Raw genomic sequence first — 44,165 nt, 5'->3', positions numbered from 1 at the left:
AAATAACGCTTCTCATTTACTTGAGGCTAAATAGCGAAATTGATCGATAGCTGACCAATTTAAATAACCTCTAGCTATCGGTTATTTCTATTCTATTCCGAAGTGTGATTGATAGTGCGGAGCAAGGCGACCAAACGCTGACCTAATTGAGAACCGTTCTAGTTATGCGATAGCCCTACCCCGGCACCGCGTTGCGGTGCGCACTTTTATCACCGCCCGCATTGGGCGATGCTTTACGCGCGGATGGGTAACCGGTTTTATAGCCGGCCCGGTTAGCGGACGAGCGGGAATGGCTTGCAGCGCTCTGTTGTCGCCTCGCCTGATGGCACTTCCCGGCAACTTTTTCCTGCAACTTTGGTCGTGATATGCCGCGTTTATCGACATGCCGTGTCATTATAGGCAGGCATTGACAGCATCGGCACCGGCGCTGGTGCGGCATTTTGTATGGCGAAGGAGATACATTCATGTTCAACGAGGCCCTGGCTAACGAGCGTTGCCGCTGGCCCCAATGGCGCGACAAGCTGCGTACTCCGCAAGAGGCAGCCGCGCTGATCAAGGACGGCATGACGGTAGGGATGAGCGGCTTTACCCGAGCGGGCGAAGCCAAGGAAGTGCCTCGTGCGCTGGCCGAGCGGGCCGGCAACGAGCCGCTGTCGATCACCCTGATGACCGGCGCCTCGCTGGGCAATGACCTCGACCGTATGTTGACCGAGGCCAACGCGCTGTCGCGGCGGATGCCGTTCCAGGTCGACGCCACGCTGCGCCGCGCGATCAACGACGGCAGCGTGATGTTCATGGACCAGCATCTGTCCGAAACGGTGGAGCTGCTGCGCAACCGCCAGCTGGCCAATATGGATGTCGCGGTCATCGAAGCCTGCGCTATCACCGAAGACGGCTACATTGTGCCGACCACTTCCGTGGGCAACTCGGCCAGCTATGCGATATTGGCGGACAAGGTCATCATCGAGCTGAATCTGGATTCGCCCGCCGCGCTGGAAGGGATGCACGACATCTATATCCCCCAGATGCGTCCCACGCGCACGCCGATCCCCGTGGTCGCGGCGGATTCGCGCATCGGCACGCCGCACATTCCCATCGACTCCGAGAGCATCGAGGCCATCGTCGTCACCCAGGGCCACGACAGCCCGTCGACGGTACTGCCGCCGGATGCCGATACCAGGTCCATCGCCGATCATCTGATCAGCTTCTTTGCCGATGAAGTCCGCGACGGCCGCCTGACGCCGTCGCTGCTGCCGTTGCAGGCCGGCATTGGCAGCATGGCCAACGCCGTCATGAGCGGGCTCGCCGAGGGTCCCTTCGAGCACCTCAGCATGTATTCCGAAGTGCTTCAGGACTCCACTTTCGACCTGCTCGACAGCGGCAAGCTGGACTTTGCCTCGGGCTGCTCGATTACCCTGTCCGAAGATTGCGGTAAGCGCGTTTGGGAGAACCTCGACCACTATCGCGATCGGCTGGTGCTGCGTCCGCAGGAGCTGTCCAACCATCCGGGTATCGTGCGCCGGCTGGGTATTATTTCGATCAATACCGCGCTGGAGATGGATATCTACGGCAACGTCAACTCGACCCACGTTGGCGGTACCAAAATGATGAACGGCATCGGCGGTTCCGGGGATTTTGCCCGCAACGCCCAGCTGTCGGTGTTTGTCAGCAAGTCGCTGGCCAAGGGCGGCGATATTTCCAGCATCGTTCCCTTTGTCAGCCATGTGGATCACACCGAGCACGACGTTGACGTCCTGGTGACCGAGCACGGCCTGGCCGATCTGCGTGGTCTGGCGCCGCGCGAGCGCGCTGTTGAAGTGATCGAAAAATGCGTCGCACCGATATACCGCCCGGCGCTGCGCGACTACTTCAGCGAAGCCTGCCAGCGCGGCGGGCACACCCCGCACTGTCTGGAACAGGCCCTTGCCTGGCATATCGCCATGGAAAAGGAAGGCAATATGCGTCGCTTCCAGTACGTGGAAAAAGCTCAGGCCATCGGTTAGCGCCGGGTTTCAGCGGCGTGGCGGGCTATCCCGCAGGCACATCGCTCAAGCGCTGCGAGTGTTCGGGCGAGTGACGATGAACAGCGCCACGCCGCTGAAGAGAACCGCGAGTGCGGCCAGTAGCCAGGGATGTGCATTGCCCACCCAAAGGATGACAAAGCTCAGGGTCAGCAGGAGACAGGCGGTGACCTTGGCGCGGAACGGAATCGCACGTTCCTCACGCCAGGCGCAGAGGTAGGGGCCAAAACGCGGATGGCCCTGCAACCAGCCGGCAAGCCGGGGCGACCCCTTGGTGGCTGCCCAGAGTGCCAGCAGGAGAAACGGCGTGGTGGGCAATAGCGGCAGCACAATGCCGGCGGTGCCAAGGCCGATAAACAGGTAAGCCAGTGTGCACCAGACGAGAGCGGGAATACGCATACCGGGCCTCCTCGAATCGGCCATGCCTCAGACGCCGGCAAGCCAGGAAAGCGCGCTGTGTTGTAGGGCGGCTCCGAGTATATAGGCAAATACCGCGACCGCAGCAACAGCAAATGCCGCGCGGATAGCCGGCGTTGCGCCGCGCTTGATCGCCACCGTACCCAGCACGATATACACCACCAGCGCCACTATCTTGGCCGTGAGCCAGCCCGGCAGCGGCCAGAAATTCAGCATCACGGCAAGCGCCACCCCCAGCGCCAGCAGCGCCGTATCAATAATGTGCGGCGCAATCCTGACCCAGCGTGCCTTCAGCATGCTGCTGCCGTTGACCGACCAGAACGCCCGCCAGATAAAAAAGGCCAGGCTCAGGCAGGCTGCGGTGATGTGCAGGTGTTTAACGACGGTATAGCTTTCCATGAGTGATGGATCCCGATTCAGGCGTATCAGTCAGCGTGCGCGCCGGGCGAAGTCGGTCTAGCCGTCCTTGCCGTCCGGCCGGGCGCGCAGCAGGGGAACGGCATAATACAGGATATAAACCAGATAGCTGATACACCACGCCAGAATCACCAGGCTGTAAACCCAGTGACTGGACTGCGGATACAGCCACAGCCATACCGAACGCATCAGCGCCGCGAACAGCATCAGCGCCAGTGCCACGCCGATCCCCGGCAGGGTCCGGATGGTCCGCCCGGTATGCCCCAGCGACACCCGCGACATCATCGAGAGCATCATGGTGCCCATACCGCCGATGGCCAGCGCGTGCAGCGCGGTTTCCACCCGCTGACCGCCCGCGTGCTCAACGGCCCACATGATCAGCCCCAGCGGAATGAAGGCATAGCTGGCATGTAGCCCCCAGAGCAGCGGCTCGTGACGGATATTGTGGTGATACCAGCGTGACAGCCGCCAGGCGTTGGCCGTGCCGGCCAACAGCAGCATGGGCAGCAGCATTGCGTGGGCCGCTCCGACGCCAGCCGCGGAGAGAATCTGCAGCAGGAGCACGGCGATGACGCTCCCCAGGCTGGCCGTTTCGAGCCAGGGCAGCCGTTCAGGCTGGCTGATGCCGAGTTTGCGCGAGGTAAAAAACGGAATGACCCGCCCGCCGAGAAACACCATCAGGAGGGTAATCAACAGCATGGCCGAATGGCTGGCTTCACGCAGCAGGGTGCCATTGCTCCACTGTGCGCCCAGGTGCATGGCGACGTTGGTGCCCGCCAGCGCCAGCAGCAGCGGAACAAAGCCCAGGTTGCGCCACATGCGCACGGCCAGCACGCGCCGCGCCATGGCCAGCGCGACCAGAGGGAGAAAGGCCACATCGACCACCAGCAGCAACATCGGCGGCAGCGTATTGCCGTAGGCCAGCAGCAGCCTGCCGGCCAGCCAGAGTGTTGCCAGGCCGAACAGCGGCCAGCCTTTCAGCCCGGGCTGCCCCGTCCAGTTTTGCACCGCGGTCATCAGAAAACCGGTGATAATCGCGCTGCCGAAGCCGATCAGCATCTCGTGGGGGTGCCACCAGAGCATGCCGCCGTAGGGCGACAGCCAGAGGTTGCCGTTCCAGAAGGCCAGCCATACCAGCATGGCCAGCACGCTGAATAGCGCGCCCAGCAGGAAAAACGGACGAAAGGCCAGACGCATGAGCGGGACATGATGCTTCAGGGAGGTATCCTGCATGGGGCAATTCCTGACGGTTTTACTCGGGTTTGCCCAGCATACGAAAAATGCATCTGAAATGCATGACCTGCGTCAACGTGTTGCAGCCATGCCCCCGGTTCGCGTTGGGCATTGCCCGGGAGCGAACAACGTCGCGGGCGGTTTTCGTATCCGCGCATGGTGATGGCTACAGATATGGCTGAAAGACCCCGCGCCGTCTCCGGCGCGGGGCCTACGTCATGGATGCCGGGGGCGCGACCGGATCATGAGGTAACGGCCCGCATGCGGCGGCGGAGCAGGGGGCCGACGATATACGGCAGAATAATGCCCAGCCCGGCAAGCGCCCAAAGGCTGATGGCCAGCCCGCTGCCCCAGAGGATCGTCCAGTCGCCGTTGGACACATCCAGCGCATGGCGCAGGTTCTTTTCCATTTCCGGGCCCAGCAGCAGGCCGAGGATGACCGGTACCAGAGGGATTTCCAGCTTGCGCAGCACATAGCCGCCAACGCCGAAGGCCACCATGAAGTACAGGTCGAAGGTGGTGTTGCTGATCGAGTAAATGCCGACAAAGGCCACCATGGTGACAACCGGCAGCAGGTACTTCGGCGGTACCGACAGCAGCTTGACGAAAATGCCCACCAGCGGAATGTTCAACAGCAGCAGCAGGAAGTTACCGATGAGCAGCGCGGCAATCACGCCCCAGACGATGTCGGCGTTTTGCGTGAACATCAGCGGCCCGGGGGTAATATTCAGCGAGATGAGCAGTGCCAGCAGAACGGCTGTCGTGCCGCTGCCGGGTACGCCCAGCGTCAGCATGGGCACCAGAGCCCCGCTGGACGCGCCGTTGTTACCCGCTTCGGGGCCGGCTACGCCGCGCGGATCGCCTTCGCCGAAGTAGCCTTTCCGGCCTACCAGGCGTTTTTCCAGGGTATAGCCGATAAAGCTGCCCAGCGAGGCGCCGGCACCGGGCAGTACGCCGGCGATGAAGCCGAGGACGCCGCCGCGCAGGCTCGACGGAATGATGCCTTTTATATCGCTGAAGGAAAGCGACAGCTTGTTGACCGTCATGCCGGGGGTGTCGCCGCTGGCGCGTGCCTCGATAAAGAAGAGCAGCTCCGATATGGCGAAGAGCCCCACAATCGCAATAATAAAGTCCACCCCCTCGTACAGCTCCAGCACCCCGAAGGTAAAGCGCTGCACGCCGGTGTTATCGATTCCGACGGTGGCAATCATCAGGCCGATGCAGGCGGCGACGATGGTCTTGACGGGGTTCTTGCCGGTAATGCCGCCCAGGGTGGCGAAAGCCAGCAAAAAGAGAGCAAAGTACTCGGCGGGGCCGAAGGTCAGAGCAAATTTGGCGAGCAGCGGTGCCAGCAGTATCAGCCCGACGGTAGCCACCAGACTGCCGATAAACGACGCCACGGCGGATACTGCCAGGGCTTCGGCCGCCTTGCCCCGACGCGCCATGGGGTAGCCGTCCAGGCAGGTCATCATGGCCGGTTCGTCGCCGGGGATGTTGAGCAGGATGGAGGAAATCCGCCCGCCGTACATCGCGCCGGCGTAGACCGACGTCAGCATGATCAGTGCCGTTTCCGGCTCCAGCCCCAGTGAAAACGCCAGCGGGATCAGGATAGCGACACCGTTGGCGGGCCCCAGCCCGGGTAGCGCCCCGATCAGCGTGCCCAGAAAGGCCCCCAGCAGGGCAAACATGAGGTTGTGCGGTGCCAGCGCAACGCTGAAACCGTCCATCAGATAGCCGAGTGTCTCCATCAGCCCACCTCCAGGAAGTCCAGAAGACCCAGCGGCAATGCCAGATCCAGCGCAAAGTTGAACAGCAGAAAGACCACAACGCCGGCTATCAGGCCGGTGAGGTAGGCCGATAGCGGCGTTGCCCCCATGCGCCAGCACAGCGTGCCCACGGCCAGCGTCGTGCTGATGATAAAGCCCAGCGGGGCCAGCAGCAGGGCATACAGCACCAACACCACCACGGCAATGATCAGCTCGATGCCGGTACGGCTCAGCGGCCAGGCGTTATCCGGATCCGGACGTACTACCAGATAGAGGCTCGACAGCCCCAGAACCCCGGCCAGCAAGAGCGGAAAGGTCTCGGGGCCAACGGCCCCGGAGCCGCCAAACGGCTCCGGAAGCTGCGTGGCGCCCTGGCCGTAGGCCACCGCCAGGGCGATCAGCAAAATGCCGAGAATACGGTCATTGAGCCGGCTCATTTCACCAGCCCGATTTCCCGGGAGAGCTGTTCGATGTCATCGATCTGGTCGTGCACGAAGCGGTCAAACTCCTCGGCGCTCATGTGGAACGGCATCAGACCGTTCTGGGTCATGACGTCTTTCCACTTGTCGCTTTCGTAGATGGTGTCCATGGCGTCGACCCAGTATTCCCGAGCGTCGTCCGAGATGCCGGCCGGCATGTAAAAGCCGCGCCAGTTGGGGCCAAGAGCGTCAATGCCCTGTTCACGCGCGGTGGGAATATCGCTGAATTCGCCGGGCAGGCGGTCTTCCGAGAGTACCGCCAGGATGCGCAGGTCACCGGATTCCATAAAGCCGCGGGCTTCGGAAGTATCCCCGGTAAAGGCGTCAACGTGGCCGCCGACGACCTGAGTCATGGCTTCGCCCCCGTTGTTGTACGACAGATAGGGGATGCTCGGCAGCTTTTCGACATCGGCGGCCTTTGCCGCAATGAGTACCTTCAGGTGGTCCCAGCCACCCTTGGCGCTGCCGCCGGCAAACTTGACGTTGCGCGGGTCCTTGCGCAGGGCGTCCATCAGATCGGGCAGGTCGTCATACGGCGAATCGTCCGCTACGGCAATCACGCCGTAATCCGCTCCCAGTGCGCCGACCCAGTTCACCATGTCGGCACTCATGCCGGGAAACTGTTCCTGCGCCAGGCGGGTTGTGGTCGCCGTGGAGGCCGCTACCAGCGTCTGGTCGTCGCCTTCGCGCTTGCTCACGGTATGGGCATAGGCAACGCCGCCGCCGGCACCGGCCATGTTGGTGGTCTGTACGCTGCGTGGCACCAGATCCAGCGTCTCCATCACGTCACCGACGCTGCGGCAGGTGAAGTCCCAGCCGCCACCCGGATCGGCGGGCGCGATACACTCCACCTTGCCCTCGGGTTCAAAGGCCATCAGTCCGCTGCTGCCGACGGCCAGCATGGCTGATGCCATCAGCACCAGCGGCGCTTTGCGGCCGATACCCCGGAACGCTGATTTCTTCGCTGTAACAGGCATGGAATGGTTCTCCTGGTTGTACTGCTGTTTGCAGAGTTTGTTGTCAGAGTTCGTTGACACAGTTCGTTGTCAGAGTTCGCTGTCCAACGTTGCTGCGCTCGATCGAGCGCGGGGTTTAACCTTACAGTTCTGTAAGGTAGAATCATCGTTCTTCAGGGTGAAAGTTAAGTGGGATAATCGACCCGGTCAACATGCTGAGCCGCTGCCTAAACCAAAGTTGTAGGCAGGGTGTTGCGTGGTGCTCGGGAGCATTGCGTAAAAGCCGACTCGTAAACACAAGCTCATAAAAACAGACTTGTAAAAACAGGCCCGCAAAGCCAGGCCTGAAAAGCAGGGCCGCAAACAGGGAGGCCAACCAACATGGCGCAGGACAGGGTCGAAGCCGTCGAACGTGCGTTGACGGTGATGGACGTTTTCGACAGCGGCGAGGGTTACAGTCTGGCGGCGCTGGCTGGGCATACCGGCTTTTACAAAAGCACTCTGTTGCGTCTGCTGGGGTCGCTGGCGCGTTTTGGCTATGTGTGCCGGACAGAAGACGGTCGCTGGCAGCTGGGGGAGACCCCCGCTCGACTTGCCCGACGCTATGCCGGCGGGCAGGGCCTGCTGGTGCGGGTCGAGCCCTGTCTGACGGCGCTGGCTGAACAGCTGGGCGAAACCGCATCGCTTGTTGAAGCCACACCCCGGGGCGCCGAATGTCGCCTGGCGGTACTTCCCGACCAGGCGTTGCGCCATGATCTGTATGCGGGAATGCAGTGGGCATGCGAGACGCCGGACAGCCCTTGCCCGGTGATTCCGGGAGGCGTCATGCTGAGCGTGGCGCTGCCACAGAGCCGGCCCAAGCGCTGGCTGACCCTGTCCGGTCCGGCAGGGCGGGTACCCGAGACCCGGGCGCTGGCGCTGCTCGAGGAAGCCGTCGCCCGCCTGACGGCCGATGATCAACCCGGCAGCGCGTCGACGACTGCCTGATAATGCCGAGGGCTCTGCCGTGAACATCGTGCTGATTGAAGACGACGCCATGCTCGCCCGGACGCTCGACGAGCTGCTGCGTGCCGAAGGGCACAGCATCGAGCACCTCGATCACGGTGACCGGGCCATGACGTTGCTGGCGCCGCCGCGCGCCGGTGATGCCGGACATGACGCGGACCTGGTGGTGCTGGACCTGAATTTGCCCGGGGCCGGCGGGCTGGACGTGCTCGCGGCGCTGCGACGCCACGATACGCACACGCCGGTGCTGATTCTGACGGCGCGTGACGGGGTCGAGGACCGCGTGCGCGGGCTGGACCTGGGCGCCGATGACTACCTGGCCAAGCCCTTTGCCCTGAGCGAGCTGGAAGCCCGCGTGCGGGCGCTGTTGCGCCGGCGTGGACGCAGCGGTCCGGTGACGTTCGGGCCGCTCGAATTCGATAGCACCACGCTGTCGTTTCGCTGCCACGGGGAGCCGTTGGCGCTGCCCGGCCGCGAGCAGCGCCTGCTGGCCTGCCTGCTTCACCACGCCGGCCGGCCGGTCGCAAAGGCGCGTCTGGTCCAGGAGGCGTTCGGAGCCGACAACGTCGGCGATAACGCCGTGGAAGTGTATATCCATCGCTTGCGCAAGCGCCTGCCCGAGCCGCTGGTGCTGCGCACCGTGCGCGGGCTGGGGTATGTACTGGATACCCGCTCGTGACGCCGGCCAAAAGCCTTTACGGGCGGCTGCTGGTCTGGCTGTCGCTGCCTCTGATTGCGCTGGGTAGCCTGCTGTTTACCCAGGCATGGCGGGATTCCCGAGCGGCGGCGGACCATGCGTTTGACCGCCTGCTGCAGGCGGCCACGCTGAGCATAGCCGAGCAGGTCCAGTGGCAGGATGATGAGCTGTGGCTGGATCTGCCGCCGGCCGCCCTGCAAATGCTCTCGGGCCGGGATCAGGAGCGCGTGTTTTATACCCTGGTCGATGACAGTGGCCGCTATATTACCGGCAATGCGCGACTGCCTGCCTACGCCGGGTCGCGTTCGCCGGAAGCGGATACGGTGGTCTATCAGGACGTCCAGTGGCTGGGCATGACCGTGCGCGAAGGCATACGCCCCACGCGGCTGGAAGGGTGGCAGAACCGCGAGCGCTTTACCGTCCGCGTTGCGCATACCCGTGAAGGGCGCCAGCGGCTTGCCGGTGACCTCTGGTGGAACAGTCTTGCGGCCATTCTGGGGATGGGATTGCTGTCGCTGGCGTTGCTGTTGCTGGCCGTCCGCGCGGCGCTGGCGCCGCTGACCCGCTTGCGCCACGCCATCCGCTCGCGCCACCCCCGCTCGCTGTCGCCGTTGACCCTGATCCTGCCGGGGGAGCTGGCCGAGCTGCGCGACGTTATCAACCAGCTGCTGGCCAGAATGCGCCGCGTGCGCACCAACCAGGAACGCTTTATCGGTGATGCGTCGCACCAGCTGCGTACGCCGCTGGCGGGGATATCCGCGCGTGCCGAGCTGGCGCTGCGTCAGGACTCTCCCGAGCAGTGGCATGAGGCCCTGAGCACCATACAGATGACCAGTGAACGCACCGGGCGCCTGGCCACCCAGCTACTCTCACTGACGCGGCTGGATAATCCGGAATACGCGCCGGCACCCGAACGTCTCGACCTCAATGGCCACGCGCGTCAGGCGCTGCACGAGCACTGGCCGGCATTTCATCAGGCGCAGGTTGATCTGGGGCTGGACAGCGCCGACCAGCCGGTCACGGTGAAGGCCACGCCCTGGCTGCTGGACGAAGCCCTGAACAACCTGCTGGATAACGCCCGGCGCTACGGCGCCGACCGCGTTACCGTACGAACCCTGAGCGCGCCGCCGGCTATCCAGGTGGAGGATAACGGCGTGGGCATTGCGCCGGCGCAGCGGCGGCTGGCCCTGCGGCCCTTCCATCGGCTATACGACGACCCCGGCGGCTCGGGGTTGGGGCTTGCCATTGTCGACAGCATTGCCCGGCATCACGGCGCCCGACTGGTATTGGATGACAGCGAACAAGGAGCCGGCCTGTGTGTAACGCTAAGTTTTGCCAACGCCGCGGAATAAGGCATCGGGTTCTGGGCCGGCTGCTGGCCCTCTGGGTGCTGGCGTGGAGTCACGCGGCCGGCGCCGATGAGGCCCAAACGCTGCATCTGCCGGCCGCCGATCCCATGTCGCCCTCCCGCTCGTTGGCGATCCATGCAGCGCTGGATATGCCCCAGGCCACGCCCCTGATCAAGGCGTTTCACCGGCATTATCCGCAAATTGACGTGCGCTATCGCAACATGAGCACGTTGGAACTCTACCAGGGATTCCTGCGCGACCCGCAGGGTGTCGACGTGGTGATCTCTTCGGCCATGCCCTGGCAGTTTTCGCTGGCCAACGACGGCCATGCCCGCGCGCTGGCGCCGAAAACGCTGGATCACTGGCCGGAATGGGCGCAATGGCGCCGCGAGCTGGTGGCGTTTACCTTCGAGCCGGTGGTCATGGTGTATCACCGGAAGCTTACGGATGTGGCCAAGCCGCCGACCAACCATGCCCGGCTGCTGAGTCTGTTACAGGAGCATCAGGACCGGCTGCGGGGGCGGGTAGCCACCTATGATCCGGCGGAAAGCGGGGCAGGCTACAGCTACGCCATGGAAGACGCCCGGCTGTCGCCGCGTTACCGCGAGTTGGTGGCGGCGCTGGGAGGCGTGAAAGCCAACCTGGAAACCACCACCTCACGGATGCTGGAAGGGCTGGCCAGCGGGCGCTACTGGCTGGGCTATAATCTGCTGGGCAGCTACGCCAGAGCCTTTGTTGATCGGCATCCTCAGCTGGAGTACGTGATTCCCGACGACTATGCCCTTGTTGTACAGCGCCTGGCGTTCATCGCCGATGAGGCGCCCCATCCACAAGCGGCCGAACGGTTCATGCGTTTTCTGGTAAGTCGCCGGGGGCAGCAGGTTATCGATCGCGACACCACCCTGGGCGCCGTGCACCCGGCGGTGGTCGACCGATCCGCGCAGCAGCGAGCGTCATCCCATAGCGCCCTCCGGCCCATGGAGCTTGATCCGCAGCTGCTGGCTGCGCTGGACCGCCTCAAGCGCCGAGCGCTGTTATCGCGCTGGCAGCGTGCTTTTCAGCAGGGGAAAGCGTCTCCGGCAATCGCGGAATAACCTTGTATAGATTTCGCGCATTGTTTGTATAGGGTAAAATAAATATGTAAAAGGATTGGTGAGCGTTAGTATGATGACTCAGCCGTTTCAATCGGCAAAAACGTGATAAATGTCAAAAATCATCGTTTACAAAATTCCATACTGAAACACCATGAGGACACAGTCCGTTGCGATATAGCGGCTGTGAACATGGCGATACGGACTCCCCGTTCCTGTCACGATAAAGCCCTTCCGGAGATACTGATGCTTGCCCACCAACGCGAAGCGCGTCTTGTTGACGCCATGATGCAGCACACCCTGTGCATCACCTTTACTCCCGAGGGGCTGGTGACCCACGCCAGCCGGCCGTTCATGGATGCGCTTGGCTATCAGTGGGACGAGATCAAGGGGCAGCACCACCGCATTTTCTGTACCCCCGAGGATGTCAGCTCGGCCGACTATCAGGCATTCTGGAAAACGCTCCGCGCCGGTCATGCGCAGTCGGGTACCTTTTGCCGCCTGAATCGCAACGGTGAAGAGACCTGGCTTGAGGCGCATTATTTCCCGGTAACCAACCGTCGCGGCAAGGTGACCGAAATCGTCAAGGTGGCCAACGATGTCACCGCCGAGCATCAGCGCGCCTCCTCCCGGCAGGCTATTCTTCAGGCGCTGGAACAGTCCATGGCGGTGATCGAATTTCATCCCGACGGCACCATCATGCACGCCAATCAGAACTTTCTGGATGCGGTGGGCTATCGGATGAGCGACCTCGCAGGCCAGCATCACCGCATGCTGTGTACCGAGGCGTTTTACCGCGAGCACCCGGATTTCTGGGACCGCCTGGCCAGCGATGAATACCGCAAGGGACGCTTCGAGCGGATAACCTCTCGGGGAGAAAGCATCTGGCTGGAAGCCACGTATAACCCAGTGAAGGATGACCGCGGGCGAGTGGTGAAAGTCGTCAAGTTTGCTTCCGACGTAACCGATGAAGTGGAGCAGGCAAAAGCCGCCAGTCGTGCCGTGGAATCCGCTCGGGCAACGTCGACCCAGACCACGGAAATTGCCGCCAACGGCCTGACGCACCTGCAGAACGTGGTCTCCGGGGCGCAGAAAACCGCCAACGAGGTCGATGCCGCCCGGCAGATGATGGCAACGCTGCGCGAGCAGGCGACCAATATCAATCAGATTACCGGCGCGATTTCGCGGATTGCTTCGCAGACCAATCTGCTGTCGCTCAACGCGGCGGTGGAAGCGGCTCGCGCCGGCGAGCAGGGCAAGGGATTTTCCGTGGTGGCCAGCGAGGTGCGGAGCCTGGCGAACAGTGCCAGCGAGTCGGCGCGGCAGATCAACGAGGTTCTGACGGAAAACCAGAACCTCACGGCCAGCGCGGCGACCAAGATGAACGACGTGGTGGAAGTCAGCCAGCAGAGTCAGACGCACATCAACGACATTGAAAGTATTGTCAATGAAATTCTGACCGGTGCCCGCGACGTTTCACAATCCATTGATCAGCTGGCATCCTGATGTTCAACGACCGTGACTGATCGACGTCCGTTATCCGGCTCGGCTGTTTAGATCAGTTGTCCAGCTCGGTTTTCCAGGACCGATGATTGCCCGATCGCTGATTGGCGGAGGCTTCATGGCATCAGCATTGACGTTATTGTATGTCTATTATGACGGCGCCTGCCCGATATGCCGGCGCGACCGAGCGCGCTATGAACGCTGGGCGGGCGAGACCGGCGACTCGGTAAAATGGTGCGACCTCAACCAGTACGGCGAGCATTTGCGTGCCATCGGCGTCGACCCGAATGTCGCGCTGATGTCGCTGCACCTGGAAGATGAAAACGGCCATTTGTATGACGGCATCGACGCCTACGTACTGCTGATGCAGCGCGTACCGCGCTTGCGGCCGGCCGCTTTTTTGATGGGTCTGCCCGGCGTCAAGGGCGTGCTCACCGTTTTGTACCGTCGCTGGGTCCGCCGGCGGCTCAGGCGCGAAGGCCGCTTGCCCGATTAGTCCTCGCCCTTGCCGTGACCGCTCGGCTTGCCGCTATCTCCCAGACGTTCCCCCATCTGCACTTTGGCGCCGGCGGTAAAATCGTCAAACGACACCGGGCTGGCGCTGCACATCACTACCGTGGACCCGAGTTTGAAACGCCCCAGCTCCGCCCCTTTTTCCAGCCGAATCGGCTGATCCAGACGGGTACGCTGGGGCGTGCCGGCAAGCGGGGTGACCTGCCCGGCCCAGACGGTTTCAATCGCAGCGACGATCATCGCTCCCACCAGCACCACCGCCAGCGGGCCATGCTCGGTATCAAAAAGGCACACCAGTCGCTCGTTGCGCGCAAAAAGCCCCGGCACGTGTTCAGCCGTTGCCTGATTGACCGAGAACAGCCGCCCGGGCACGTAGATCGTCTCGCGCAGGGTGCCGCTAACCGGCATGTGAACGCGGTGATAGTCCCGCGGCGAGAGGTACACCGTGGCAAAGCTGCCGCCGGTGAAGGTTTCCGCCAGCGCCGCATCTCCGCCCAGCAGCGCTCGAACGGAAAAACGCTGCCCCTTGGCTTGAATCAGCTCGCCGGCGGCAATGCGCCCGTAGCGCGACAGCGCGCCGTCGGCGGGGCTGGTGATGCCTTCACCGATGGGCCGAGCGCCGTGTTTCAGCGCCCGGGTGAAAAAGTCGTTGAAGCTGGCGTAGGCGCGGTAATCCGGCTCCAGCGCCTCGCGCATGTCGACGTTGAAGCGCCGGATAAAGGCGCTGATCAGGGCGTTTTTCAGCCCTACTGTGCGGCACTCGGCAAGGCTGCCTACAAGCCGTGAAAGGGCGTGGTGGGGCAGCGGGTATTGCATCAGCGCAAAGGCTTTTCGGGAAAGCGTCACGGGCGTTGGTTCCACTATTGGGCAGGCGTTAATTTGAGTAGGCGCTGGTTCAGGCAGACGCCAGGCGGCCATTGCCCTGGCGGGTTTCTCGGCGTCGGAGACAGGGCAGCAGGGGCGCTATCTCCGACGCCAGTGCGGATGGATCAGGTTTCAATCGGCGTATCGTCGCGGTTGCCCCATTCGCCCCAGGAGCCGGCATAGCCACGAATGTTCAGGCCCAGCGCACGGCCGACCAGCCAGGTGAAGGCGCTGCGGTGATGCCCCTGACAGTGGGTGGCAATTTCCATGTCCGGGGTGATGCCCATGGCCTCGAGCTCGGTGATCATTTCCGCATAGCCGCGCATGCGCAGGTCCCGCGCCGGGTCCATGGCGTTGACCCACTCCATGTTGACGGCACCGGGAATGTGGCCCAGGTGCTTGTTGTTGCCTTTTTCGCCGTTATATTCCGCCGGTGAGCGGGCATCCCAGATGGCGAAATCCCTGTCGTCCAGCCGCTCCTTGATCTCATCGCCGGTAATACGCGTATCGGGATGGAGAATGTCGGCGCGGTAGTTGGACGGCGTGGGCGCGGTCGGCTCGGTGCTTTGCTCGAAGCCGTCGGCGCGCCAGGCGTGAATGCCGCCGTTGAGATAGGAGTAGCGCGTATGGCCGATCAGCTCCAGCGTCCACAGCAGCCGCGCGGCAAAGCCGCCGCCCTCGTCATCGTAGGCCACAACGTGGGTATCCCGGGTCAGCCCCAGGGCGCTGAACAGGGCGGACAGAGTCTCGACGTCCGGCGCGTCGCTGGGAATCGGCGCATGCCCGTGCATCAGGCGCCGGCCTTCCAGAAAGACGGCGCCCGGGACATGGCCCCGGCTGTAGCTGCCGGGGTCCTTGGGGACGTCAACAATCAGCAGCTGAGGGTCGTCAAGGTGGGCGTGTAGCGTTTCCGGCTCGACGATCAGCGGCAGCTGGTTGGTTTCAGAGCTCTGTTGCGGGGTGTTCATGGCAGTTCCTGGTTGGCAAATCGGGAGTTAGCGGGACCTTTCCAGGCTGGCGAGAATCCGCCGGTAGCTGGCAAAGCGCTCTGGGTGGATGGTGCCTGCCTCCACGGCGGCAAGTAAAGCACAGCCCGGCTCACTTTGGTGGCGGCAGTCGCGAAAGCGGCAGCGGCCCAGGTAGGGGCGAAACTCGACAAACCCGGCGGTCACGGTGTCGGCATCCAGGTGTGTCAGGCCGAACTCGCGGATGCCGGGGGAGTCGATGAGCACGCCGCCTTCGGCCTCGGGCATGGCGTAAAGCCGGGCGGTGGTGGTGGTGTGGGTGCCCGTGCGCGACTCCTCGGACAGCGCGCCGATACGCAGGGTTTCGTCGGGCAACAGGCGATCAATCAGCGAAGATTTGCCCACCCCGCTTTGCCCGACCAGTACCGAGGTGCGCCCGGCCAGCTGCCGGTGCAGCGCACCCAGCCCGCCCGGCCGTGCCGTGGTGGCGTTGACCACCGGATAGCCGAGCGCCCGATAGCGCTCCAGAAGCTGGCCCGGCTCGCCGCCGTCGTCGGGCAGCAGGTCGCTTTTATTGAGTACCAGCACCGGGGCAATGCCGGTTGCCTCGGCGGCGACCAGGTAGCGGTCGATGAGATTGGCGTAGGGCACGGGCTCCACGGCAAACACGATGAGAATTTGATCCACGTTGGCCGCCACGGGCTTCAGCCTGCCCTGAAAATCCGGGCGGGAGAGCACGCTGTCGCGTTCGGTGGCGGCGACCACCACGCCGGAGCCGTCCTCGCCCTCGCGCCAGATCACCACGTCGCCGGTGACCAGCCCCTGGAGGTTGGCGCGCAGGTGGCAGCGCACCGCCGCACCGCTTTGGCTGCGTACTTCCACGGTGCGGCCAAAGTGCGCGATGATGCGGCCGCTTTGCTCGGCGCCGTACTCGCCGGCAGCGAGCTGCTCGGCCTCTTTGGCCTGGTGTTTGGCGGCGCGCTTTTCGCGCTCGGCCTGGATCTTTTCCACGCGCCAGCGCTGCTGGCGAGTCAGTTTGCGTTTGCTCATGGCCACCTGTTGAAGGAGTAAAAGGCTGTGGGCGGGCATCGCTGCCGCGCCCGCTAGTGTAACGGGTTTGACGCTACGGCGTGATGGATTTACCCGCGTTGAACCCGCCCATCGGACAAGGCCGCTTGCGCGCGAGGCCAAAGCCGTCACAATGACGCCATTTACCCGCAATGTTACGACAAACTGGAGCCGCCATGAGCGATGCACCGCGCAAGGATCTACTCATCTGGATCGATCTGGAAATGACCGGGCTGGACCCGAACAGGGAGCGCATTATCGAGGTGGCTACGCTGGTGACCGATAGTCAACTCAACACCGTGGCGGAAGGGCCGGTGATTGCGGTGAAACAGCCCGATAGCCTGCTGGAGCAGATGGACGACTGGAACCGCAAGACCCACGGCGACTCCGGGCTGGTCAAACGCGTTCAGGAAAGCACCGCAAGCCCGGCCGAAGCCGAGGCGCAGACGCTGGCATTTTTGCGCGAATACGTCGCGCCGGGCACCTCGCCCATGTGCGGCAACAGCATTCACCAGGATCGACGCTTTCTGGAGCGGGAAATGCCCGAGCTCTGGGCGTTTTTCCACTACCGCAACCTGGACGTGTCCACGATCAAGGAGCTGATCAAGCGCTGGAACCCTGACGCGGCCAAAGGCTTTCAAAAGCGCAATGTCCACCTGGCAATGGACGACATCAAGGAGTCCATCGAGGAGCTGGCCCACTACCGCAAGACCTTCTTGAAGACGTCGTGAGGTGAAAACGCCGTGAGGTGAAAGCGGCCGACTAACCGGCGGTGGCGATGCGCCGGGCGGCCTTGTCGCGCTGTTCGGCCAGCGCCCAGGCGACGTGCTCGCGTACCAGCTCGCTGGGATAGGCGCGCCGGGCCATCAGGGCCGCCTCCACGGCCTCGCTGTAGGGGGCGTTGCCCAGCGCCACGGCGATGTTGCGCAGCCAGCGTACATAGCCGATGCGGCGAATGGCGCTGCCGGCGGTTTTATCCAGAAACTCCTGCTCGCCCCAGGCGAATAGCGTCAGCAGCTCGGCGCATTCGAGGTCGTGGCGGGGGTAGAAGTCGTCTTCCCGAGTGGGGTTGGCAAAGCGGGTGAAGGGGCAGAACAGCTGGCAGTCGTCGCAGCCGTAGATGCGGTTGCCCATGGCGCGGCGGTGCTCTTCGGGGATCGCGCCGTGCAGCTCGATGGTGAGATACGAGATGCACTTGCGTGCGTCCACCACGCCGTCGTCGACGATGGCGCCGGTAGGGCAGGCGACCTGGCAGCTGTTGCAGCTGCCGCAGTGGTCGCGGGCGAACGGGGCATCCACGGGCAGCGGCAGGTCGGTGTAAAGCTCGCCGAGAAAGAACAGCGAGCCGGCTTTGGGGTTGAGCAGCATGGCGTTCTTGCCAAACCAGCCGAGGCCGGCCTTCTGCGCCAGCGCCCGTTCCATGACCGGGGCGGAGTCGACGAAGGCGCGGTAGCCGATTGTGCCCACGCGCTCCTCGATACGTTTGGCCAGCGCGGCCAGGCGCTTGCGCATCAGCTTGTGGTAGTCCCGGCCCAACGCGTAGCGCGACACATAGGCGCTTTCGGGCCGCCTGAGCACTTCGATACTGGCCATATCTTCGGGCAGGTAGTCCATGCGCACGCTGATGACTCGGACGGTACCGGGCTCCAGCTCGGCGGGGCGGGTGCGTTTGGTCCCGTGTTTGGCCATGAAGCCCATTTCGCCCTGGTAGCCCTGGTCCAGCCAGGCGTTCAGGTGAGCCTCGTGGTCGCCGCCGGGGCCTTGGGTCAGGTCGGTGTCGGTAATGCCGACCTGCTGAAAACCCAGGTCGTCGCCCCAGTCCTTGATCTCGCGCGCCAGGTCGGCCAGCTCGCACGTTGAAAGCGGCGGCGTCGCCGGGGTCGCGGTGTCATTATGCGGGGGAACGGAAGCGGTCATGGCGGGTCAGGTCAGGGAGGAAGCAGGGAGAAAACGGCTGCCATGCTAACGTACAAGCGGCGCCTATCGAAATACGGCGCCCCGGCTGATGCCTTTTTCGTACCTGCGATTTACCACTGCTATTTACCGACAGCGGTTTAGCACTGCTACCGGCAATGAGGATACGCCTGTGACTCTTGATGCCCTGCGTCCCCTGTATACCGCCCGCCAGGTCGGCAAGCTTGACCGGCGTACCATGGCTGCCGGCATTGAAGGCTTCGCCCTGATGCAGCGCGCTGCTTTCAGCGCCTGGCAGGTATTCCACGAGCGCTGGCCCGACGCACGTTCGCTGAGCGTACTCTGCGGCGGGGGCCACAACGGCGGCGACGGCTATATTATTGCCGCTCTGGCGGCTCAGGCCGGGCTGTCGGTGGAGTGTCTGGCGCTCAAGCCGGTCGCCGAACTTGACGGCGACGCGGCGCGGGCGTCGGCCACGGCCGAAGCGGCGGGCGTCGACCTTATTTCCTGGCACAACGATGCGCGTATGGCGGGCGATGTTGTGGTCGATGCCATGCTCGGCACCGGGCTGTCGGGCGAGGTGAAGGGCGCGTACGGCCGGGCCATTGATGCCGTCAACCGCGCGGGCAAACCGGTATTGTCGGTGGATATTCCCTCGGGGCTGGCCGCCGACACCGGGGCGATGCTGGGCAGGGCTGTTCACGCCGACGCCACGGTGACCTTTATCGGCGACAAGCTGGGGCTGCATACCGGCCAGGCGCCGGCCCATACCGGTGAGATGGTGTTTTGCCCGCTGGGCGTTAATGCCCGGGCGTTTTTCGATATTGTGCCGCGGGGCGTGCTTCTGCACGAGCAGCAGCTGGCCGGGGCGCTGGCGCCGCGTCGGCGCACCGCGCACAAGGGCGAGATGGGGCATGTGCTGGTGCTGGGTGGCGCACCCGGCATGGGCGGGGCGGCGCTGATCGCTTCTCAAACCGCCGCGCGTCTGGGGGCCGGCAGAGTGAGTCTGGCTACTGCGCCGGCGCATGTGAGCGCCAGCCTGACCCGCTGCCCGGAAGTCATGGCCCACGGGGTGCGCGGCGGCGCCGATGTGGCTGAACTGATCAACCGGAGCAGCGTGATCGTCGTAGGCCCCGGCATCGGCCAGGGCGCCTGGGGCCAGGCGATGCTGGGCGCCGCGCTGGAAAGTCGCAAGCCCCTGGTGGTGGATGCCGATGCGTTGAACCTGGTGGCCAGCCGCTTTACCCGCGAGCAGCGCGATGACTGGGTGCTGACGCCGCACCCCGGCGAGGCCGGCCGTTTGCTGGGTATCAGCGCCGCCGAGGTAGAGGCTGATCGCCCCGCAGCGGTAGAGGCGTTGCGGCAGCGCTACGGCGGCAGCGTGGTGCTCAAGGGCGCAGGCAGCCTGGTCGCCGGCTCCGGCGGTCTGGCGGTTTGCCCCTACGGCAACCCGGGCATGGCCAGCGGCGGTATGGGCGATGCGCTTGCCGGCATGCTGGGCGCCTTGGCGGGCCAGTTCGGCATGCAGGATGACACCGTCCGCACCGGCGTGCTGGTTCATGCGCTGGCGGCGAACATGGCCGCCAACGATCAGGGGGAACGTGGTTTGCTGGCGAGTGATCTGGCATCCTGTGCGCGCCGGCTGATTAATCCCCGCTCAGCCTGATATCGCTACTGACTCGATACAACTGACTCGATACGACTCACTCGACGACGAACGCGATTACTTCCAACCGCAACAAGGTACGACCCGCCATGCAGGTGACACTTTCCGATGAAACAGGGCAGGTTGCGTTGGGCGAAGCCCTGGGCCGTCTTTTCCAGGGGCGTGGGCGCCTTTATCTGCACGGCGATCTGGGCGCAGGCAAGACCACGTTGACGCGGGGTATACTCCGCGCTCATGGCCACCGGGGCGCGGTGAAAAGCCCCACCTATACACTGGTTGAGCCCTACGAGCTCAATGGGCAGCGGGTTTACCATCTGGATTTATACCGCCTGGGCGATCCGGAAGAGCTGGAGTTCATCGGCGGGCGCGACCTGCTCGCCGATGACGCCCTGTGCGTGGTGGAGTGGCCCGGCCGGGGAGAGGGCTGGCTGCCGCCGGCGGACGTCAACCTGAGCCTTGAAGTGGCGGGGAGCGGTCGCCGCGCCTGCATCCGGAGTGCCAGCCCCCGCGGCCAGGCGTTATTGGCCGAGCTTGATGACGTCTGGGGCGATGCCGGGAGCGGCGCGTGATGGCGGCAGGCAGCGGCAAGTACGGGCTGCGTCGGGCGGTGGTCGCGGCGGTGGCGTGTGTCGGTCTGTTGGCCGCTGGCGCCTCAACCGCCGCCACGGTGGACAGCATGCGCCTGTGGGCGGCACCGGACCACGCCCGGCTGGTGTTTGACCTGTCCCAACCTGCCGAGGCCGACGTGTTTTCTCTGGCATCGCCGTCGCGTCTGGTGATTGACCTGGCCGACAGCGACCTGGAGGCAGATGTTGACAGTCTGCCGCTCGACGATAGCGCGATTTCGGCGGTGCGCACCGGGGTGCGCGACGGCGATGACCTGCGCGTGGTGCTGGAGCTGAATCGCGAAGTCGAGCCGCGCAACTTCAGCCTGGCGCCCAACGAGGAATACGGCCACCGCCTGGTGGTGGATCTGGAATACCCCGGCGAAAGCGCAGTGGAAAATCCCATTGATCCCATCGAGTCGATGATCCGCGAGCAGGAAATCGCCGCCGAGCGGGCCCATACCAAGGCCCGGGCGCTGGGCGAAGAACCCGACGATGTCGCGGTGGCCGACAAGGCCGAGCCGCATCCCAGGCGCGATATCATTATCGCGGTGGATGCCGGCCACGGCGGTGAAGACGCCGGCGCAACCGGCCCCGCCGGGACTCGTGAGAAGGATGTGGTGCTCGAGATTAGCCAGCGGCTGGCCGCCCGCATCAATGCCGCCGAAGGCTTCAAGGCGGTGATGATCCGCGATGGCGATTACTACCTGGGACTGCGCCAGCGCACCCGGCTGGCTCGGGAGCAGAAGGTCGATTTTTTCGTCTCCATTCACGCCGATGCGTTCAACAGCCCCCGGCCCAAGGGCAGCTCGGTCTATGCGCTGTCCCAGCGCGGGGCCACCTCGGAAACCGCCCAGTGGCTGGCCGACAGCGAAAACCGCTCGGACCTGGTCGGCGGCGTGGAGGGCGGCCTGTCTCTCGACGACAAGGACCAGGTATTGCGCGGCGTGCTGCTGGATCTGACCATGACCGCCACGCTCAACGATTCGCTGACCATTGGCGGCCAGGTACTGGACCAGCTGTCGCAGATTAACGACCTGCACAAGTCCCGGGTTGAGCAGGCCGGTTTTGTCGTGCTGAAATCGCCGGATATCCCCTCGCTGCTGGTGGAAACCGGCTTTATATCCAACCCGGCGGAAGAAAAGCGCCTTGGCTCTCCGTCGCATCAGGATAGCCTCGCCAGGGCGGTATTCACCGGCGTACGCAAGCACTTTGCCCGGCATCCGCCGCCGGCCAGCCTGCTGGCCTGGCAGCAGGACCACGAGCGCCGGCCGGGCAGCGACGAATACCGCATCGAATCCGGCGATACGCTTTCGACCATCGCCGCCGACCAGGGCGTGCCGGTCAGCCGGCTGCGCGAGGCCAACGAGCTCAATGGCGATGTGATCCGTGTGGGGCAGGTGCTGCGTATTCCCGGATCGTGACGCGGCTGGCGGCCAGGCGTTATCCCCGGGTCGCCGAGGGGCTTCGGCGACGGTTCCGATCATCGGCTCTGGAGGTATGTGTTGGAGACTAACGAGGCGGTGACGCCGAAGATTCAGGTACTCGCGCCGCGCCTGGCCAACCAGATTGCCGCCGGGGAAGTGGTAGAGCGCCCGGCGGCGGTCGCCAAGGAGCTGATGGAGAACGCCATCGATGCGGCGGCCCGGCGCGTTGAGGTTGACGTCGAGCAGGGCGGGGCGCGGCTGATCCGCGTGCGCGACGACGGCGTGGGCATCGCCGAAGGCGACATGGCGCTGGCGCTGTCGCGCCATGCCACCAGCAAGATCGAGGATCTGGACGACCTGGAGGGCGTCAGCTCGCTGGGCTTTCGCGGCGAGGCGTTGGCGTCCATCAGCTCGGTATCGCGTCTCGCGCTGACGTCCAATGCGCTGGACGATCCGCGCAACGGCTACCGCGTTACCGCCGAAGGCCGAGGCATGGAGGCCCGGGTGGCACCCGCGCCGCATCCGCGCGGAACCAGCGTGGAAGTGCGCGACCTGTTCTTCAACACTCCGGCACGGCGCAAGTTCCTGCGCACCGAAAAAACCGAATTTGCCCACCTGGAAGAGGCGTTTCGTCGCCAGGCGCTGTCGCGCTATGACCTGGCCTGGACGCTGCGCCACAACCATAAAACCGTGCATCAGCTGCCGCCGGGGGATTCCCCGGCGGCCCGGGAGCGGCGGATTGCGTCGCTGCTGGGTAAAACCTTTATCGAACATGCCCGCTACATCGAGCGCCAGGTCGGTGAGCTGCGCCTGTCCGGCTGGGTCGGGCTGCCCACGCATTCGCGTCGTCAGGCCGATCAGCAGTATTTTTTCGTCAACGGCCGGGTGGTGCGCGATCGGCTGGTGGCGCATGCGGTGCGCCAGGCCTACCGCGATGTGCTGTACAACGGCCGACATCCGGTATTTGTTCTGTACCTTGACGTTGACCCCGACGTGGTGGATGTCAACGTTCACCCCACCAAGCATGAGGTGCGCTTTCGCGACGGGCGCACGGTGCATGACTTCCTCTTCTCCAGCCTGCATCGCTGCCTGGCCGATACTCGGCCGGATTCATCGGAAGATGAGGTCGCCGAGACGGCGGCATACGCGGCAGCGGGCGATGACCAGGCGGAAGCTCATGCCACGCCGGCCGACAGCGGTCGTCTCGAGCAGCAGGGTATGGTGCTGGCGCCGAGTACGGACCGGCATCCCGGCGCGGCGCGGGTGCGGCGCTTCATGCAGGGCTATCAGGCGCTGCACCCCGACCACGAAGAGACGCTGCTGACCCCGCGTGCGCCGGAAGGTGACAGCGCCTCGGAAGTTCGGCCTGCGCCGGTGTCCATGCCCGATCAGGATCCCGCCGCGCCGCCGCCGCTGGGCTACGCGCTGGGGCAGCTACACGGGGTTTTCATCCTGGCCGAGAACGCCGGCGGGCTGGTGGTCGTGGATATGCACGCGGCTCACGAGCGCATTGTCTACGAGCGCATGAAGCGACAGCTGGACGATACCGGCATTGACGTTCAGCCGCTGCTGGTGCCGGTGTCGATGGCCGCCAGCCGCCATGAAGTGGCGATTGCCGAAAGCGAAACCGACGCTATCGAAAAGCTCGGCATCGTGCTCGATATGGCCGGGCCCGAAACGCTGCTGATCCGTCAGCTGCCGGCGCTGCTGGCCGGTGCCGACGCCGACGCTCTGGTGCGGGCCATACTGGAAGAGCTGGAACGCTACGGCCGTTCCCGCCAGGTTGAGGCGCGGATCCACGAGCTGCTTTCCACCATGGCGTGCCACGGCAGCGTACGCGCCAACCGGCGCCTGACCGTCGACGAGATGAACGCGCTGTTGCGCGACATGGAACGCACCGAGCGCAGCGACCAATGCAATCACGGCCGCCCCACCTGGACGCAGATGAACATGCAGGCGTTGGATCGGTTATTTCTACGTGGCCAGTAATCGGCCACAAGCGGCCAGTAAGCGGCCACAAGCGGCCAGTAAGCGGCCACAGGCGACGACGATACGAGGAGTCTGATACGTCATGAGTAGCGGGGATACACGCCCACCGGCGGTTTTTCTGATGGGGCCCACCGCCTCCGGCAAGACCGATGCGGCGATTGCCCTGCACGAACGCCTGGGCTGCGAGATTATCAGCGTGGATTCGGCGATGGTATATCGCGGGCTGGATATCGGCAGCGCCAAACCCGGCGCCGATGAGCTCGCCCGGGCGCCGCATCGCCTGATCGATATCCGCGACCCGGCCGATCCCTATTCGGCCGCTGACTTTCGCGGTGATGCCCTGGAGCAGATGCGCGACATCACCGCGCGCGGCAAAACGCCGCTGCTGACCGGCGGCACCATGCTGTACTACAAGCAGCTGGTGGACGGCGTGAACAACCTGCCGCCGTCCGACCCGAGCATCCGCGCCCGGCTGGAAGACGAGCGCGCCCGCGACGGCCTCGCGGGCCTGCATCGGCGCCTGGGGCAGGTCGATCCGGCGTCCGCCGAGCGGCTTCACCCCAACGATCCCCAGCGCATTTTGCGCGCCCTGGAAGTCTACGAGGCGAGCGGGCGCCCGCTGACCGAACTGTGGGCCGAGCAGCGCCCGGAAACCTTTCCCTGGCGGGTATTGTCCATAGCGCTGGCGCCCGCCGAACGCCGGGTATTGCACCAGCGTATTGCCGCTCGTTTCCACGCGATGCTCGAGGCAGGGTTGATTGACGAGGTAACCGCCCTAAGAAACCGGGGTAGCCTGCACTCCGGCATGCCGTCGATGAAAAGTGTGGGCTATCGTCAGGTATGGCAATACCTCGACGGTGAGTTTGACCGGCAGACCCTGACGACACGCGGTATCATTGCGACCCGTCAGTTGGCCAAGCGGCAACTGACCTGGCTGCGGCGCTGGCCGGACCTGCACTGGGTGGATACGTTATCTGCCGAGGCGCAGGCCAGGGTGCTGGCGCTGGTGGAAGACCGCGTCGGCTAAACCGTTCGCGCAAAGTCGTGCGTGAACGCAGTGCTTAGCGTAAGATACCCGTTTTATAACGCCTGTTGTCGAGCAGCAATGAGCCGGATATCGGGGAATCATACTGCAGGGTGCCTCGGGCGCACGTTTAATAACCAACTCCAACGACAGTTTTAGGGAGAGCACCATGTCCAAAGGGCAGTCCCTTCAAGACCCGTACTTGAACATCTTGCGCAAGGAGCGCATTCCGGTTTCCATTTTTCTGGTGAACGGCATCAAGCTCCAGGGGCAGATTGAATCCTTTGATCAGTTTGTCATCCTGCTGCGCAACACGGTCAGCCAGATGGTCTACAAGCACGCGATTTCCACCGTGGTGCCGTCGCGTACGGTGCGCCTGCCGGCGCAGGACGCTGCTGATGAAGGCGACGAAGAGGCTTGATGAGTTTGCATACGCCGGTTCAGCCCGCGAGGTATTGATTGTTTTTTGAACGCCCCAAGGCCGGGGAAACGGCCGTGCTGGTGCACGTTGACTTTCAGGACGAGCAGGACCGGGAAGACCCGGGCGAGTTTCTCGAGCTGGTCAGGTCGGCCGGCGCCGAGGTCGCAACCCTGTTGACGGCGAGCCGTAACCGCCCGGATTCGCGTAGCTTTATCGGTTCGGGCAAACTGGGCGAGCTGCGTTCGATGATGGCGGCGCACGGCGCCGACCTGGTGATTTTCAACCACGGCCTGAGCCCGTCCCAGCAGCGTAACCTGGAGCAGGAACTCGCCTGCCGGGTGCTCGACCGCACCGGGTTGATTCTGGATATTTTCGCCCAGCGGGCGCGTACCCATGAGGGCAAGCTGCAGGTCGAGCTGGCCCAGCTGGAATATGCCTCAACGCGGCTGGTGCGCGGCTGGACACACCTGGAGCGTCAGGCCGGCGGTATCGGTCTGCGCGGTCCCGGCGAAACCCAGCTGGAAACCGACCGGCGGCTTTTGCGCGGGCGGATCAAGGCGATCCACAAACGTCTGGACAAGGTGCGTAAACAGCGCGAGCAGAGCCGTCGCGCCAGGGCACGTGCCGAAATCAGCAGCATTTCGCTGGTGGGCTATACCAACGCGGGGAAGTCGACGCTGTTCAACGCCCTGACCGAGGCGCGGGTGTATCAGGCCGACAAGCTGTTCGCGACCCTGGACCCGACGCTGCGGCGTCTGGAGATCGACGATGTAGGGCCGGTGGTCATGGCCGATACCGTCGGCTTTATCCGCCACTTGCCCCATAAGCTGGTCGAGGCATTTCAGGCGACGCTGCAGGAGGCCGCCGACGCCTCGCTGCTGGTTCATGTGATCGACGCCTCGGACCCCGACCGCGACCTGAACGTCGAGCAGGTCGACGGCGTGCTCAAGGAAATCGGCGCCGATGACGTGCCCGTGCTCAAGGTCATGAACAAGATTGACCGGCTGGACAGCGCGCCGCGTATCGAGCGCGACGGCGACGGGGTACCCGAAGCCGTGTGGCTCTCGGCCCGGGACTCGCGGGGGCTGGACCTGCTCTACCAGGCGCTGACTGAGCGCCTGGCGGATGACGTGATAGACTTTTCGCTGACCCTGGCGCCGGAGCAGGGCCGGCTTCGCGCCGGCCTGCACGAGCTGAACGCCGTGCGCGACGAGCAGTTCGACGACCAGGGGCGCCCGATGATCAACGTGCGCCTGCAGCGGCGCGACTTCAATCAGCTGATGGCCAGGCTGGGGGAGCGCGCGGAGACCTATTTGCCCGAGGCGCTGCAAGAGCCGGCCGACTGGTAATGCCGGGTGCGACCCGGCAGCTAGTATGCCGTAAGGCCGGTGAGGCAGCGGGCCTTGATGCCTGAACACTCAACCGCAACAGGAAGAAAAGCACGGCGTCGCGGCTGAATGCGTGGACGCTGCGTGCCGGTGAACCCTTGATGGAGATGAAGTATGGCCTGGAATGAGCCTGGTGGTGGCGACCAGCACGACCCGTGGAGCAGCGGTGGTCGACGCAAGGGCGGCGGCAACCGCGGGGGAGGCAATGGAGGTAACAACCAGGGGCCTCCCGACCTGGACGAAGCGCTGAAAAAGTTTCAGCAAAAAATCAACAGCCTGCTGGGCAAGCACAGGAAAGGCGGCGGTCGCAACGGCGGCGGTGATAACGGCGGCGGCAAGTCGCGCAGCGCCTTTACCCTGCCGGGGCTGCTGATCATCGTGGCGCTGGCCATCTGGGCAGCCTCCGGTTTCTACCTGGTGGATCAGGCCGAGCGTGGCGTGGTGCTGCGCTTCGGCAAATTCCAGGAAGTGGTCACACCGGGTCTGCAGTGGAATCCGCCGCTGGTGGACGACGTGCGCATGGTCAACGTGACCCGGGTGCGCTCGCTGACCCAGACCCAGTCGATGCTGACCCGCGATGAGAATATCGTGAAGGTCGAAATCTCGGCGCAGTATCGGGTATCCGACCCGGGCAATTTCATGCTCAACGTGCGCGACCCGAACCTGTCGATCGAAAACGCGCTGGATTCCTCGCTGCGCCACGTCGTGGGCGGCACCGACATGATCGATATCCTGACATCGGGGCGTGAAATCCTCGGCAGCTCGGTGGCCAGCCGTCTGCAAACCTATCTGGATAACTACGACGTGGGTATTCAGCTGCAGACCATCAACATCGAGTCGACGTCGGCGCCCGAGCCGGTGATCGATGCCTTTGATGACGTTATCCGCGCCCGTGAGGATCGTCAGCGGACCATCAACAAGGGCATTGCCTACGCCAACGCGATTATCCCCGAAGCTCAGGGTCAGGCGCAGCGCCTGGTCGAGCAGGGGCAGGGCTACCGCGAGTCGGTGGTGGCTGAAGCCCAGGGTCAGGCCAACCGCTTTACCTCGCTACTCTCGGAATATCGCAACTCGCCCGAGACCATGCGCGAGCGCCTGTACATCGAGGCGATCGAAGAAGTCTTCGGTTCAACGCCCAAGGTGCTGCTGGATACCGGCGACAACGCCCCGCTGATGTACCTGCCGCTGGACAAGCTGCGCGGCAATAGCGGCGCCTCGAGCAGCGATGAAGCGCTGGACCCCGACGTGCTGAAGAATATGCCGTCGTCCAACAACAGCGACTTTGACTATCGTTCCGGTAGCAGCCGTTCGGGCAGCACTTCCGGAAATACGTCCAGCAACACTTCCAACAACACTTCCAACAGAACGTCCATCCGCAGGGAGGGCCGGTAAATGATCAATAATCGTTCCCTGCTGATCGTCGGCGGTTTGGCCGTCGCCGCCTGGCTTGCGAGTAACAGCCTCTATGTCGTCGATGAGACCCAGCGCGCGGTGAAGCTGCGCTTTGGTGAGGTGGTCGAGGACAACATTGAGCCCGGGCTCCATTTCAAGGTGCCGGTGACCAACACCATCCGCAAGTTTGATACGCGGCTGCTGACGCTGGATACCGATACCAGCCGCTATCTGACTCGCGAGCAGAAGGCCGTGATCGTTGACTCCTATGTCAAATGGGAAGTCATTGACCCCAAGCTGTATTACGAAGCCACCGCGGGCGATGAAACCATGGCCGTGCGGCTGATTCAGCCGCGCGTGGACGAGAGCCTGCGTAACGCCTTCGGTCGCCTGGAGTTGCAGCAGATCATCGCCGAGAACCGGGATGATCTGATGACCGGTCCGCGCAAGGACCTCGACGACTTGATGCGCGAAGAGCTGGGCGTGGCCATCCGCGATATCCGCATCAAGCGTATCGACCTGCCCGAAGACGTCTCCGCCGCGGTATTTGAGCGCATGCGCTCCGAGCGTGAGCGCGAAGCCCGCGAGTGGCGTGCCCAGGGTCAGGAAGAGGCCGAGCGGATTCAGGCCAACGCCGACCGCCGTCGCCAGGTACTGCTGGCCCAGGCGCGGGAGCGCGCTGAAACCCTGCGGGGTGAAGGCGACGCGGAAGCGGCCCGAATCTACTCCAACGCCTACGAGCAGGATGCCGAGTTCTTTGCTTTCTGGCGGAGTCTCAACGCCTACCGCAAGAGCTTTGAAGGTGACGACAACCTGCTGGTGCTGGAGCCGGATAGCGAGTTCTTCCGCTACCTGAACAGCGCCATGCCGGACTCGGTCAGCGCCGAGTAGCCGCCACCGCGGCCGGGTGAACGGGGTTCATCCGGCCGTCAAACATGGTAGACTTGAGTAACCGGGCGTCGCCCGGTTTTTTTGTGGCCTCACGTTGAGGGCATGTCGTCATGGATCGTCGTCATATATGACGGTCGTTATAAATGGTAGCCATGCCGGCGATGCCCGTCCGAGGCTGTCACCGTCGTCTTGCAGGAATGTTGACAATGACCATCGCTGACCGCTGGCTGCTGCCCGACGGCATGGATGAGGTGCTGCCGCCGCAGGCAAGCCGCATGGAAGAGCTCCGCCGCGGGCTGCTGGATCTTTACCATCGCTGGGGCTACGACCAGGTCATGCCGCCCCCCGCCGAATTTCTCGATTCGCTGCTGACCGGCACCGGCACTGACCTCGACTTGCAAACGTTCAAGCTGACCGACCAGCTTACCGGGCGCATGATGGGCGCGACCGCCGACGTTACGCCCCAGGTGGCGCGGATGGACGCGCATTCGCTGCGGCGCGAAGGCCCGGTGCGGCTGTGCTACTGCACCAGCGTCATGCGCGCCAGCGCCGATCCGTACCAGGGCGGGCGCAGCCCGGTGCAGGTCGGCGTGGAGCTGTTTGGCCATGCCGGACTGGATGCCGACAGCGAGATCATTCATTTGGCGCTGGAAAGCCTGGCCGCCGCGGGTGCCGGCGAAGTCCACCTGGCGCTGGGGCACATTGGCATCTACCGCAGTCTGGTCGAAGCCGCTGCCCTGGATCGTGACCAGGAGCGCGCGCTGTTTGCCGCGCTGGCGCTGAAGTCTCCCGGCGAAATCGAACGGGTCGTCGCGGCGAGCGTCAGCGATCCGGCGCTGGCCGCCATGTTCACGGCGCTGGGCGAGCTGCACGGCGACGTCAGCGTGCTGACGCGCGCGCGGGATGTTTTTGCCGGCGCGCCGGCCACGGTCAGCGCGGCGCTGGACGAGCTGGAGGCGCTGCAGCGCAGCGTGCGCAACCGCTTCGACGTGGCGCTGTATTTTGATCTGGCCGAGCTGCGCGGCTACCAGTACCACACCGGCATGATGTTCGCCGCCTACGTGCCGGGATTCGGCCATGCGCTGGCCAAGGGCGGTCGCTATGACGACACCGGCCGCGCCTTTGGCCGCGCTCGCCCGGCGACCGGTTTTTCCATGGATTTGAAGCAGCTGGCCGGCCTGGCCGGGGCGGAATCGTCGTCCTGCGCGATTATGGCGCCGGCGGTTGATGATGCCGCGCTGCGCGACGCCGTGGCCGATCTGCGCGGCCGCGGCGAACGAGTGATACAGGCGCTGCCGGGGCAGCGTACCGAGCCGGCAGCCCACGGCTGCGATCGCCGGCTGGAGCTTATTGATGGTCGTTGGCAGACAACGGCACTGACACAAGAGACGAGTGCATAATGGGTAAGAATGTCGTAGTTCTGGGCACCCAGTGGGGTGATGAAGGCAAGGGCAAGATTGTTGACTGGCTCACCGAGTCGGCATCGGCGGTGGTGCGCTTTCAGGGGGGGCACAACGCCGGCCACACCCTGGTGATCGACGGGGAAAAAACGGTGCTGCACCTGATTCCGTCGGGCATCCTGCGCGATGACAAGGCCTGCGTGATCGGCAACGGCGTGGTGCTGTCGCCCGACGCCCTGCTCGACGAAATCCACGAGCTGGAAGGCAAGGGCGTGCCGGTGCGAGACCGCCTGCGCCTGTCACCGTCCTGCCCGCTGATCCTGCCGTACCATGTGCGCCTGGATCAGGCCCGGGAAAAGGCCCGTGGCGTGGCTCGCATCGGCACCACCGGCCGGGGGATCGGCCCCGCCTATGAGGACAAGGTCGCGCGTCGCGGCCTGCGCCTGGGGGATATTCTTCACCGCGAGCGCTTTGCCGCCAAGCTCGGCGAGGTGCTGGACTATCACAACTTCGTGCTCACCCGCTATCACGGCGAGCCCGCGGTCGACTTCCAGGAAGTGCTCGACAGCACCATGGCGATGGCCGACGAGCTGCGGCCCATGGTCCGCGATACCGTGGGAATGGTGCACTCCCTGCGCAAGGAGGGCGAAAACATCCTCTTTGAAGGGGCCCAGGGCTCGCTGCTGGATATTGATCACGGCACCTACCCTTATGTCACCAGCTCCAATACCACCGCGGGCGGCACTGCCACGGGGTCCGGCGTGGGGCCGCTGTTTCTCGACTACGTGCTGGGTATCACCAAGGCCTACACCACGCGCGTGGGCTCGGGGCCGTTTCCCACCGAGCTGTTTGACGACCACGGCCGCCATCTCGCGGAAAAGGGCCACGAGTTCGGGGCAACGACCGGCCGGGCGCGCCGTTGCGGCTGGTTTGACGCCGTGGCGCTGCGCCATTCCGTGCAGATCAATTCGATTTCCGGGCTCTGCCTGACCAAGCTCGACGTGCTGGACGGCCTGGAAACCATCCGGGTGTGCGTGGGCTATCGCAGCAAGGACGGCGACGTTCTGGATACCCCGGTGGACTCCGAAGGCTACGAGGCCGTCGAGCCGGTCTATCACAATCTCACCGGCTGGCAGGAATCGACCATCGGCGCCCGGAGCGTCGAGGAATTGCCCGACAATGCCCGCGCCTATATCCGCTTTCTGGAAGAGCAGATCGGCACGCGTATCGACATGATTTCCACCGGCCCGGACCGCATGGAAACCATCGTACTGCGCGATCCGTTCGGCGATTGACCGGCCGGCCACCCGGGTGAGGCTGGCCGACCGCAAGCGGCGGGGTATGGGCGTGTTTAAAAGTCGATGCCCCGCCGCGCCTGGAGTCCGCTACCGAACGCGTGGCGGACTTCCTGCATGTCGGTGACGGTATCGGCCATGGCAATCAGGTCGCGATGCGCGTTGCGCCCGGTAATCACCACCGTCTGCTCGTGCGGACGGTTTTCCAGCGCCTGCTTAACGGTCGCAATATCCAGATAGCCGAACTTGAGCATGTAGGTGATTTCGTCGAGCACCACGAGATAGACCTCGGGATCGGCAAGCATGCGTTCGGCCTCGGCCCAGACTTCCCGGCAGGCCTGGGTATCGGCTTCGCGGTTCTGGGTTTCCCAGGTAAATCCCGTGGCCATGATGGCGATATCGAGGTTGGGGTCGTCTTCCAGCCGGTTGCGTTCGCCGCACTCCCACAGTCCCTTGATGAATTGCACCACCCCGACGCCGTAGCCATAGCCCAGGGCGCGTGCCACGGTGCCCCAGGCAGCCGTGGTCTTGCCCTTGCCGTTGCCGGTGTTGATCAGGATCAGGCCGCGCTGTTCCGTGGCGTTGGCTACCTTGTCGTCAACGTGTGCTTTCAGTTTTTCCATCGACGCCTTGTGGCGCGTATCGCGATCGCTCATGGTTCTGCTCCCTGGGTTGAGGGCCGGTCATGGTAACGGCTGAAGTGGCCGTGCCGGCAGCGTTGCGTATGGGCGGCGTAGCCTATGTCATGCGTGCGTGGCGGACAAGGCGAGCGGCTCTTTGGGCATGACCAACGGCGATAGCCCGGCGTTTTGCAGACTCTCTGTTAGCGTGATAACTAAATTGGCAGGTAGCCGGGTGGCTGCTCTAGAATGGCAGGCTGCCTCTTTACAGGAATGTATTATGCCCTCGTTTGATATCGTCTCCGAATTTGACCGCCACGAAGCCACCAACGCCGTGGATCAGGCCAATCGCGAAGTCCAGACCCGCTTTGATTTTCGCGGCGTTGACGCCAGCTTTACGCTGGAGGGCGAAAACGTCAGCCTGGAAGCCGACGCCGACTTTCAGCTCAAGCAGATGCTGGAAATGCTGCGCGGGCGCCTGATCGCCCGTGGCATTGACGCCCGCTGCATGGACGTGGCCGAGCCCGAGCTGGGTGGCGTGCGCGTGCGCCAGACGGTGACCCTCAAACAGGGGCTGGAGCAGGCCGACGCCAAGGATATCGTCAAGCGCATCAAGGCCAGCAAAGCCAGGGTACAATCGCAGATTCAGGGCGAGAAAGTTCGTGTGACAGGCAAGAAACGCGATGATCTGCAGGGCATCATGGCGCTGTTGCGCAGCGAGGAAGGGCCCGACCTGCCGCTCCAGTTCGATAATTTCCGCGACTGAATACAACCCTGCGCCGCCGGTCAGCGGCGCTGTTCTGCTGTTTGCTTACTGAATTTTTTCACCACTACTGTACTGCCGTCGGCTATCTTATGCCGGTGCCAACAAGGAGTCATACGCCATGTCAGAACCGCAGCCGGTTTATTCAAGCGACTACCAGCCGCCCGCGTACCGCGTGACTCACACCGAGCTGACGTTTGACCTGGACCCCGCCAGCACCCGCGTTGATGCGCGTCTGACCGTTGAGCGTCATCCCGAGGCCCGGCCCGATGCGCCGCTGTTTCTCCACGGCGAGCAGCTTGAGCTGCAAAGCGTTGCGCTCGACGGTCAGACGCTCGCCGATGACGCCTACCGCCACGACGAACAGGGGCTGACCATTGCCGATGTGCCCGCGTCGTTTACGCTGGACACTCGGGTGCGCGTGGCGCCCAGGGACAACACGGCGCTGGAAGGGCTCTACCAGTCCAGCGGCATGTACTGTACCCAGTGCGAAGCCGAAGGCTTTCGGCGTATTACGTTTTATCCCGACCGGCCGGACGTCATGGCGGTATTCCGCGTCACCGTGATCGGCGACGCCGAGCGCGAGCCGGTGCTGCTGGCCAACGGCAATCCGGTGGAGCGCGGCGAACTCGACGGCGGACGCCACTTCGTGACCTGGGAAGATCCGCACCCCAAGCCGTCCTACCTGTTTGCGCTGGTGGCCGGCGACCTGGAATGTGTGGAAGACCGCTTTACCACCATGAGCGGCCGCGACGTCACGCTGCAGATCTGGGTCGAAGAAGACAACCTGGGCAAGACCGACCACGCCATGGCCTCGCTCAAGCGCGCCATGCGCTGGGACGAGGATACCTACGGCCGCGAGTATGATCTCGACCGTTTCATGATCGTCGCCGTCAACGATTTCAACATGGGCGCCATGGAGAACAAGGGGCTCAATATCTTCAACTCGGCGGCGGTGCTGACGCATCCCGATACCGCCACCGATGCCGCCTTTCAGCAGGTGGAAGGCATTGTCGCCCACGAGTATTTCCACAACTGGTCGGGCAACCGCGTGACCTGCCGCGACTGGTTTCAGCTGTCGCTCAAGGAAGGCTTTACCGTCTTTCGCGATCAGAGTTTTTCCGCGGATATCAACTCCGCCCCGGTCAAGCGGATTCAGGACGTGGGCTTTTTCCGTACCGCACAGTTTGCCGAAGACGCCGGCCCCACGGCGCACCCGGTGCGGCCCGAAAGCTACCTGGAAATCACCAACTTCTACACTCTGACCGTTTACGAAAAGGGCGCAGAAGTGGTGCGCATGCTGAAAAACCTGGTGGGCGAGGACGCCTTCCGTCGCGGCAGCGACCTCTACTTCGCGCGTTTTGACGGCCAGGCCGTGACCATCGAGGATTTCGTCGGCTGCATGGCGGAAGTTTCGGGGCAGAATCTGGATCAGTTCATGCGCTGGTATCAGCAGGCCGGCACGCCGGAAATCGATGCCCACGGCGAATACGACTACGTGAACGGCGAATATCGCCTCACGCTGCGCCAGCGCACTCCGGTAACCGCAGGCCAGCAGGCGCCCGAGCCGCTGCATGTGCCGGTGCGCATGGGGCTGATTGGCACCCGCTCGGGGCATGACCTGACGCTGACGCTCGACGGTGAAAAATGCGGTCGCGACACGGTGCTCCACCTGCGTGACGACGAGCAGACGTTTGTCTTTACCGACGTCTCCGAGGCGCCCACGCCGTCCTTGCTGCGCCACTTTTCCGCCCCGGTGAAGCTGAACTTCCCCTATTCCCGGGAAGATCTGGCGTTCCTTCTGACCCACGACAGCGATGGCTTCAACCGCTGGGAAGCCAGCCAGCGGCTGGCGATGCTCGCGCTCAACGACCTGATCGCCGCGCACCGTAACGGCGTGGAAAAAGTCATGGATAACCGCCTGGTCGAGGCCTACCGGCCGCTGCTGACGTCGCGGTCGGACGACAAGGCGGTGCTGGCGGAGATGCTGCGTCTGCCGTCGGAGGCGTGCATCGCCGAGTCTCAGCCGCTGGTGGACGTTGACGCCATCCACGCCGCGCGGGAGTTTGTCCGTCAGTCGCTGGCGCTGGCGCTGCGCGACGACTTCATGGCGGTATACGAGGCCAACCGGTCGGACGCCGAATATGCCCCGACGCCGGCGCAGATCGGCCAGCGCAGCCTGAAAAACGTCGCGCTGGGCTATCTTATGGCCATCGAGGACGAGGCAGGCATCGAGCATTGCCGGGCACAGTTCAAGGCCGGACAAAACATGACCGATGTGCGTCAGGCATTGACGCTGCTGGCGCACTCCAGCCGCGATGACTTGTCTGAGCCGGCGATCCGGGCGTTCGGTGAGCAGTGGGCCGATGATCCGCTGGTGATGGACCAGTGGTTCAGCCTGCAGGTATCCAGCCCGCAGGAAGACGTGCTCGAACGCGTGAAGCAGCTGATGACGCACCCGGCATTTTCATTGAAAAATCCCAACAAGGTGCGCGCGCTGCTGGGCACCTTTGCCCATAACCGGGTCAACTTCCACCGCCTGGACGGCGCGGGCTACGCGCTGCTGGCGGACGCGGTAATCGAGCTGGACGGCTTGAACCCGGAAATCGCCGCCGGTCTGATGACGCCGCTGACGCGCTGGCGCCGCTTTGACGATACCCGTCAGGCGCTGATGCAGGCCGAGCTGGAACGCATCAAGGATCGGCCGCTGTCGACCAACGTATTCGAGATGGCGGACAAGGCGCTCGGCTGAGCCGCCGAAGCTGCAATGGCAGGGTCATAACGGAGCAGAAGGAAGCAGGGTGAGCGACATCAATCGGCGTTATGTACTGGTGGTCAATGGCAAATCGGCCGGGGATCCGGCGTTGCGCGCCGCCGTCGCCAAGAAGCGGCGGGCCGGCATGGCGCTGATTGTCTACGCTACCTGGGAGCCGGGAGATGCGGCGCTGTTTGCCGAGATGTCCGTCGACCACGGCGCCACCCATGTGATTGCCGGCGGTGGTGACGGCACGGTCAACGAAGTGGTCAACGGCCTGATGCGTCTGCCGCTGGACAAGCGGCCGGCGCTGGGCATTGTCCCCCTGGGCAGCGCCAACGACTTTGCCCGCTCGCTGGGGTTGCCGCTGGAACCCTATGCCGCGTTGCAGGCGATCTGCCGCCGGGAGACACAGCCCGTGGACGTCGTGCGGATTTCGGCCACCGGGCGCGGCAAGGGGGTCGATGAGTACTATCTCAACATGGCCACCGGCGGGTTCGGCGCCGAGGTCACGTCGACGACGCCCAAGTTTCTCAAGCGCCTGCTGGGTGGCGCGGCGTATTCGCTGATGGCCGCGTTCAAGACCTGGCGCCACCGCAGCTATGACGGCACGCTCAACTGGGATACCTGCGAGGAAAAGGCCGCGTTTCTACTCCTGGCGCTGGGCAATGCTCGGCAGTCCGGCGGCGGCCAGGTATTGGCGCCCCGGGCGAAAATCAACGACGGCTATCTGGATATGCTGCTGGTCAAGGATTTCCCCTCGTTCAGGGCGCTGCCGCAGCTGATTCGGGAACTGCGCGAGTTTCCCGCCCGGGGGCGTTTCGTGCGCTATCTGCCGGTGTCCCGGCTCGCCGTGAGCACGGACCCCAGCCATCCGCCCTGGCCGCTGACGCTGGACGGCGAAGCCCACCGCTTTGATGCTTTTTCCGCCGAGGTGGTGCCGCTGGCACTGCGCCTGGCCATGCCCGCCGATTCTTCGCTTCTGGTGCATCCGCAGGAGCCTGCGCGACACGATGACCCCGAGCCCGAGACGGCATCCGGAGAAGACGGGGACCCTCACACACAGCAACATGACGATGCGGACCGCGAAAGGCCCCATCAACACCCATGATATTCCGCGACGGTAAGGAGAATACCGCCATGTCAAAACGCTTCTGGATTCCGGCGCTGGCTGCCACGGCGCTTTTATTGAGTGCCTGCGGTGACGACGAGGCGCCGGATGACGCTACCGCTAACGACGCTCCCGCCAATGACACGCCGGCCGAACAGCAGGCGCCAGCCGAGCAGGAAACGCCGGCCGTTGACGCCAATGGCAGCAATGAAACAGCCGCTGCCGAGGCCGACGACAGCACCCCGGCGGTCGATAGCGACACCCAGCCGGTCAGCGCGGGCGAGGCGTCCGGCAGCGTCGAGGCCGAACAGGTCAAGGCCGACGACGACACCTTGACGGCTGACCCCGAAGACGTGCTCAATGACGACGATGCCATGCCGGGGGAGGTCACCGAGTCGGACGTGGATCAGGTCATCAACGATATTGACAAGCGTTTCGAGAAAGCCGAGGAGGAGCTCAAGGCCCAGTTTGAAGAAGCCGAGGAGCAGGAGCCGTCGGTGAAGCCGCTGCCGGGTGCAGAGGCCGGGTCGGATGAAGGTGATGTCACGCTACCGGAAAGTGGGCTGTCGCTGGACGAACCCTCGGCCGCCGATTTGCCCGAGAGTTCGCTGAATGAAAACGGCAAGCTGGACGGCGAGCTGGGCAAGTCCGAAGTGGACGACCTGATTGAAGATGCCGAGCGGCGCTTTGAAGAAACCCAGGATCGCCTCCAGGAGCAGTTTGAAGAACTTGAGCAGGAAGATGTCGAAACCGCTCCCGAAACGCTCCAGCCGATGTCGGGTTCCGGAGATACCTCGGAGCGCAGCGGCGAATAAGCGCTAGCGGTTAAGCCGCCGTCACAAAGGCGCGCAAGGAGGCTGGTGAAAGCGGTTGGCGAAACAGGCTGGCGACGAAAGAGACTCATAACGCATGGCGGAATGGAGCTTGATCGACGGGCATTTTGGCGCCTTTGTAGTGGCCATTACGCTGCTGTCGTTGACCCCGGGTGTGGATACGCTGCTGGTGATTCGCAATACCGCGCGGGGCGGCATCGGTGACGGCGTGGCCACCAGTCTTGCCATCTGCTGCGGGCTGTTTGTGCATGCCACGGTCTCGGCGCTGGGTATTTCCCTGATTCTGATGCAGTCTGCCACGGCGTTTACCGCGCTCAAGTTCGTCGGCGCGGCCTATCTGGTGTGGCTGGGCGTCAGGAGCCTGGGCGCTGCCCGCCGTGGCCAGTCGCTCCAGGCGGCAGGCGCGGTGCCGGGGCAAACCCGCGGTGCGCGCTATCAGGCGGTCAGGGAAGGGTTTTTGTCCAACGTGCTCAACCCCAAGACCGTGGTGTTTTACATGGCCTTTCTGCCGCAGTTCATCGCCCCGGCAGACCCGGCCCTGATCAAGTCGCTGTGGCTGGCCGGCGTGCATTTCATCATTGCCAATCTCTGGCAGGTCGCCGTGGTGCTGATGGTGGGCAAGGCCAGCCATTACCTGACCAGCGTTCGCCTGGGGCGCGCGCTGAACGGCGTCACCGGCGGCGTGCTGGTGGCTTTTGGCCTCAAGCTGGCGCTGGAACAGCGCCCCTGACGGCCGGCCGCCGGCTTCCGTTCCGCTTAGTCGCGATCTTCGCTGAGCAGTTCGCGGTTGTACCGCGCGTTTTCCTCGGCGTCGGTGAGCAGCGCAATCGGATCGGCGGTTGCCTTGCCTGGCTGACGTTCGTCCCGGGCCAGGCGCTGATAAATGACCCGGTAGGTCAGCACGGCCTGTACGTAGCGGCGCGTTTCGCGGAAGGGAATCTGTTCGACGAAAAGATCAAACGCGTCGGCGTCGTGTTCCTTTAGCCAGCGATCGACCCGCCGTGGGCCGGCGTTGTAGGCGGCGGTTGCGGCCAGACGGTTACCGCCGTAGCGCGCCAGAATATCGCCGAAATAGGCGCTGCCCAGGCGGATATTGAGGTCGGGGTCAAGAACGCCGTAGCGGCCGGGGGCCTCCAGCCCCAGCGAGCGGCTGACGTCGTCGGCGGTGCCGGGCATCAGCTGCATGAGACCCAGCGCCCCGGCGGACGAGCGCGCCTCGGGGTTGTAGGCGCTTTCCCGCCGGGCAATGGCCATCAGCAGGTAGGGGTCAACGTCGTGCTGCTGGCCAAAGCGCTGGAAGGCATCCGTATAGGCTTCGGGGAAACGCCAGTCGAGCGCGTCCCACATTCCTGCGGCGATCGTTGTCTGTATCAGCCGGGCCGTCCAGCCTGCATGGCCGTTGCCGGCCTTGTGCGCGGCATAGTCGGCCATTGCCCGGGCACGCCGGGGAGAGGCCCGGCGCACACTCTGGAGCCATTCGCTGGTCGCCAGCCCCGGCTCGTCAATACGGATCAGCGCTTCGGCGCGCTTGACCTCGGGCAGTGCGGCGATGGATGCCCGGCTGGCCGTGTTGGGCTCGTCATCGCGGCGGTGGAGTGAATACGGCCGGCCCAGGCGGTCAGCGGCGGCAAAGCCGTAAAAATCCCGCTCCTGGGTGGCCGCCTCGTAGTGCTGGTGTGCTGCCGCATCATTCCCCTGCTGCTCGTCGGCGCGTGCCAGCCAGTATTGCCAGCGGCTGTCTTCCTGTTCGGCGGCGGGCATTTGCTCTATCCAATCGCGAGCATCCCGCCAGGCCCGGCTTGCCAGCGCCCGGCGCACCCGCAGTTCGCGCACTCGCTGGCTATCCAGGGTCGGGAGCACGTCGTCGACCCAGCCCAGAGTGCCCGGCGTTTCGCGCACCAGGGCGTAAAACGCCAGCTCCTCGCGAATATTCGCGCGCGCTCGGGAGGTGATCGTGATACGCGATGCGAGCTCCTGCCAGACAAGAAACGCCTCGCGGGTATCTTTCCGGGTCAGGCGCTGCATGGCCGCTTGATAAAAACCGTCGCCGGCCCGGCACCTGGGCCCCAGGCAGTCGGGCGCCCGGCCAAGCGCTGACAGGTCCTGCCGCGTTGCTTTGGCACGGGTGACAGCGGTTTGCCAGCGTTCACCCAGCATATCCAGCAGGTAGTCCATCAGCCCGGCGTTGCCCGCCTGCCAGGCGAGCATGGCGCGCTGCCAGATCGCGTCGGCATCGATGACGTTCTCCCGGCGCAGGCGGTTGAACAGCGGGTCGCAGGCGTCGGGCCGGGAGCGGCCGGCGAGCCATAGCGCCTTGCCCGCCTCTTGCGCTGTCTGCGTGTCACGCTCCAGCAGCGCGGTCTGGTAATGGCATTGCCGCGAAATCCTTTGGGGCGGACCGTCGGCGACCGCCAGCAGGGCGTCAAAACGCCCGGCCTCGCCGTAGGCGCTGATCGCCTGGCCGCGCATCCAACCGGCCAGCGGAGAGTCGTCGTTGGCCTGAATGAAGCGGTTGACCCTGGACGATGGCGCATCCGGCAGCGCCCGTTTGAGGCGGTGGTAGTCGATATAGCCGCCGAGAACGTGACCGGCGATGGCGTCGTCATCGATACGTTCAAAGCGCTGATCGCGGGCATTGGCAAGCGCCTCGCGCATGGCCGTATCGGTGAATGACGCGGCCGCTGCCGCAGTGGCAGGTGCGGTCAGTGGCAGGCCGGTGAGCAGTAATAGGCCGGCGAGCCGGAACCCGTAACGCAGACGGCGGCGCAAGGTGTGCATAACGGTCTCCTGATGCGGCAACGGGACAATACTCGGGGTGGCGATGGGCCGGGCGAAGCCATGATACCCGGTTGGCCGATCCTGTCACTTTCTTGAAAAGCATCTCGCCTTGAAAAGCTCTCGCCCTGGAAAGCATCTGGCCTTGATAAGCGTGCCGCCTTGAAAAGCGCGGAGGCGGCCCCATATTTCGCTGACATCGAATTCATGGCCGCGCGTGGCGAACAGCGATCCTGGCCTGACCGGCGCGATCAATCGCCGGGCAGTTCACTTTGTCGGGCAGTTCACTACGTTGGATAGTGCACCACCTTGGATAGTGCACTACGTAGGATTGCTCACTTCGCCGGGCGCGCAATGACGGTAACACGACAACGACCCGAGGGCCGAGATAATGACCGAGACAACCAGGCAGGAAACGCTGGGTTTCCAGACCGAAGTCAAGCAGCTGTTGAATCTGATGATCAACTCGCTGTACTCCAACCGCGAGATCTTCCTGCGCGAGCTGATCTCCAACGCGGCCGACGCCTGCGACAAGCTGCGCTACGCGGCGCTGGACGATGACGGTCTTTACGAGAACGACAGCGAGCTGCGCGTCGAGATCGAGCACGACAGCGAGGCGGGCACCGTCACCGTGCGCGATAACGGCGTGGGCATGGATCGCGACGACGTGATTCATAACCTGGGCACCATCGCCAAAAGCGGCACCGCCGAGTTTCTGCAGCAGCTGTCCGGCGAGCAGCAAAAGGATGCCAACCTGATCGGCCAGTTCGGCGTGGGCTTTTATTCCAGCTTCATCGTTGCCGACGAAGTGACCGTTCGCACCCGCAAGGCGGGCGCTCCGATGGCCGAGGGCGTTGAATGGCGTTCGGCCGGTGAGGGCGAATTCACCATCGGCGAGTATGAGCGGGAAGCCCACGGCACCGAAATCGTCCTGCATCTGAAGGAAGAGGCTCGGGAGTTTGCCGACGACGCTCGCCTCCAGGGGCTGGTGCGCAAGTACTCCGACCACATCCAGGTGCCGGTGCGCATGCCCAAGACCGAGACGGCGAAGGACGACGACGGCAACGAGATCGAGGGCAGCGAAGTCACCACCTGGGATACCGTCAACGAGGCCACCGCTCTCTGGGTACGCCCCAAGGCCGAGATCACTGACGACGAGTACAAGGCGTTCTATAAGCACGTATCGCATGACTTTTCCGACCCGCTGACCTGGAGCCACAACAAGGTCGAGGGCAAGCTGGAATACACCAGCCTGCTCTACGTCCCCGGCCGCGCGCCGTTCGATCTTTACGAGCGCGACGGCGCCCGGGGCGTGAAGCTTTACGTGCAGCGCGTCTTCATCATGGACGACGCCGAGCAGTTCCTGCCGCTGTACCTGCGCTTTATCAAGGGTGTGCTGGATACCCGCGATCTGTCGCTCAACGTCTCCCGCGAAATCCTCCAGCAGGACCCGCAGGTCGACAAGATCAAGAGCGCGCTGACCAAGCGCAGCCTGGACATGCTGAAAAAGCTGGCCAAGGATGACGAGGCCTACCAGACGTTCTGGAATACCTTTGGCAGCGTGCTCAAGGAAGGCCCCGGCGAAGATCCGGGCAACCGCGAGAAAATCGCCGGCCTGCTGCGTTTCTCCTCGACGCATAATGACAGCGCTACCCAGGATCAGTCGCTGACCGACTATATTGAGCGCATGAAAGAGGGTCAGCAGAAGATTTACTACATCGTCGCCGACGGCTTCAACGCGGTAAAAAACAGCCCGCACCTGGAAATCTTCCGCAAGAAGGGCGTCGAAGTCCTGCTGCTGTCCGACCGCATCGACGAATGGCTGATGAGCCATCTGACCGAGTTTGACGGCAAGACCCTCACCGACATCGCCAAGGGCGATCTCGACCTGGGCGAAGTGGAAGACGAGGAAGAAAAGAAGGCCCAGGAAGAAACCGCCAGGGACAAGGAAGACCTGGTCAAGCGCGTCCAGGAGACGCTCACCGAGGGCGTGCAGGAAGTCAGGGTGACCCATCGCCTGACGGATTCCCCGGCCTGCGTGGTCCTGCCGGAAAACGAAATGGGCTTTCAGATGCGCCGCATCATGGAAGCCGCCGGCCAGCCCATGCCCGACGTCAAGCCGATCCTCGAGCTCAACCCCGAGCATGCTTTGGTCAACCGGCTGGAAAACGCCGATGAGTCGGCCTTCAACGATCTGGCGAATATTCTGCTGGATCAGGCCATCATCGCCGAAGGCGGCCATCTGGATGACCCGGCGGCCTACGTCAAGCGCCTTAACGGGGTGCTGACCGCCTGATTATCGACGGCTGACCCATGACGGCCCGCCAGGCAATGCCTGGCGGGCCGTTTGTTTTGTTGGCGTATTTGCTAATCTGGTGATCACTTACCACCCAGTCAGGACACCTTTGTATGGCGGAAGAACAGATCAAGGTCGCGGTGCTGGGCGGCGGCAGCTTTGGCACCGCGCTGTCCAGCATCGCGGCAGACAACGGCGCCCGGGTGCGTCAGTGGATGCGCGACGCCGAGCTGGTCGAACAGATCAACCGTGAGCAGCGTAACGGACGCTACCTGCCCGATTACGCCATGAACCCCGCCGTGAGCGCCTCCACCGATATGCAGGCGGTTCTCGACGACGCCGAGCTGGTGCTGATTGCGATTCCCTCCAAGGCGTTTCGCCGCGTTGTGCAACGCGCGCGCCGGTGGCTGCATCCCGAGCAGATCCTGGTCAGCACCACCAAGGGCATCGAGCCCGATAGCTTTATGCTCATGAGCCAGGTCCTGGAGGAGGAAACCGGTTTTGACCATATCGGCGTGATTGCCGGGCCCAACCTGGCCTCGGAAATTGCCGACAAGCAGCTTACCGCCACGGTAGTCGCCAGCGCCGATGCCGAGACGCGTACGCGGGTGCAGCAGGTATTGAGCTGCGGGTATTTTCGCGTTTATGCCAGCAACGATCGCCACGGTGTCGAGCTGGGCGGGGCGCTGAAAAACATCTACGCCATCGCCGCGGGGATGGCGGCGGCGCTGGGCATGGGCGAAAACACCCGCAGCATGCTGATGACCCGCGCGCTGGCGGAAATGAGCCGTTTCGCCGTGGCCCAGGGCGCCAATCCCATGACGTTTCTGGGGCTGGCCGGCGTGGGTGATCTGATTGTCACCTGTTCGTCGGACCTGTCGCGCAACTATCGCGTCGGCTATGCCATGGGCGAAGGTCGCACGCTGGAAGAAGCCGTGGATGCCCTGGGGCAGGTGGCCGAGGGGGTCAACACCGTGCGGTTGGTATGTGACAAGGCCGCGGAAATCGACGTCTACATGCCGCTGGCCGAAGGGCTCGAGCGCGTCCTGTTCCGGGGCGTGCCGGCCAGGCAGATGGCCGGCGGGCTGATGACCGGTGAGCAGAGTTCCGACGTGGAATTCGTGCTGCCCCGGGCCGAGGTGCAAAAGGCCCATCGGGGCGCTTCGGACAGCCAGCAGACAGGAGGTATGTCATGAGCCGACTCTGGATCATGCGCCACGGCGAGGCCGCGCCGGGTTCGCCGGACAGCGCCCGCG

Annotated in this window: 39 protein-coding genes (1 of these 39 cut by a window edge); 27 read left to right on the top strand and 12 right to left on the bottom strand. The window is 64.0% G+C overall.

Annotated elements, in window-relative coordinates; genetic code table 11:
* Nucleotides 1–464 precede the first annotated feature (464 nt).
* On the top strand, nucleotides 465–2,003 hold the full coding sequence (scpC, locus tag C793_RS0109475) for a succinyl-CoA:acetate CoA-transferase ScpC (RefSeq protein WP_017430706.1): 1,539 nt from the start codon (nucleotides 465–467) through the stop codon (nucleotides 2,001–2,003).
* 45 nt (nucleotides 2,004–2,048) lie between these two features.
* Here the strand turns inward: scpC and C793_RS0109470 are convergent, their stop codons facing one another.
* The 6 genes from C793_RS0109470 to C793_RS0109445 all read right to left on the bottom strand — a co-directional run bounded on the left by C793_RS0109470 (nucleotide 2,049) and on the right by C793_RS0109445 (nucleotide 7,310).
* On the bottom strand, nucleotides 2,049–2,420 hold the full coding sequence (locus tag C793_RS0109470; RefSeq protein ID WP_017430705.1) for a YbaN family protein: 372 nt from the start codon (nucleotides 2,418–2,420) through the stop codon (nucleotides 2,049–2,051).
* A gap of 27 nt (nucleotides 2,421–2,447) precedes the next feature.
* Nucleotides 2,448–2,837, bottom strand: a complete 390-nt coding sequence (locus tag C793_RS0109465; RefSeq protein WP_017430704.1) for a SirB2 family protein — start codon at nucleotides 2,835–2,837, stop codon at nucleotides 2,448–2,450.
* 57 nt (nucleotides 2,838–2,894) lie between these two features.
* Nucleotides 2,895–4,088: an NnrS family protein gene (locus C793_RS0109460; RefSeq protein WP_017430703.1), complete on the bottom strand. Its 1,194-nt coding sequence runs from the start codon at nucleotides 4,086–4,088 to the stop codon at nucleotides 2,895–2,897.
* Nucleotides 4,089–4,330: 242 nt separating this feature from the next.
* Nucleotides 4,331–5,836, bottom strand: coding sequence for a tripartite tricarboxylate transporter permease (locus tag C793_RS0109455; protein WP_017430702.1), 1,506 nt, complete (start codon nucleotides 5,834–5,836; stop codon nucleotides 4,331–4,333).
* A complete protein-coding gene (locus C793_RS0109450; protein WP_017430701.1) occupies nucleotides 5,836–6,291 on the bottom strand; it encodes a tripartite tricarboxylate transporter TctB family protein in 456 nt (151 codons plus the stop codon). The genes C793_RS0109455 and C793_RS0109450 overlap by 1 nt, the downstream gene beginning before the upstream one ends.
* Entirely contained in the window at nucleotides 6,288–7,310 is a 1,023-nt protein-coding gene (locus C793_RS0109445) for a Bug family tripartite tricarboxylate transporter substrate binding protein (protein WP_017430700.1), read from the bottom strand. The genes C793_RS0109450 and C793_RS0109445 overlap by 4 nt, the downstream gene beginning before the upstream one ends.
* A 360-nt stretch (nucleotides 7,311–7,670) precedes the next feature.
* On the opposite strand from C793_RS0109445, the gene C793_RS0109440 reads away from it, so the two are divergent.
* The 6 genes from C793_RS0109440 (at nucleotide 7,671) to C793_RS0109415 (ending at nucleotide 13,430) form a co-directional block, all read left to right on the top strand.
* A complete protein-coding gene (locus tag C793_RS0109440; RefSeq protein WP_017430699.1) occupies nucleotides 7,671–8,276 on the top strand; it encodes a helix-turn-helix domain-containing protein in 606 nt (201 codons plus the stop codon).
* A gap of 19 nt (nucleotides 8,277–8,295) precedes the next feature.
* Nucleotides 8,296–8,973 (top strand): response regulator transcription factor, encoded by a 678-nt coding sequence (locus C793_RS0109435; RefSeq protein WP_026106218.1) that lies wholly within the window; start codon nucleotides 8,296–8,298, stop codon nucleotides 8,971–8,973.
* Entirely contained in the window at nucleotides 8,970–10,343 is a 1,374-nt protein-coding gene (locus tag C793_RS0109430; protein ID WP_017430697.1) for a sensor histidine kinase, read from the top strand. The genes C793_RS0109435 and C793_RS0109430 overlap by 4 nt, the downstream gene beginning before the upstream one ends.
* Nucleotides 10,307–11,434, top strand: a complete 1,128-nt coding sequence (locus tag C793_RS0109425) for an ABC transporter substrate-binding protein (RefSeq protein ID WP_245550213.1) — start codon at nucleotides 10,307–10,309, stop codon at nucleotides 11,432–11,434. The genes C793_RS0109430 and C793_RS0109425 overlap by 37 nt, the downstream gene beginning before the upstream one ends.
* 243 nt (nucleotides 11,435–11,677) lie before the next feature.
* Nucleotides 11,678–12,937 carry a methyl-accepting chemotaxis protein gene (locus tag C793_RS0109420; protein WP_017430695.1) on the top strand — a complete coding sequence of 420 codons (1,260 nt, stop codon included), beginning with the start codon at nucleotides 11,678–11,680 and terminating at the stop codon, nucleotides 12,935–12,937.
* A gap of 115 nt (nucleotides 12,938–13,052) precedes the next feature.
* Nucleotides 13,053–13,430 (top strand): thiol-disulfide oxidoreductase DCC family protein, encoded by a 378-nt coding sequence (locus C793_RS0109415; RefSeq protein ID WP_026106217.1) that lies wholly within the window; start codon nucleotides 13,053–13,055, stop codon nucleotides 13,428–13,430.
* Here C793_RS0109415 and asd read toward each other — a convergent pair.
* The 3 genes from asd to rsgA all read right to left on the bottom strand — a co-directional run bounded on the left by asd (nucleotide 13,427) and on the right by rsgA (nucleotide 16,326).
* Nucleotides 13,427–14,293: an archaetidylserine decarboxylase gene (asd, locus tag C793_RS13735; protein WP_017430693.1), complete on the bottom strand. Its 867-nt coding sequence runs from the start codon at nucleotides 14,291–14,293 to the stop codon at nucleotides 13,427–13,429. The two genes, C793_RS0109415 and asd, sit on opposite strands and share 4 nt — an antisense overlap.
* Nucleotides 14,294–14,436: 143 nt before the next feature.
* Nucleotides 14,437–15,279 (bottom strand): sulfurtransferase, encoded by an 843-nt coding sequence (locus tag C793_RS0109405; RefSeq protein WP_017430692.1) that lies wholly within the window; start codon nucleotides 15,277–15,279, stop codon nucleotides 14,437–14,439.
* 27 nt (nucleotides 15,280–15,306) lie between these two features.
* Nucleotides 15,307–16,326 (bottom strand): small ribosomal subunit biogenesis GTPase RsgA, encoded by a 1,020-nt coding sequence (gene rsgA / locus C793_RS0109400; RefSeq protein ID WP_017430691.1) that lies wholly within the window; start codon nucleotides 16,324–16,326, stop codon nucleotides 15,307–15,309.
* Between the two features lie 194 nt (nucleotides 16,327–16,520).
* On the opposite strand from rsgA, the gene orn reads away from it, so the two are divergent.
* Nucleotides 16,521–17,075, top strand: a complete 555-nt coding sequence (gene orn, locus C793_RS0109395; protein ID WP_017430690.1) for an oligoribonuclease — start codon at nucleotides 16,521–16,523, stop codon at nucleotides 17,073–17,075.
* Nucleotides 17,076–17,106: 31 nt separating this feature from the next.
* Here the strand turns inward: orn and queG are convergent, their stop codons facing one another.
* Entirely contained in the window at nucleotides 17,107–18,261 is a 1,155-nt protein-coding gene (gene queG / locus C793_RS0109390; protein WP_017430689.1) for a tRNA epoxyqueuosine(34) reductase QueG, read from the bottom strand.
* Nucleotides 18,262–18,430: 169 nt separating this feature from the next.
* Between queG and C793_RS0109385 the strand changes: the two genes are divergently transcribed.
* The 11 genes from C793_RS0109385 (at nucleotide 18,431) to C793_RS0109335 (ending at nucleotide 31,756) form a co-directional block, all read left to right on the top strand.
* Entirely contained in the window at nucleotides 18,431–19,924 is a 1,494-nt protein-coding gene (locus C793_RS0109385; RefSeq protein WP_017430688.1) for a bifunctional ADP-dependent NAD(P)H-hydrate dehydratase/NAD(P)H-hydrate epimerase, read from the top strand.
* 89 nt (nucleotides 19,925–20,013) lie between these two features.
* Nucleotides 20,014–20,493: a tRNA (adenosine(37)-N6)-threonylcarbamoyltransferase complex ATPase subunit type 1 TsaE gene (tsaE, locus tag C793_RS0109380; RefSeq protein ID WP_017430687.1), complete on the top strand. Its 480-nt coding sequence runs from the start codon at nucleotides 20,014–20,016 to the stop codon at nucleotides 20,491–20,493.
* Nucleotides 20,493–21,953 carry an N-acetylmuramoyl-L-alanine amidase gene (locus tag C793_RS0109375; RefSeq protein ID WP_017430686.1) on the top strand — a complete coding sequence of 487 codons (1,461 nt, stop codon included), beginning with the start codon at nucleotides 20,493–20,495 and terminating at the stop codon, nucleotides 21,951–21,953. Before tsaE ends, C793_RS0109375 begins: the two co-directional genes overlap by 1 nt.
* Nucleotides 21,954–22,034: 81 nt before the next feature.
* Nucleotides 22,035–23,945 (top strand): DNA mismatch repair endonuclease MutL, encoded by a 1,911-nt coding sequence (gene mutL, locus C793_RS0109370; RefSeq protein ID WP_017430685.1) that lies wholly within the window; start codon nucleotides 22,035–22,037, stop codon nucleotides 23,943–23,945.
* A gap of 82 nt (nucleotides 23,946–24,027) precedes the next feature.
* Nucleotides 24,028–24,972 carry a tRNA (adenosine(37)-N6)-dimethylallyltransferase MiaA gene (miaA, locus tag C793_RS0109365; RefSeq protein WP_017430684.1) on the top strand — a complete coding sequence of 315 codons (945 nt, stop codon included), beginning with the start codon at nucleotides 24,028–24,030 and terminating at the stop codon, nucleotides 24,970–24,972.
* A gap of 166 nt (nucleotides 24,973–25,138) precedes the next feature.
* Nucleotides 25,139–25,390 (top strand): RNA chaperone Hfq, encoded by a 252-nt coding sequence (hfq, locus tag C793_RS0109360; protein ID WP_017430683.1) that lies wholly within the window; start codon nucleotides 25,139–25,141, stop codon nucleotides 25,388–25,390.
* 38 nt (nucleotides 25,391–25,428) lie between these two features.
* The gene (gene hflX / locus C793_RS0109355) at nucleotides 25,429–26,739 is read left to right on the top strand and encodes a ribosome rescue GTPase HflX (protein WP_017430682.1); all 1,311 of its coding nucleotides are present in this window, start codon (nucleotides 25,429–25,431) and stop codon (nucleotides 26,737–26,739) included.
* A gap of 153 nt (nucleotides 26,740–26,892) precedes the next feature.
* The gene (gene hflK / locus C793_RS0109350; RefSeq protein WP_017430681.1) at nucleotides 26,893–28,170 is read left to right on the top strand and encodes an FtsH protease activity modulator HflK; all 1,278 of its coding nucleotides are present in this window, start codon (nucleotides 26,893–26,895) and stop codon (nucleotides 28,168–28,170) included.
* Nucleotides 28,171–29,061 (top strand): protease modulator HflC, encoded by an 891-nt coding sequence (gene hflC, locus C793_RS0109345; protein WP_017430680.1) that lies wholly within the window; start codon nucleotides 28,171–28,173, stop codon nucleotides 29,059–29,061.
* A 206-nt stretch (nucleotides 29,062–29,267) separates the two neighbouring features.
* Nucleotides 29,268–30,461, top strand: a complete 1,194-nt coding sequence (locus C793_RS0109340) for an ATP phosphoribosyltransferase regulatory subunit (protein ID WP_017430679.1) — start codon at nucleotides 29,268–29,270, stop codon at nucleotides 30,459–30,461.
* Complete coding sequence (locus C793_RS0109335) at nucleotides 30,461–31,756, top strand: adenylosuccinate synthase (RefSeq protein WP_017430678.1); 1,296 nt, start codon at nucleotides 30,461–30,463, stop codon at nucleotides 31,754–31,756. Before C793_RS0109340 ends, C793_RS0109335 begins: the two co-directional genes overlap by 1 nt.
* A gap of 56 nt (nucleotides 31,757–31,812) precedes the next feature.
* On the opposite strand, the gene cobO is transcribed toward C793_RS0109335, so the two are convergent.
* Nucleotides 31,813–32,412: a cob(I)yrinic acid a,c-diamide adenosyltransferase gene (gene cobO, locus C793_RS0109330; RefSeq protein WP_017430677.1), complete on the bottom strand. Its 600-nt coding sequence runs from the start codon at nucleotides 32,410–32,412 to the stop codon at nucleotides 31,813–31,815.
* A 244-nt stretch (nucleotides 32,413–32,656) separates the two neighbouring features.
* On the opposite strand from cobO, the gene C793_RS0109325 reads away from it, so the two are divergent.
* The 5 genes from C793_RS0109325 to C793_RS0109305 all read left to right on the top strand — a co-directional run bounded on the left by C793_RS0109325 (nucleotide 32,657) and on the right by C793_RS0109305 (nucleotide 38,568).
* Nucleotides 32,657–33,142 (top strand): YajQ family cyclic di-GMP-binding protein, encoded by a 486-nt coding sequence (locus C793_RS0109325; protein ID WP_017430676.1) that lies wholly within the window; start codon nucleotides 32,657–32,659, stop codon nucleotides 33,140–33,142.
* 118 nt (nucleotides 33,143–33,260) lie between these two features.
* Nucleotides 33,261–35,891 carry an aminopeptidase N gene (gene pepN, locus C793_RS0109320; RefSeq protein ID WP_017430675.1) on the top strand — a complete coding sequence of 877 codons (2,631 nt, stop codon included), beginning with the start codon at nucleotides 33,261–33,263 and terminating at the stop codon, nucleotides 35,889–35,891.
* A gap of 49 nt (nucleotides 35,892–35,940) precedes the next feature.
* Nucleotides 35,941–37,005, top strand: a complete 1,065-nt coding sequence (gene yegS, locus C793_RS0109315; RefSeq protein WP_017430674.1) for a lipid kinase YegS — start codon at nucleotides 35,941–35,943, stop codon at nucleotides 37,003–37,005.
* A 29-nt stretch (nucleotides 37,006–37,034) separates the two neighbouring features.
* Entirely contained in the window at nucleotides 37,035–37,820 is a 786-nt protein-coding gene (locus tag C793_RS13730; RefSeq protein WP_017430673.1) for a RodZ family helix-turn-helix domain-containing protein, read from the top strand.
* 94 nt (nucleotides 37,821–37,914) lie between these two features.
* Entirely contained in the window at nucleotides 37,915–38,568 is a 654-nt protein-coding gene (locus tag C793_RS0109305; protein ID WP_017430672.1) for a LysE family translocator, read from the top strand.
* 26 nt (nucleotides 38,569–38,594) lie between these two features.
* Here the strand turns inward: C793_RS0109305 and C793_RS0109300 are convergent, their stop codons facing one another.
* Complete coding sequence (locus tag C793_RS0109300) at nucleotides 38,595–40,616, bottom strand: transglycosylase SLT domain-containing protein (RefSeq protein ID WP_017430671.1); 2,022 nt, start codon at nucleotides 40,614–40,616, stop codon at nucleotides 38,595–38,597.
* Between the two features lie 388 nt (nucleotides 40,617–41,004).
* Here C793_RS0109300 and htpG point away from each other — a divergent pair, with 388 nt between their 5' ends.
* The 3 genes from htpG to sixA form a co-directional block, all read left to right on the top strand.
* Complete coding sequence (gene htpG / locus C793_RS0109295) at nucleotides 41,005–42,909, top strand: molecular chaperone HtpG (RefSeq protein ID WP_017430670.1); 1,905 nt, start codon at nucleotides 41,005–41,007, stop codon at nucleotides 42,907–42,909.
* A 113-nt stretch (nucleotides 42,910–43,022) separates the two neighbouring features.
* On the top strand, nucleotides 43,023–44,105 hold the full coding sequence (locus C793_RS0109290; RefSeq protein WP_017430669.1) for an NAD(P)H-dependent glycerol-3-phosphate dehydrogenase: 1,083 nt from the start codon (nucleotides 43,023–43,025) through the stop codon (nucleotides 44,103–44,105).
* Nucleotides 44,102–44,165 carry the beginning of a phosphohistidine phosphatase SixA gene (sixA, locus tag C793_RS0109285; protein WP_017430668.1) on the top strand. Its footprint extends 398 nt past the window's final position, so 64 of the gene's 462 nt are visible here — the first part of the coding sequence; the start codon lies at nucleotides 44,102–44,104; the stop codon falls past the right edge of the window. The genes C793_RS0109290 and sixA overlap by 4 nt, the downstream gene beginning before the upstream one ends.

The organism is Vreelandella jeotgali Hwa (assembly GCF_000334215.1).
Classification (GTDB): Bacteria; Pseudomonadota; Gammaproteobacteria; order Pseudomonadales; family Halomonadaceae; genus Vreelandella; species Vreelandella jeotgali.
Note: the sequence above shows the minus strand (reverse complement) of the source record. Positions and strands in the feature narration are given on the sequence as shown.

Excerpts from the sequence above, each read along its gene's own strand:
- miaA (WP_017430684.1), top strand. The coding sequence starts at position 24,028 with ATGAGTAGCGGGGATACACGCCCACCGGCGGTTTTTCTGATGGGGCCC.
- pepN (WP_017430675.1), top strand. The coding sequence starts at position 33,261 with ATGTCAGAACCGCAGCCGGTTTATTCAAGCGACTACCAGCCGCCCGCG.
- scpC (WP_017430706.1), top strand. The coding sequence starts at position 465 with ATGTTCAACGAGGCCCTGGCTAACGAGCGTTGCCGCTGGCCCCAATGG.
- hfq (WP_017430683.1), top strand. The coding sequence starts at position 25,139 with ATGTCCAAAGGGCAGTCCCTTCAAGACCCGTACTTGAACATCTTGCGC.
- hflC (WP_017430680.1), top strand. The coding sequence starts at position 28,171 with ATGATCAATAATCGTTCCCTGCTGATCGTCGGCGGTTTGGCCGTCGCC.
- hflK (WP_017430681.1), top strand. The coding sequence starts at position 26,893 with ATGGCCTGGAATGAGCCTGGTGGTGGCGACCAGCACGACCCGTGGAGC.
- C793_RS0109445 (WP_017430700.1), bottom strand. The coding sequence starts at position 7,310 with ATGCCTGTTACAGCGAAGAAATCAGCGTTCCGGGGTATCGGCCGCAAA.
- cobO (WP_017430677.1), bottom strand. The coding sequence starts at position 32,412 with ATGAGCGATCGCGATACGCGCCACAAGGCGTCGATGGAAAAACTGAAA.
- rsgA (WP_017430691.1), bottom strand. The coding sequence starts at position 16,326 with ATGAGCAAACGCAAACTGACTCGCCAGCAGCGCTGGCGCGTGGAAAAG.
- htpG (WP_017430670.1), top strand. The coding sequence starts at position 41,005 with ATGACCGAGACAACCAGGCAGGAAACGCTGGGTTTCCAGACCGAAGTC.
- C793_RS0109335 (WP_017430678.1), top strand. The coding sequence starts at position 30,461 with ATGGGTAAGAATGTCGTAGTTCTGGGCACCCAGTGGGGTGATGAAGGC.
- C793_RS0109325 (WP_017430676.1), top strand. The coding sequence starts at position 32,657 with ATGCCCTCGTTTGATATCGTCTCCGAATTTGACCGCCACGAAGCCACC.
- C793_RS0109340 (WP_017430679.1), top strand. The coding sequence starts at position 29,268 with ATGACCATCGCTGACCGCTGGCTGCTGCCCGACGGCATGGATGAGGTG.
- C793_RS0109290 (WP_017430669.1), top strand. The coding sequence starts at position 43,023 with ATGGCGGAAGAACAGATCAAGGTCGCGGTGCTGGGCGGCGGCAGCTTT.
- orn (WP_017430690.1), top strand. The coding sequence starts at position 16,521 with ATGAGCGATGCACCGCGCAAGGATCTACTCATCTGGATCGATCTGGAA.
- C793_RS0109300 (WP_017430671.1), bottom strand. The coding sequence starts at position 40,616 with ATGCACACCTTGCGCCGCCGTCTGCGTTACGGGTTCCGGCTCGCCGGC.
- C793_RS0109405 (WP_017430692.1), bottom strand. The coding sequence starts at position 15,279 with ATGAACACCCCGCAACAGAGCTCTGAAACCAACCAGCTGCCGCTGATC.
- queG (WP_017430689.1), bottom strand. The coding sequence starts at position 18,261 with ATGACCGCTTCCGTTCCCCCGCATAATGACACCGCGACCCCGGCGACG.
- C793_RS13730 (WP_017430673.1), top strand. The coding sequence starts at position 37,035 with ATGTCAAAACGCTTCTGGATTCCGGCGCTGGCTGCCACGGCGCTTTTA.
- C793_RS0109460 (WP_017430703.1), bottom strand. The coding sequence starts at position 4,088 with ATGCAGGATACCTCCCTGAAGCATCATGTCCCGCTCATGCGTCTGGCC.
- C793_RS0109455 (WP_017430702.1), bottom strand. The coding sequence starts at position 5,836 with ATGGAGACACTCGGCTATCTGATGGACGGTTTCAGCGTTGCGCTGGCA.
- tsaE (WP_017430687.1), top strand. The coding sequence starts at position 20,014 with ATGCAGGTGACACTTTCCGATGAAACAGGGCAGGTTGCGTTGGGCGAA.
- C793_RS0109375 (WP_017430686.1), top strand. The coding sequence starts at position 20,493 with ATGGCGGCAGGCAGCGGCAAGTACGGGCTGCGTCGGGCGGTGGTCGCG.
- C793_RS0109305 (WP_017430672.1), top strand. The coding sequence starts at position 37,915 with ATGGCGGAATGGAGCTTGATCGACGGGCATTTTGGCGCCTTTGTAGTG.
- C793_RS0109440 (WP_017430699.1), top strand. The coding sequence starts at position 7,671 with ATGGCGCAGGACAGGGTCGAAGCCGTCGAACGTGCGTTGACGGTGATG.
- C793_RS0109450 (WP_017430701.1), bottom strand. The coding sequence starts at position 6,291 with ATGAGCCGGCTCAATGACCGTATTCTCGGCATTTTGCTGATCGCCCTG.
- C793_RS0109465 (WP_017430704.1), bottom strand. The coding sequence starts at position 2,837 with ATGGAAAGCTATACCGTCGTTAAACACCTGCACATCACCGCAGCCTGC.
- C793_RS0109415 (WP_026106217.1), top strand. The coding sequence starts at position 13,053 with ATGGCATCAGCATTGACGTTATTGTATGTCTATTATGACGGCGCCTGC.
- C793_RS0109470 (WP_017430705.1), bottom strand. The coding sequence starts at position 2,420 with ATGCGTATTCCCGCTCTCGTCTGGTGCACACTGGCTTACCTGTTTATC.
- C793_RS0109420 (WP_017430695.1), top strand. The coding sequence starts at position 11,678 with ATGCTTGCCCACCAACGCGAAGCGCGTCTTGTTGACGCCATGATGCAG.